Source organism: Azospirillum sp. BE72 (assembly GCF_031455875.1).
Classification (GTDB): domain Bacteria; phylum Pseudomonadota; class Alphaproteobacteria; order Azospirillales; family Azospirillaceae; genus Azospirillum.
In genome coordinates this window covers 1-54,295 of the sequence record NZ_JAVDTO010000025.1, presented here as the reverse complement: position 1 = coordinate 54,295, position 54,295 = coordinate 1, and the positions used below count along the sequence as shown (strand labels likewise).

Sequence of the window (54,295 nt, the reverse complement as noted above, 5' to 3'; positions counted from 1 at the left end):
TGCCGAAGAAGGCCAACCACACCGCCAAGCCTAAGCCTGACCCAATGACATTCCTACTTTGCGCCAACCACTGACACTTCTAACCGGGCGCAACAAACTCCGCCCGCAAGATCGAACTGTCAGTGCGCTGCTGATTGAGGACGCTGCCGCATCGGAAAGATGTGCAGAATTTTCCAAGCCGGCCGTGAACCGACAAGACCGCCGTCGCGGCGATGACCGATGCTGTCGCTTCACCCACCGGAAACAATGGGAAAGCGACAGTCATGTCCGCACCGGCCGCACCCGGCAACTCCCCCCTGCCCTGGCTTCTGCTTCTTCTGTCGGTGACGACGGGGCTGGTCGATGCCATCAGCGTTCTCGGCCTGGGCAAGGTCTTCACCGCCAACATGACCGGCAACGTCGTCTTCCTCGGCTTCGCCGCCGCCGGCACGCCAGGTTTCCTGGTCATGCCCGCGGTGACGGCGCTGGCGTCCTTCCTTGCCGGCGCCCTGATCGCCGGCCGGGTTGGTCGGACGCTGGCCGGACGGCCGATGCGGCACTGGCTGCTGGCCGCGGCCCTGTTCGAGACGTCGCTGTTCTGGATCGCCGCGATCGTCGCCGCCGGTTTCGATGTCGGCACGCAGGCTCCCGCTTCCGGTTTGTATACGATCATCGCCCTGACCGGGTTCGCGATGGGCTTCCGCAACGCCACGGTCCGGCAGTTGAAGGTACCCGACCTGACGACGACGGTCCTGACCCTGACCCTGACCGGGCTGGCGGCCGATTCCAGCCTTGCCGGCGGCGCCAACACCAATGTGGCACGCCGGATGGCCAGCGTCGGCGCGATCTTCCTCGGTGCCGTGATCGGCGCCGTTATGGTGACGCAGAGCGGGCTGGTGCTTCCCCTGGTCGTCGTCGGCGTGCTGGTGCTGGCGGGGACCGCGGTCTGCGCGCTCCATCCGGTCGCGGCCGCGCCGGCCGCAGCCTGACGCCGGAGATCGGACCGATGAAGGCAGGCCGGCTGGAGGCATTCACCGACGGGGTGGTGGCGATCGTCATCACCATCATGGTGCTGGAGTTGAAGGTGCCGGCGGACGGCAGCCTCGCCGCCCTGGCGGAGCGCATCCCCATCCTGCTGGCCTATGTGCTGTCCTTCGTCAATGTCGGGCTCTACTGGAACAACCATCACCATCTGTTGCAGGCGACCGCGCGCATCGACGGGCGGGTGCTGTGGGCGAACCTGTTCCTGCTGTTCTGGCTGTCGCTGGTGCCCTTCGTCATCCGTTGGCTCGATGAAAGCGCCTTCTCGCCGGTGGCGACCGCAGCCTATGGCGTCGTCCTCGGCATGGCGGCGGTCGGCTACAACCTGACCGAACGGGCGATCATCGCCTGCGGCGGCCGGAATTCGGCGGTGGCGCGGGCCGTCGGTTCCGACCTGAAGGGCAAGATCAGCATGGCGTTCTACGCCATGGCCATTCCCCTTGCCTTCGTCCTGCAGTCTCTGTCCATCCTGCTCTACGTGTCGGTGATCCTACTGTGGCTGGTGCCGGACCGGCGGATCGAGCGCGCCCTGGAGGAGTGAAGGGATGATCATCGCATTTCGAAAAGCTCCTGGTGGAAGCGCTGCTCCACCGGCAGTCCCTGGGCCGCGAAATCCTGCCGCAGCGCCTGCCCGAAGCCTGCCGGGCCGCAAAACCAGATGCCGGCGTTGCGCCAGTCCGGCACCGCCGCGCGAATGCGCTCGCCGGTCAGGCGACCGTCGCGGCCATCGACCAGGACGTGCAGGCACACGCCCGCAGCAGCCGCGTCGGCCGTGAGCTTGGCGATGGCCTCTTCGTCATAGTCGCGCGTGGTGTGGAAAAAGTGGATGGTTTGCCGCGGTTGCCCGGGGTTCCTCGCCAGGTACTTCATGCGGGCGATGAAGGGCGTCACACCGATGCCGCCGCCCACCCAGATCTGGTGAGGGCAGTCGTCATCGAAGGTGAAGCAGCCGTATGGTCCCTCGACCGTCACCGCTTGGCCGATCCGCAGCCTTTCCCGCAGGCGCCGCGTGTGGTCGCCCAACTCCTTGATCACGAAGGTGATGCGGTGCTCGGCCTCGTTCCAGGCCGAGGCGATGGTGTAGGGGTGCGCGCCCTCCGCCGCATCGGACATGGCGAAGGCGAATTGGCCCGCCTTGTGTCCCGGCCATCCCTGCGGCACGTCGATCTCGGCCTCGATCACGCGCAAACCCGGATAGTGGTGGAGCGCGCCGATGGTCCCCGAAACCCGCCGGTCGGCACCGATGCGGCCCAGCAGAGACATGACCGCGGCCCATGTGCCGCCGGCAAGCAGCACCCCCAGGACCCAGCCGATGGGCGCGGTCCAGTAAGCGAAGTCGGTGAGCACGACGGTGTGGAACACCAGCACCAGATAGGTGATCGCCATCAACCGGTGCATCTTGAAGAACAGTCGGTATGGGAGGCTCTTGATCAGCGCAAGCGCGATCAGCACCAGCGCGGCATAGAACGCCCATTCGCCGATTGCTTCCGCCGTGCCGCGAAGCTCCATCAGCGACTGAGCGACAGGGTTCTCCAACGGGGCACGCGGGCCACGCCGCGGCCGGTCCAGCCAGCCCCAGCCCACCGCCCATTTCGTTCCCTGCGCCCAAAGCCAGTGGGCGATTGCGAAGACGAGAGCGCCGATGCCCAGCCATTTGTGCAGGCGGTACATCTTGTCGAGGCCGCCGAACCACCTCTCGGGCCAGCGGGGGCGCAGCGCCAGGATCATGGCGACGCTCATGCACCCGATGGCAATCACGCCGCTATACTGGACCATACTGGAGCGGAATGGGAAATAGCCGGTCCACTGGAATACGGAGGTGTCCGCGGCAAGCCACAGCACGGTCAACAGCGCCAGCAGGCCCCAGAAGGCAAGCTTGATCTTCTGCATGGCGATCTTCCTCCTGCTGCGCCGCCAGGCAAGCGGCAGTGCATAAATGATTTTTCTAATGATGGCGGCCGGCAAGCCGAATCAGCGAAATGCAGCCATTCGCGCCCGGAACAAATTCGGATCCCGTACAGTGCGATGGCGAAACCGGTCACCCGCCCTTTCCTAAATACATCCGAAGTCGGAAATATTTCACTTCACAACCGGCCGCTTGCCGCCTATGATCGCTCTTCCCTGCGCGATTCCGTTCCGGCTGCCGATATGGCCGGCGCCGCGTCCTCCGTCCGGTTCGGGCGATTTCATCCGTCGTGTTTTGCAAGGCTCTTCCATGTCTCCCGTTCTTCGGCCGCGCAAGGCCGCGATCGCATTCATTCTGGTCACCGCAGCGCTCGACATCGTCGCGATGGGCATCGTCATTCCGGTGCTGCCGGCGCTGATCGAGGAGTTCGTTGGGGCCAATGCGCAGGCCGGCACCATCAACGGTGCACTGGTGGCGTTGTGGGCGCTGATGCAGTTCTTCTGCTCTCCCGTGATCGGTTCGCTGTCGGACCGTTTCGGGCGGCGGCCGGTGATCCTGCTGTCGGCCCTGGGACTGGCGGTGGATTATGTGCTGATCGCGGTGGCGCCGAACCTGTGGTGGCTGGTGGTCGGCCGGGCGATCGCCGGCATCACCTCCTCCAGCTTCACCACCGTGTTCGCCTATATGGCCGACGTGACGCCGCCGGAGCAGCGGGCGCGGGCCTATGGCCTGATCGGTGCCGCGTTCAGCGCCGGCTTCATCGCCGGCCCCCTCCTCGGCGGATTGCTGGGAGAGCTGTCGCCGCGCGCCCCCTTCTGGGCGGCCGGTGCGCTCAGCGGGTTGGCTTTCCTCTATGGCCTGGTTGTTCTGCCGGAATCGCTTGCGGCGGAAAACCGGATGGCGTTTTCCTGGCGCCGGGCCAATCCGTTCGGCGCACTGCGCCTGCTGCGGTCCCACTCCGAGCTGTCGGGGTTGGCCCTGGTCAATTTCATGCTGCATTTCTCCCACAATGTCTTCCCCGCGGTCTTCGTGCTCTATGCCGCGCATCGGTACGGCTGGAGCGCCTGGGACGTCGGGCTTCTGCTGGCGGTGGTCGGCGCGCTGGACATGGTCATGCAGGGGCTGATCGTGTCGCGCATGGTGAAGTGGCTGGGCGACCGTGGCACGATGGTGGTTGGCCTGTTCGGCGGGGCCGGCGGGCTGGCCTGCATGGGGCTGGCGTCGGACGGCGGCTGGTTCGCGCTGGCCATCCTGCCGAACGCGCTGTGGGGGCTGGCGATGCCGACCATCCAGTCGCTGATGACGCAGCGGGTCTCCCCCTCCGAACAGGGCCAGCTGCAGGGCGCCAACATGAGCGTGGCGAGCGTTGCCGGCATCCTGTCGCCGGTCTTCTTCGGTGCGGTCTATTCCGCTTCCGTCGGGGCCGAGCCGCTGTTCCCCCATCCGGGCGCGGCCTTCGTCATCGCGGCGCTGGTGCTGCTGGTGGGGGCGGTGATCGGCTGGGTGGTGGCGCGGCGCAACGGCCGGGCGGAAGAGGCGGGCAGCGCTGCGGCCTGACCGGCGCACCTTCCCCACCCCCTTGCCCACGGGCAACCCTTGCACCGGCTGTGGGGCGTCCCACATAGCTGCCGGCAATCCCGCAGAATGTCCCATTGCTCCGCTGCGTTATCAGCGGTGGGAATTTGCGGGCCGACAGGGTAAGACTGTCGGCTTCCATCCTTATCGACAGCTGAGACCCGGAGAACGCGATGCTCGCGGCCCCCAACCTGTTCACCCACCGCCCGGACCGGAGCGTGCGCCCCAAGGCTGCGCCCTTCCTGCCGATGTCGCGTGCGGAAATGGACCGGCTGGGCTGGGACCAGTGCGACGTCATCGTCGTCACCGGCGACGCCTATGTCGACCATCCCAGCTTCGGCATGGCGATCATCGGCCGACTGCTGGAATCGCAGGGCCTGCGCGTCGGCATCATCGCCCAGCCGGACTGGAGCAGTGCGGAGCCGTTCAAGATCCTGGGCAAGCCGCGGCTTTTCTGGGGCGTGACCGGCGGCAACATGGATTCGATGGTCAACCACTACACGGCCGACCGTCGCCTGCGCCACAACGACAGCTACACCCCGAACGACGAGGGCGGCAAGCGGCCGGACCGCGCCGTCATCGTCTATTCCCAGCGCTGCCGCGAAGCCTTCAAGGACGTTCCCATCGTGCTGGGCGGCATCGAGGCGTCGTTGCGCCGCATCGCCCAGTACGACCATTGGAGCGAGAAGATCCGCCGCTCCGTCCTGGTCGATTCGAAGGCGGACATGCTGGTCTACGGCAACGCCGAACGTGCGATCATCGAAATCGCCCAGCGTGCGCTGAAGGGGGAATCGCCCAAGGCGATGACCGACATCCGCGGCACCGCCATCATGCGGTCTGCCCTGCCGGAAGGCTGGACGGTCGTCGACAGCAGCTCCATCGACGATCCCTCGGCGCCGGTGTCGCCGCGCGCCGCCGGCGCCGACCGCATGGCGGTGCGCCTGCCCAGCTTCGAGCAGGTGACGGCCGACAAGGTGCTCTACGCCCATGCCAGCCGCGTGCTGCACCAGGAGAGCAATCCCGGCAATGCCCGCGCGCTGGTCCAGCGCCACGGCGACCGCGACGTCTGGCTGAACCCGCCGCCGATCCCGCTGGAAACCAACGAGATGGACGGCGTCTACGACCTGCCCTACGCCCGGGCGCCCCACCCGTCCTATGGCGACGCGCGCATTCCGGCCTGGGAGATGATCCGCTTCTCCGTCAACATCATGCGGGGATGCTTCGGCGGCTGTTCCTTCTGCTCGATCACCGAGCATGAGGGGCGCATCATCCAAAGCCGGTCGGAAGGCTCCATCCTTCGCGAGATCGAGCATATCCGCGACAAGACCAAGGGCTTCACCGGCGTCATTTCCGACATGGGCGGGCCGACCGCCAACATGTACCGGCTGGCCTGCAAGGACAAGGAGACGGAATCCGTCTGCCGCCGTCCGTCCTGCGTCTTTCCGGACATCTGCAAGAACCTGAACACCGACCATTCCTCGCTGGTGCAGCTCTACCGCAAGGCCCGCGCGGTGCCGGGGGTGAAGAAGATCCACATCGCGTCCGGCCTGCGCTACGACCTCGCCGTCCGCAATCCGGAATATGTGAAGGAGCTGGTGACCCACCATGTCGGCGGCTACCTGAAGATCGCGCCGGAACACACCGAGCCGGGTCCGCTGGCGAAGATGATGAAGCCCGGCATGGGCGCCTATGACGAGTTCAAGCGGATGTTCGACAAGGCGGCGAAGGAGGCGGGGAAGAAGCTCTACCTGATCCCCTACTTCATCGCCGCCCACCCCGGCACCACGGACGAGGACATGATGAACCTCGCGCTGTGGCTGAAGCGGAACGGCTTCAAGGCGGATCAGGTGCAGACCTTCCTGCCCTCGCCGATGTCGCTGGCGACGGCGATGTACCACAGCGAGCGCAATCCGTTGCGCCCGGTGCGACGCGTCGGGTCGGAGATGGTGTCGTCGGCAAAGGGCTTGAAGCAGCGCCGCCTGCACAAGGCCTTCCTGCGCTACCACGATCCGGAGAACTGGCCGATCCTGCGCGAGGCGCTGAAGCGCATGGGCCGCGAGGATCTGATCGGACCGGGCGAGGAGCATCTGATCCCCGCTTGGCAGCCGGTCGGCGCCACCGCCAAGCCGCGGGAGAAGGGACCCAAGGGTAAGGCCTTCCTGACCCAGCAGGCCGGCCCGGGGCGCCGTGTGGTGCCGCCGGTGAGCAAGGCGCCGGGGGCGAAACCGGCCGGGAGCAAACCAGTTGCCCCGAATCCGACCGGTATGAAGCCGCGCCAGACGAACCTGAAGGGACGTTGATCCGCAGGTGGCGCATCCACCAAAGGGGTAGTGGCGCCTGCGAAGCAACTTTGTTATACCGTTTCGTCTTTTCATTTCCTGTCGAACGGGAGGCTGCATGCGTACCAAGTGCCTGCTGAACACTCCCGCGCCGGCCAGCCGCATCCTTTCGGACCGCCACTCCTAGGTCCGACACAAGGCGGCATCAGCGCGGGCTGTCGCAAGCCCCGCACCGCTCCAATTCCGCTCTTTCCCGAACGGCGTCGCCGACCCCAGTCCCAGCTTGGCAAAGTGCCAGCTCGGGGTCTGCGGCCTGCCCGCCGTGGAGCCGGCGTTTTACCGCCGGCCCTGCCCCGGTTGGATTCCCATGGCTCTGTCGAAACGCACCCCGCGCCCGAACGCCATCCGCAGCGTCCTGGCCTTTACCTTCCGTCACTGGCGCCGCCAGACCCCGCTGGCCCTCGGCATCGCCGGGGCTATCGCCCTGTCGACGCTCGCCGACGTCTTCATGCCGCTGTTCGCCGGCCGGCTGGTCGACGCGCTGACCCTGCTGCCGGGCGACCGCGACGCGGCCCTGCACGAGGCGCTGACCGCCTTCGGCGCCATGGTGGCGCTGGGCGTCGGCATGGTGGTGATGCGCCACATCGCCTGGAGTGGCGTCATCCCCTTCACTCTGCGCATCATGGCCGATGTCGGGCAGGACAGTTTTCACCGCATCCAGCGCTTCTCCACCGACTGGCACGCCAACAGCTTCGCCGGATCGGTTGTCCGCAAGATCACCCGCGGCATGTGGGCGCTCGACACGCTGGACGACACGCTGCTGCTGGCGCTGTGGCCGTCGCTGGTCGTGCTGATCGGCACGATGGTGACGCTGGGGCTGCATTGGCCGGCGATGGGGCTGGTGATCGCGCTCGGCACCGTCGTCTACATCGCGATGACAGTGCTGTTCTCCACCCTCTACATCGCGCCGGCTGCCCGGCTGTCCAACGCTTGGGACACCAAGCTGGGCGGAACGCTGGCCGACGCCGTCGGCTGCAACGCCGTGGTCAAGGCCTTCGGCGCCGAGCCGCGCGAGGATGACCGGCTGGCCGGTGTCGTCGACAAATGGAGCCGCCGCACCCATCGCACCTGGACCCGCCACACCCGCCACAGCACCGTGCAATTGGTGGTTCTGCTCTTGATCCGCAGCAGCGTGGTGGCGACCGCGCTGTGGCTGTGGTGGCGCGGGCAGGCGACGCCGGGCGACGTGGCCTATGTGCTGACCACCTATTTCGTCGTCCATGGCTATCTGCGCGACATCGGCATGCACATCAACCACCTCCAGCGCTCCGTCAACGAGATGGAGGAGCTGGTGGCGATCCATGCCGAACCGCTGGGTGTGGAGGACCGGCCCGGTGCCGCCCCGATCAGCATTCAGGCTGGCGAGGTGCGCTTCGACCACGTCACTTTCCGCTATGGCGGCCACACCACGCCGCTCTACCGCGACCTGTCCGTGACCATCAAGGCGGGGGAGCGGGTCGGGCTGGTCGGGCCGTCGGGGTCGGGCAAGACCACCTTCGTCAAGCTGATCCAGCGGCTGTACGATGTGACCGACGGACGTGTGTTGATCGATGGACAGGATGTGGCGGGGGCGACGCAGCATTCGCTGCGCTCGCAGATCGCCATCGTCCCGCAGGAGCCGATCCTTTTCCACCGCACCCTGGCGGAGAACATCGCCTATGGCCGCCCCGGCGCGTCGATGGCGGAGATCGAGCGGGCGGCCAAGCTCGCCAACGCCCATGACTTCATCGCCCGCCTGCCCAAGGGTTATGCCACGCTGGTGGGCGAGCGCGGCGTCAAGCTGTCGGGCGGCGAGCGTCAGCGGGTGGCGCTGGCCCGCGCCTTCCTGGCCGATGCGCCGATCCTGATCCTGGACGAGGCGACCTCCAGCCTCGATTCGGAATCGGAGGCGCTGATCCAGGAGGCGATCGAACGTCTGATGCAGGGCCGCACCGCCATCATCATCGCCCACCGCCTGTCCACGGTGCGCACGCTGGACCGCATCCTGGTCTTCAACCAGGGCCGGGTTGTGGAGGAAGGCAGCCATGCCGCCCTGCTCCACCGCGCGGGCGGGCTCTACCGCCGCCTGTTCGAACAGCAGTCGGCGCCGGAGCCGGTGCGGCGCATCGGGGGCTGAGACAGCCCCCGCCCCCTCAAACGAACAGTTCCATCGTCTGCGGCACGTTGCGCGGCGTCTCTCCCGCCAGGACGGCGCGGGCGACGTCGACGGCGGCGAGGAGACCGCTTTCGGTGAAGGGCTTGGGCAGGCAGCCGATGCCGGTGAGCGGGCCGTCCTTCTTCAGTTCGTCGCGGAACGACGTGATGAACAGGCACGGTACGCCGAGCGCGTTCAGGCCGCGCGCGGCGTCTATGCCGTTGGTGCCTAAGCCCAGATGCACGTCGACCAGCGCCAGGTCCGGCTTGTCGGCCTCGGCCATCTCCACCGCCTCGTTCGCCGTCACGGCAGGGCCGATGACGCTGTGGCCGACCGATTCAAGGTAGAGCTGCTGTTCCAGCGCGATCAGCACCTCGTCCTCCACCAGCAGGATCTTCATCCGTCGATCTCCTCGGCGGAGGAGGCTTCCAGCAGCGGCACCGCATCGGGCACCGGGAGCTCGATCCGGAAGGTGGTGCCCTGCGGGGTGGTGTCGATGTCCACGCTGGCCCGGATCTGGCCGGCGAGGCTGGAAATCAGGCGCATGCCCAGGCTGCGGCTCTTGCGGATGTCGAAGTTGGACGGCAGCCCCGGACCGCGGTCCGACACGGTCAGGGACAGGTCGCCGCCCTCGCGCCGGAAGGTCACCGTCACCCGTGCCGGTCCGCCTCCGCGGTGTTTCACCGCGTTGGTGATCAGCTCGTTCGCGATCAGTCCCAGCGGTGCGGCGTGGTCGATCGGCAGATCGATGACCTCGGACCGCACGACGATGTTGCACATGCTCTCGCCGCCCGATGCACGGGCGAGGTCGTCGCACAACTCGTTCAGGTAGGTGCCGAACTCGATGGTCTGGAACTGGTCGGCCTGATAAAGGCGGTTGTGGACGCGCGCGATCGCCTCGATGCGGCTGCGGGCATCCTGGAAATGCACCCGCACCCCCTCGTCCGGCAGGCTCAGGGTCTGCAGGGTAAGAAGGCTGGATACCAGCTGCAGGCTGTTCTTGACGCGGTGGTTGACCTCGCGCAGCAGGGTCGATTTCTGGCCGACCAGCTTGCGCAGCGCCGCCTCCATCGACTTGATCTCCGTCACGTCGATGTGCATCAGCACCGTGCCCCCGAAGGGGCCGGCCGGCATGGGGGCGGCAAGGCAGCGGAACCAGTGCTGGTTGGCGGTGACATATTCCGCCGACACCGGCGGCCCTCCGTCGCTCAGCAGCCTGCGCAAGCCCTCCATCACGTCGTCCGCCCGCGGGTCGGCGGTCTGGCCCTTGCCGCAATGGTGGAGGTAATCGTCGCCGACGATGCAGCCCTGGCCGAGGAAGGTCGTCTCCGGTCCAGCTTCCGCCCAGGCGCGGTTGACCGAGACGATGTGGCCGGACCGGTCGAGCACCGCGATGAAGGCGGGCAGCGCATCCAGCGTCGCCTTGGTCTGTTCGGCCAACTGCCGCATGGCGAGCGCGCTGGCGCGCAGTTCCTCGCGGGTGCGGCGGCGTTCGGTGATGTCGCGCAGGATGCCGGTGATGAAGCTGCGCCCTTCCGATTCCCAGCGCGCCATCGACAGTTCCAAGTCGATGTGACTGCCGTCGCGGCGACGTCCGGAAAGCTCCACTGGCTGGGTGACGGCGTCGAGGCTGCCGGAACTGCCCGGTCCGCTGTGCTCGGCCATGGCGAGCCAGTCCGGTGCGTCGTCGCCCAGCAGCACCGTCACGCTCTGCCCGATCAGCTCCTCCGAGCGGTAGTCGAACTGGCGGGTTGCGGCGCCGTTCATCCACTGCACCATGCCGCGGGTGTCGGTGGTGACGATGGCGTCGGGAGCGGTGTCGACGATGGCGCGGTAGCGGGCGTCGCGCTGCTCGCGCAGGACGCGCTCGCGGTTTACCGAAGCGGTGACGTCGGTCACCTGGATCAGGCAGCGCGCCTCTGCTCCGGCCACCCCTCCGGTCGTCTGGGCGTGGACCGGCAGCGGACGGATCACCACATTGTGGACCATCCGCCGCCCGTCCGGCAGGCGCAGCGGGAACAACATCGGATTCAGCGTGTGCGACAGCACGCCGGGCGCCCCGGTCGCCAGCGTGTCGCGCACCGCAATGTGCAGGCGCGATTCGCGCAGGTTCGGCAGCGCATCGAACAGGTCATGCCCAAGAATCTCCCGGGCGGTAAGGGTGGAGGCCTGCTCCATCCAGCCGTTCCAGTACAGGACCCGGCAATGGCGGTCGAGAAGCAGGATACCTGCATCCAGCGCCCCCAGGACATCCAGGGCCCACATCGGTTGTTCAGGCAATCTGGGGACCATGCGGCGTTCCGGCGGATGTGGGATCTTCTGAGGCGATGCCTTCGATGAAGGCGTGGATCAACAGCTGCAGCGACTCCAGCGAGGAGACCCCCATCAGCAAGGCGATGTAGCCGCGGATGCTGCGGCTGCGGATCGTGAAATCGATGTAGAGGAACAGCACCAGCTCGTCGGCGTCCCCCGCCTTGTCCTTCAGGATGTTGGCGCCGTCGCCGCGCAGCACCGCCGGCAGCGAGATGGTCAGCCGGTCCTTCAGCGCGTTGGCGACCACGACAAGGCAGCCGTTCAGGATGATGTTGCCGATCTCAGCCAGGGCGTCCTGTTCCAGATCGACGATTTCCGCCAGGGTCAGGTCGCCGCCCAGCACCGCGCGGGCCAATTCCAGGCTGTTGGCCTCCGGGAAGATCAGCATGGCGCGCCCGTCGAAGGAGCCGTGGAACTGCTGCTCCACCGCCACCAGGCCGCTGCGCTCGCGCGCGCTCAGGAAATCGGACGCTTCCTGCCGGCTGACGATGTCCACGGTCGGCACGGACAGCAGAACCTGGTCGTTGACCATGCGGCTGAGATGGGTGGCGGCACGGCCGACCCCCATATTCACCAACTCGGTCAGCGCATCGCGCTCCAGGTCGGTCAGTTCCACCATCTCTCGGCGCCTGTTCATTCTTGGTCTCGGCTTCACAACCGGCGCCGCCCGGCGGTCGCACCCCGAATGTGGCCTATCGACCGGAAAAAGGGCACCCCCGTCAATGTCATATGTTAAGCCGGCGACGCCATAGCCGATATAGCCGCCCCTCTTCCCACAATGGTCAGCCTAACGATCCCCCAACTCATGCGCCAAGTTCGGAACGTTCGGCAACATTGCGGCACCCTAACGCAATATTGCTTTAGAGACGCAATGAAGTGGCTTGGCCACTGTTCGGGGTGACGACAGGATCCTCGGATGGCGCCTCCCCCAGGGGACTTGTCCTCCGGTGGATGGCGACTCCACATCATGCTTGGCGTCCGCGCGGTGGACGCCGCGCGAGGAGATGGCGCAAGGAGATGGCGATGACTCCTGAGGAACGCACACTTCTGTCCGACCTGTTCCGCCGCCTGCGCGAGGTGGAAACACAGCCGCGCGACGGCGAAGCGGAGGACTTCATTCGCCGATCGGTCCAGGACCAGCCGCTGTCCGCCTATTACATGGCGCAGACCGTCCTGGTTCAGCAGCAGGTGCTGACCGCAGCGCAGACCCGGATCGAGGAACTTGAACGGCAACTGCGCGACCGCCCGGCCCAGCCGGCGCCGTCCGGCGGCAGCTTCCTGTCGAACGCGCTCGGCATCGGCCGCAGCCCGTGGAGCCGGGGTGCGGAGCCGCCCTCCGCCCCTGCTCCGCAGCAGCCTCAGCCGCCTGCCGGCCGCAGCCCGTGGGGTGGCGAACCCGGCGCGGCCTACCCGCAGCAACCCTATGCGCCGCCTCCTTTCCCGCAAGCCGGCATGGCGCCCGGAATGGCCCCTGGACTCGCGCCGCGCGGCGGCGGCTTCTTCGCCGGGGCGGCACAGACGGCGGCGGGCGTGGCCGGCGGCATGCTGGCGGCGAGCGCCATCTCCTCCCTCCTGCACCATTCCCCCGGCCCCTTCGGCGAGGCGGCGGCGCAGACCCCGGTCAACGAAACGATCAACGAGACGGTGATCAGCAACAACTACGGCGACGGTCAGGGGCCGCAGGCCGACGCGGTGCAGGATGCCTCCTACAATCCCGATCCCCCGCCGGCAGACGACGCGTCGTTCGACGATGCGCCCGTCGATGACGGCGGCAGCGGCGACGGCGGCGATTCCTGGATCTGACCGTAGCCAGCCGGCTCACCCCTCGTCGCTGTAGCGGCCGGCGATGTCCTTGAACTCGTCCTCCAACACGGTGAAGGCGGCGACGACGGCGGGGTCGAAATGGCTGCCGCTGCCTTCGCGGATGATCGCCGCCGCTTTCTCGTGCGGGAAGGGCGGCTTGTAGCAGCGCCGGCTGATCAGGGCGTCGTAGACGTCGGCGACCGCCATCAGGCGGGCCGACAGCGGAATCGCCTCCCCCGCCAGCCCCTGGGGATAGCCGGCACCGTCCCAGCGTTCGTGATGGCCGTGCGCGATTTCCCGCGCGATGCGCAGGAAGGAGCTTTCGCCGGCAGCCATATCCGCCTGCCCTTCGGCGGCGAAGATGGCGTCGTGGCCCAGCGCGGCGTGGGTCTTCATGATGTGGAATTCGTCGTCGGTCAGCTTCCCCGGCTTCAGCAGGATGGAATCCGGGATGCCCACCTTGCCGACATCGTGCAACGGCGCCGACTTGTACAGCAGTTCGATGGTTTCCTCGTCCAGCTGCCCGGCATGGCGCGGGTCGCGGCTGAGATGGAGGGCGAGCGCCAGCACATAGTTCTGGGTGCGGCGGATATGGTTGCCGGTCTCGTTGTCGCGGGTTTCGGCCAGCGAGGCCATGGCGCGGATGGTGGCGTCCTGGGCGCGCAGCAGGTCGCGCGTGCGTTCCGCCACCCGGTCTTCCAACTGTCGGTTCTGGTCGGCGAGCGCACGCTTGGCCTCGCGCAGGGCGATGTGGGTGCGGACCCGCGCCAACACCACCGGCGGGGAGATCGGCTTGGTGATGTAGTCGACGGCGCCCACCGCAAACCCGCGGGTCTCGTCATGGACCTGTCCCATCGCGGTGATGAAGATCACCGGCAGGTCGCGGGTGCGGGCGTCTTCCTTCAGCCGCCTGCACACCTCCACCCCGTCCATGCCCGGCATCATTACATCGAGCAGGATCAGGTCCGGCAGCGGGTCGCCGGCCAGCCGGGCGAGCGCCTGCGGCCCATCCTTCGCCACGATCAGCCCATAGCTGTCGCGCAGCAGGTCGGCCATGACCTTGAGGTTGATCGGCTCGTCGTCGACGATCAGGATCCGCGGCTTGTCGCCGTTCTGAAGCGGCACGCTCATGTCGCGGTCTCCCTCAGGTCGCGAAGCCGGTCGCGCAACTCGGCAAGCGCGGTGGCGGCATCCTCGAAATCGAAGGCGCCGGCGTGGCGGTTCACCCGGTCGGCCGCCCCGGCGACCGGGCTGCCGACCAGCAGCCGGGCCAGCCCGTCGGCCATGTCGCCGGCCTCCGGGTCGCCGGCGATCAGCAGGCCTCCCAACTGGTCCGCCAGAGACAGCGCCGCACGCAAGGTGTCGCGCGGCAGGGTGGCGGACGGCTGCACGTTTGGCGTATCCGCCGTCGCCGCGGCTTCCGCCGCCGGCCGGCCGAGGGTGCCGATCCCCTCGACCACCAGCGCGAGCGCGCCGGCCAGCCGGTCGAGCGCCCCATCCTCCAGCACGGGCGGCGAGGTCATCGCCCCCCGCTCCACCGCGCCGGCCAGGGCCGACAGGTCCATGGCGCCGATGGTGGCGGCGGTGCCCTTCAGGGTGTGGGACAGGCGGAGCAGATCCTTCCACCGCTCCTCCCGCGCGGCGGCGGCCAAACGGGCGGCCTCCCCGGCGTGGGTGGCGGCGAAATCGATCAGGATGCGGCGCAACAGGGCAAGGTTGCCGTTGACGTTGCGCCGGGCGACGGCAAGGTCGAGCGCCGGCAGGCTTTCCGGCAGCGCCGGGGCGGCAGAGACGGCGGCCACCACCGGCGCCGAAGCCGTTCCGGCCGGAGCCCCGCCACCCAACCCGCCACCCAGACCGGTGCCCAGCCCGCGCACCGGCTTCAGCCAGCGGGCGAGCGCCGCATAGAGCGCCTCCGGGTCGATCGGCTTGGAGACATGGTCGTTCATGCCGGCGTCCAGGCAGCGCTCGCGGTCGCCGGCCATGGCGTGCGCGGTCATGGCCACGATGGGCAGGGCCGACAGTTCCAGCTCGCGCCGGATCAGCCGGGTGGTCTCGTAGCCGTCAAGCCCCGGCATCTGCACGTCCATCAGCACGAGGTCGAACCTGACCTCGCGCAGGGCTTGCAGGGCCTCCTCGCCGCTGCCGACCACCATCGCCTCGATGCCGACCAGCTCCAGGAGGCCGCAGGCGACCTGCTGGTTGACCAGATTGTCCTCCACCAGCAGGACGGTGCGCCCGACCAGCGCCGACAGCTCCGTCGATTGGGCAGGGTCGTGGATGCGGCGGACGGCGTCCGCCATGCGGGGACCGGCGCCGCCGAGCGCCATCATCACCGAATCGAACATGGCCGACGGCGTCACCGGCTTCTCCAGCACGGCGGTGACCGGCCCGCCGCCGGGCAGCGACTCCTCAAGGGCGCCCTGCACGCCGTCGGCGCCATAGGCGGTGGTCATCACCACCGGCGGCTGGACGCCCGGCAAGGCGCGCAGGCGGCGCAGCGTCTCCACCCCGTCCAGGTCGGGCATGCGCCAGTCGAGCACCACCAACTCCACCGGCGGCTGGCTGCCTGCCTGCCCATCCTCCAGCCGGCGGAGCGCCGACAGGCCGTCTGTCACCGCTTCCACGGTCAGGCCGAAGCGCTCCAGCATGTCGGTCAGGATGGAGCGTACGGCGTCGCTGTCGTCGACCACCAGCACGCGCCGGTCCATCAGGTGACGCGGCAGCCGTTCGGCGGCCGTCTCTCCTGCCGCGACGCGGCAACGGACGGAGAAGCGGAAGATGCTGCCCTCCCCCGGCCGGCTTTCCACCGAAACGCGGCCGCCCATCAGCTCCACCAGCTGCCGGCAGATCGCCAGCCCCAGCCCGGTTCCGCCGAAGCGCCGCGTGGTGGAACTGTCGGCCTGGGTGAAGGGGCGGAAGAGCGCCGCCGTCTGGTCCGGCGACATGCCGATCCCGCTGTCGCAGACTTCCACCTTCAGCCGGTAATCGTCGCCGGTGCCGATGCGGCCGCCCACGGTCACCACCACCTCGCCCCGCTCCGTGAACTTCACGGCGTTGGAGACGAGGTTCAGGATCACCTGCCCCAGCCGCAGCGGATCGCCCACCAGCGTGCCCGGCACGTCGCCGTTCAGGTCGACGATCAGCTCCAGCCCCTTCTCCCGCAGCTTGGGCAGGACGACGGTCGCCACCTCCTGCAGGACGTCGCCGACGTGGAAGGGGATCGCCTCGATGGTCAGCTTGCCGGCCTCGACCTTGGAGAAATCGAGAATGTCGTTGATGATGCCGAGCAGGCTGCGCGAGGACGCGTGGATCTTGTCCAAGTAGTCGCGCTGCCGCGGCGTCAGGTCGGTCTTCGTCATCAGGTGGCTGAGACCGATCACCGCATTCATCGGCGTGCGGATCTCGTGGCTCATGTTGGCCAGGAAATCGCTTTTCTGCCGGTTGGCGCGGTCGGCCTCCTCCTTGGCGCGCGCCAGCTCGTCCTCGGTGCGCTTGCGGTCGGTCACGTCCTTGTGGATGCCGGTGATGCGGGTGGGCCGGCCCGCCGCGTCGCGGTCCGTCACCTTGCCGGCCGACAGGATCCAGACCCAGGCGCCGGACTTGTGGCGCATGCGGAACTCGACCTCATAGACCGCGACGCGCCCGGCGACATGCTCCTCCAGGATGGCGAGAACCCGGTCCCGGTCGTCCTCGTGCAGCAGCCCCAGCCAGGTGGCGCCGCAGGGCGGCAGCTCGCCGGGGGCGTAGCCCAGCATGCCGAGCCAGCGGTCGGAGAAATAGGCGTGATCGGTCACCGGGTTCCAGTCCCACAGCCCGGTGTTGGAGGCGTCCAGCGCCACGGTCAGCCGCTCCTCGCTCTCCTGCAGGGCGGTCAGCATGCGCTGGCGTTCGGTGATGTCCTGGAAGACGGTGACGGAGCCGACGATGCGCCCTTCCTCGCGCAACGGCACCGCCGTGATGGCGATGGGGAAGACGGTGCCGTTGCGCCGGACGAAATGGTCGGTTTCGGAGCGATAGGCGTCGCCGCGGCGGACGCTGTTCAGGACGGCGCAGTTCTTCCGGTCAACCGGCTGCCCTTGCGCATCCTTGTAGTGGACGGCGTCGTGCAGGGTCAGCCCGCGCAAATCCTCCAGCGACCAGCCGAGCAGCCGTTCCGCTTCCGGATTCAGGAAGGTGCAGAAGCCGTTGCGGTCCAGCGAGAAGACGCCCTCGCCCATGCTGTCGGTGATGCTCTGCAGGAAGCGGCGGCTTTCCTCCAGCTCCGCTTCCATCCGCTTGCGTTCGGTGATGTCGGTGCGGATCGCGATGTACTGGTGCGGCTGTCCGTCGGCGGTCAGCAGCGGCACGATGGTGGCGGCCACCCAATAATCTTCGCCGTCCTTGGTCCGGTTGCAGATCTCGCCGTGCCAGACCTGCCCGTCCATGATGGTGTGCCACATCTCTGCGAAGAAGCCGGACGGATGGCGGCCCGAATTCACGATGCGGTGCGAACGGCCCAGCAGTTCCTCGCGGGGGAAGCCGCTGATCTGGCAGAACTTGTCGTTGGCATAGGTGATGATGCCGCGGTGGTCGGTGATGCTGACGATGGCATGCTGGTCCAGCGCGAATTTCTGCTGTTCCAGTGCCCGCTGGGCGGCGGAGCGCTCCTCCACCAGCCCTGCCATCAGCTGACTGAGCCGCTCCAGGCTGTCGGTCGGGCTGCTGTCGGCGGAATCCGGCAGTTCCGGGCGACCGTCGGCGCGCAGCAGGCTGTTGGCGACGCCGCGCAGGCGGCGGATCGCATGGGCCTGGGTCGCTGCCTCCCGCCGCAACCGTTCGTTGGCGTCCGCCAGTTCCTCCGAACTCAGTTGAAGGCTGCGCGCCCGCAGGGTCAAATCGCGGTCGGCCTGCTCATAGCTCTGGCCGATGCGGCCGAACAGCGCCGGCAGTTCCGCCAGCATTCGCGCCGCCTCCGGCGACAGGCCGGCTTGGCCGGCGAACGCCTTCAGCTCCGCCAGGACGGACTCCGCCGCCTCCGCGCTTTGCAGGCCCAGCACGCGCTTGAACTGGCTTTGCAGCAGGCGGTGCATGCGCTCAGCGTTCCGTCAGCAAGGCGACCGTCATCGTCTGGTTGTGCAGCCGGCAGTCGACCAGATCGCGCATCGGCCCGATCTCGCCATAGGAGTAGAAGCCGGTCAGCAGGGTGCCGGCCCCCAGCCGGTCGGCCACCGCCTGCACCTCCTCCTCCACCCGGTCGCCCAGCACCAGCTTGCGTCCGACGCAGCTGACCAGCAGGGCGAGCCGGTCGCCCTCGGTGGCCTTCCCGGCGTCCGACCCCGTGCTGGCGGCGGCGATGGCGCCCGCCTGTTCCGCCCCGTCGACCAGCCCGTCCGTGCTGGCATGCATCAGCCGGAGATAGAAGCCCTCCTCCACCGAGCCTGCCAGGATCAGGCCGCCCGCCGCCTCGTCGATGCCCAGGATGGTGCGGATCAGCCCGACCGAATCATAGTTTCCGTTCAGAAGTTCGAACGGGAACAGCAGACCCGACGCCGGCAGGTCGCGGGCATAGTCGCCGAGATAGCGCTTGTAGACGTTCAGTGCCGGTTCCCCGTCCAGCTGCAGCAGCAGGTTGCCGACGGCGCGGGTCACCTTGCGCGCCGGTCCGAACGGCTCCCACCCGCCGACGGAGCCGAGCCCGAGATGCGGCCCGTCTCCATATAGGCCGCCCACATATAGCCCGATTGCCACCGCGCGGGCGTCCGACACGCCTGACGGCGACAGCACCAGCGTGCGGACGAAGGCGCCGCCATCGCCCGCCAGTCCGCCCGACACCGGCACCCCGGCCGGCAGGCGCGACATTAGCCCATCGATCAACGCGCTGCCGTTCACCGCCACGCCGCGGGCGAACAGAAGCACCCCGGCCAGCCCCGGCCGGGCGGCAAGCGCCTCTCCCAACGCCTCCCCCGCCGGCTGGCTGTCGTCGATGGCCGCGATACCGGCCTCCGCCGCGATGACGGCGCCGCGGTCGAAGCGGATGGCGGTGATGGTGCAGGATCCGTCGAGCACGCCGTCGCCGACGATCTCGCCCGCGGTGCTGCATCCGGCCAGCACGGCACCGGGGAAGGCCTCGGCGAGCCTCGGCGCGAAATCCGGCGCGTCGAAATGGGCGACCGAGCCGAAGACCAGCACCAGATCGGCCTGTTGCGGGACGGGCTGCGGAGGTACCTCCGCAGCCGAGGGCGCGAACACCGTCTGCCAGACCCGCATGCGTCTCCCCATCATCGATGTCTCACGCGGAAGACTAACACGGCGGTTGCGGGGGAGAAGAGCCTCTATAACGTTCGTCGCATGCGGATGGTCATAATGACGCATGCCGAGACGCCGGTCCGCCGGCGTATCGCCGATAGCGACTATGCCCATGAATGGCAGAAAATGAGAGTTCCCCCGTAAGGATCTGTCAACCACACTGCAGTATGGTTGGCCTGCCCAGCAGTGCGGGGCAGGAACGAACAAGACGGGCGCCAAGCCCGGCCAGTCACATCATTCCGGGGGAGCAGGGACGAAACATGACGATCGATGTCCGCGACGACACCATGATGCCGGACCGCAAGGACGGCGAGCCACGCGCCCGCCGCCTGGGCGTGCGCGGCAAGCTTCTGCTCGCCTTCGCCGGCATGGCCGGCATGACGGTCGCCGCCAGCATCGTCGGGCTGACCTCCTTCTCCGCGGTGGAGGCGCCGCTGACGCGGATCGTCGGCACCGGGCTGCCGGAAATGGAGCTGGCCAAGCGGCTGTCCGGCGAAAGCAGCGGCATCGCCGCCGCCGCTCCGGTGCTGGATGCCGCCGAGACGCAGGCCGAGCGCGAGCGTGCCTATCGCGACGTCATGGGCAGCGCCAAGACGCTGGGCTCCCTGGTGGACGAGTTGGGCAATCGCCGGCCCGGCGATGCCCGCATCCCGGAACTGCGGGCCAAGACCGAGGCGCTGGTCGTCACGCTGGACAAGGAGAACGCCGCCGTCAACCGGCGCCTGTCGGTCCGCACCACACGCGAGGAGATGGGCGTCGGGCTGGCCACCTCCTACGACACCTTCCTGGCGGCCCTGGCTCCCATGACCGAACGGGCCGGCGCGACCCTGCGCGGCAAGGGCGAGACCCTGGACGCCAGCACCGAACGCGACATGAACGCGCTCGGGGATGCCGTGCGCTCGCTGATCACCATGTACGAGGTGCGCGGCGACCTGAGCGTCGCGTCCGAGGCGCTGACCCGCGCGGGCGGCGCCGAGACCGCCTTTGCCGTCACCCAGCACCAGCAATCCTATCTGGAAGCCGCCGCCCGCATGGTCAGCGCCACCGCGCAGGTCGGCAGCCGCCTGAGCAAGGAGACCACCGACGGGCTCGACGCCTTCTTCCTGCTGGGCGACGGCGCCGACGGGGTGTTCGACCTGCGCCGCAAGTCGCTGGAATTGCCTGCGGACAGCGGCGAGCGCGTCGGCATCCGTCAGAAGATCGCCGATGTGCTGGCCGAGGCGGCGCGCAAGCAGGCGGCGCTGCTGGAGCAGATGGAATCGCCGCTGATGCGGCTGAAGGCAGAGATCAAGCTGTCCAGCGTCAACATCCGCTCGCAGACCCGTGATTCGATGCAGGACCTGCTCGGCGACGGGCTGGCCCGCTTCCGGACCTATCTGGAGCTGTCGACCTATGCCGCCGCCACCGTCGGCGCCCTGAACGAGGGGATGCAGGCCCCGACGGAGGACAGGCTGGCGATGCTGGAAGCCCGCTATGCCGCCGCCGCCAAGGCGATGGCGGAACGGTTGAAGGCCTTGCAGGCGGTCGGCGACGACGGGCTTCCCAAGCTGGTCAAGAGCGCCGAGGCCCTGATCGGCTTCGGCAAGGGCGAGTCCAGCCTGTTCGCGCTACGCCGGTCGGAGTTGCATGCGGTCGACGAGAACGAGCTGATCCTGGCCGAGAACCGGCAGATCGCCCAGGAATTCGCCGGGATGATCGACGGCCAGATCGCGGCGATGAAGCAGGAGGCGGACTCCGCCGCCGCCGGCGCCACCGACGCACTGTCCGCCGGCCGCATGATGCTGATCCTGTTCGCCGCCGCCAGTCTCATCGGCGCCGCGGCGCTGGCCTGGTTCGTGGTCGGCCGCAACATCGTCGCCCGGCTCAGCGCCCTGTCCGATGCCATGCGGGCGATCGCCGCCGGCAACCTGAACGCTCCAATCCCCGCCGCCGGCTCCGATGAGATCGGCGACATGACCCGCGCGCTGATGGTCTTCCGCGACACCGCCAACGAGGCCAGTGCGGCCAATGCCCGTGCCGAGACCGAACGCAGCCGGGCCGCCGGTGAGCGCCGCCGGGCGATGGTCGAGATGGCGGAGAATTTCGAAAGCAGCGTGCGCGGCGTGCTTGACCGCGTCGCCCGTGCGGCTGGCGAGATGCAGGACATGGCCCAGCGCATGAGCCGCAACGCGGAGGCCACCACCGGAGAGGCCGCGACCGCCGCCAGCACCTCGCAGCAGGCCGAAGGCAGCGTCAAGGCGGTCGCCGCCGCGACGGAAGAGCTGTCGGCCTCCATCCAGGAGATCGGCAGCCAGGTCCACGCCTCCAGCCAGATCGCCCGCAAGGCGGCCGGAGAAGCCGAACGCACCGACCGCACGGTGGAGGGGCTGTCGCAATCCGCCAACAAGATCGGCGAGGTGGTGCAGCTGATCAACGACATCGCCAGCCAGACCAACCTGCTGGCCTTGAACGCCACCATCGAAGCGGCGCGCGCGGGCGAGGCCGGCAAGGGCTTCGCGGTGGTGGCCTCGGAGGTGAAGAGCCTCGCCAACCAGACCGGCAAGGCGACGGAGGAGATCTCCAGCCAGATCCAGGCGATGCAGTCGGTGACGCAGGATGCGGTGGACGCCATCCGCTCCATCGCCGGCACCATCCGCGAGATCAACGAGATCGCCGCCACCGTCGCGGCGGCGGTGGAACAGCAGAGCGCGGCCACCCGCGAGATCGCCCGCAATGTGGGCGAAGCCGCCGACGGCACCCAGCATGTCCGCCGCAACATCGATTCCGTGGCCCGGGCCGCCGCGGAATCGGGCGAATCCGCCACCCGCGTGCTGACGGCATCCTCCACCGTGGCGGACGAGGTGCGCTCGCTGGGCTCTCAGGTCGACAGTCTGGTCAACCGGATGCGGGCGGGCTGAAGAAAGTCCCCGATAGCACAGGGGATGGAAAACCGGCAGGCTCTACCCCGTCGTCCGACCTGCGGAGCGGCGGGGTAGAGCCAGGATTTCAACCATCCCGAGGCCGGTCACCGCCGACCGCTTCCCTGGAAAGTGATCGGCTGCCACAGGATGGCCGCCCCGGCACCGGCGCCGCAGGCACTGCCCCAGACCAAACGTTCTTCCTGTTCGCCGGCGGCGGCGGCTCCCGCCTGGGTGCTGGTGGCGCCGGCCGTCCCTTGCGCCCGAACCTCGTTCGGCTGGGCCATCTGCTGCTGTTGCGACTGAGTGGTCATACCAATCCTCCTGGTGAGGCCGCGACAGCTATCAAACTATTCGTCTGCCTTCAATTCGGAATTTGGCAAGACCTCATGACTTTTTGCGGCCCAGCCATTCGAATTCGCCTGCGTCATTTTGCAGCGGCGAAGACTTGAACGGCACTGCACAAGAGCAGGGAAAGATTGCTGATCAAATTGATTTTGCATCTGCTCATAAACGAAACGAGCCCCTCTTCCGCAGGGAAGAGGGGCTCGTTTCGTCCGGTCCGGCCACAGGTGCCGTCGGTGAAAAAGCGCCGGCGGATCAGCCGCTGTTGCGCAATCCGGCGGCGATGCCGTTGATGGTCAGATGGATGCCGCGGGCGATCTGCTCGCCGCTGTCGCTGGTGCGGTGGCGCTTCAGCAGTTCGACCTGCACATGGTTGAGCGGGTCCAGATAGGGGAAGCGGTTGCGGATCGACCGCGCCAGCAGCGGGTTCTTCTCCAGCAGGGCCGACTGCTCGGTGATCGCCAGCAGGACCTCGATGCAGTCCTGCCATTCCGCCCGAATGCGGGAGAAGATGGCGTCGCGAAGCTCCGGATCCGACACCAGCCCGGCATAGCGGGACGCGATGGCGATGTTCGACTTGGACAGCACCATGTCCATGTTGGACAGCAGCGTGCGGAAGAAGCCCCAGTCGCGGTGCATGGCGCGCAGCCTTTCCATCCCGTCGGGATGCTGGGCCAGATAGGCCTTCACCGCCGAGCCGAAGCCGTACCAGCCCGGCAGCATCAGGCGGCATTGCGCCCAGCTGAACACCCAGGGAATGGCCCGCAGATCCTCGATGCTGGTCGACTTCTTGCGCGAGGCCGGACGGCTGCCGATGTTGAGGTTGGCGATCTCGCCGATGACCGTCGATTCCCAGAAATACTTCTCGAAGCCCTCGGTCTCGTAGACCAGCCCGCGATAGGCCTTGAAGGCATGCTCCGACAGCTCTTCCATGGTCTGGAGGAACACATCGGTGCAGGGCTCCGCGGATTCCGGGTGCAGCAGGGTCGCTTCCAGCGTCGCCGCCGCCAGCGTTTCCAGGTTGCGGCGGCCGACCTCGGGGTTGGAATATTTGCCGGCGATGACCTCGCCCTGTTCGGTGATGCGGATGGCGCCCTGAACGGCGCCGGCCGGCTGGGCCAGGATCGCCTGATAGCTGGGACCGCCGCCGCGGCCGACCGAACCGCCGCGGCCGTGGAACAGCCGCAGCCGCACGCCATGCTTGGCGAACACCTCGACCAGCGCGATCTCCGCCTTGTACAGCTCCCAGCCGGAGGTGAGGAACCCGCCGTCCTTGTTGCTGTCCGAATAGCCGAGCATCACCTCCTGCAGGTTGCCGCGGCTTTCCAGGAAGCGCCGATATGTGGGGATCGACAGCAGCCGGTCCATGGTGGCGGCGCAGTTGCGCAGGTCGCCGATGGTCTCGAACAGCGGGGCGATGTTCAGGTCCAGCGCCTTGTCCTTCGGCCGCAGCAGCCCGGCTTCCTTCAGCAGGACGGCGACCTCCAGGATGTCCGACACGCCGTCGGTCTTGGAGATGACGCAGTTCACCACCGCGTCCGACCCGAAGCGGGCGCGGGCATCGGCGGCGGTGCGCAGAATGTCGAGTTCCGACGCCGTTTCTTCCGAGTAATCGGCATAACGCGAGGCCAGCGGCCGGTTGGTCTCCAACTCGCGGACCAGCAGCTCGATCCGCTCGTCCTCCGACAGCGCCGTGTAATCGACCCCGGCATCGGCGAAGGACAGCAGTTCCGCCACCGACCGCTCGTGCACGTCGGAGTTCTGGCGCAGGTCGATGCTGGCCAGATGGAAGCCGAACAGGTCGACGGCGCGGCGCAGGTGGCGCAGCCGGCCCTTGGCGAGGGCGGCCGAACCGTTGACGGTCAGCGACCGGTCGATGATGTCGAGATCGGCGCGGAACTCGGCCGGCGTCAGGTAGGGCGGCGCCTCGCCCACGGCGTGGCGCGGCGCCTCCAGCCCGTCCAGGGTCCGCAAAGTCGCGGCGACCCGCGCATAGATGCCGGAGATGGCGCGGCGGTAGGGCTCCATCTTGCGGTGCGGCGACGGGTCGGGGGAACGTTCGGCCAGCTGGCGCAGCGGTTCCGACACGTCGATGACGCGGGTGCTGAGCGACAGCTCCGACCCCAGCGTGTGCAGTTCGTCCAGATAGAATTGCAGGGCGCGCGTGCTCTGCATCCGCATCGCCTGACGCAGGACGGGGGCGGTGACGAAGGGGTTGCCGTCGCGGTCGCCGCCGATCCAGCTGCCCATTCGCAGGAAGGACGGCAGCTCCGTCGTCGCCCAGGACGGGTCCATCCGCCGCAGATGGTCTTCCAGCTGGGCGTAGAAGCGCGGCATCTCGCGCAGGAAGGTGTAGTCGTAGAAGGTCAGGCCGTTCGACACCTCGTCCGTCACCGCCAGCTTGGTGGCGCGCAGGATCGCGGTCTGCCACAGCGTCAGCACGGCGCGCTGCAGGGATTCGAGGTTGGTTTCCTCCTCCTCCGGCGTCATCGGGCCGTGGTCGCGCTCCGCCAGCAGCTTGGCGACGGCCATCTGCACGGTCAGGATGCTCTTGCGCTGCACCTCGGTCGGGTGGGCGGTCAGCACCGGGCTGACCAGCGCGCCGTCGAAGAACTCCTTCAGCTGCTGGGCGGTGATGCCGGCCTTGGTCGCCTCGTCCAGCGCATGGGCCATGGTGCCGTCGCGCGGCGACGACCCGGCGAGCGCATGGGCGCGGGTGCGGCGGATGTGGTGCTGATCCTCGGCGATGTTGGCGAGGTGCGAGAAGAAGCTGTAGGCCCGCACCACCCGCGCCGTCTGCGGCGGCGACAGGCTGTTCAGGATCGCCTCCAGCTCCTTGCGGGCGCCCTGGTCCTCTTCACGGTGGAACCGGATGGAGGTCTGGCGGATGCGCTCGACGATGTCGAACACCGCCTCCCCTTCCTGGCTGCGGACGGTGTCGCCCAGGATGCGCCCCAGCAGGCGGATGTCTTCGCGGAGCGGCTGGTCCTTCGTCTCGGAACTTTCCTGCAGCAGGATGGCGGACATGGGCGACGGTTTCCTGGTCGAGGATTGACGGATACGGGTCGATGCGCGAGCGCCGGATACATGAATTTGGATGATCAAAATCCGGGCAGGAGCATGCCCCTGCGCGCGAAGTGGTCAGACCATCGGCGACAGCATGCCGATTCCTCAGGAAGTTTCAACAGTCCGTGTGCTGGTGCGAAATGATTTCCATAAGTCGCAGCGCTGTGAAATGCGACGTCGCATATGAAAGGCCCGCAGCGTGGCGCTTGCTTCCCAACTAGTATGGTAGTATGCTTGACTGATTGTTTCCTCCTGCCCATGCTCCGTATGACGAAGCGGGCGGGGAGAAGGGCGGACTGACAGGGTGGCGAAGCGATGCTGAACAAGATCGACGTGGACTCCGGGGAGCCGATCGCGCGGCGCGTGTACCGGGTGCTGCGCCAAGCCATCGTGACGATGCAGTTCCGCCCCGGTCAAGCTCTGTCCGAGCAGGAAATCGCCGATCAGCTCGGCGTCAGCCGCCAGCCGGTGCGCGAGGCCTTCATAAAGCTGAGCGAGTCCGGCCTGCTGACCATCCGGCCGCAGCGCGGCACCTTCGTCGTCAAGATCTCGGTCAAGCAGGTGCTCGATGCCCGCTTTGTCCGCGAGGCGGTGGAGACCGCGGTCGTCCGCAAGGCTTGCGAGACCATCACGCCGGCCGGCCTCGCCGACTTGCGCGACAACCTGAAGGCCCAGTGGGACATCGCCGACGAACCGGTGCCGGTGCGCTTCCTGGAACTGGACGAGGCCTTCCACCGCACCATCGCCATCGGGGCGGAGTGCGATTACGCCTGGCGCATCGTGGAGGAGACGAAGGCCCAGATGGACCGCGTCCGCTACCTCAGCGTGCCCTACGCCACGCCGATCCGCCGTCTGATCTCCCAGCATCAGGCGGTGCTGGAGGCGATCGTCGCCCGCGACCCCGCCAAGGCCGAAGCGGCGATGGGCATGCACCTGCGCGAGATCCTGACGTCGCTGCCGGAACTGGAAGGCAAGTTCCCCGACCTGTTCACGCAGGAGGATGGTGCGGCGCCTCCCGCTCCCAAGACCGCCTCCCGGTCTGCCGGCCGCTCGAAGGTTGCCGGACTGCGCTGACCGGCACAGCATCGGCCTGTTTCCTTATCAGGGCGCCATACCATTTTACTGCGGAACAATCCGGGTTGCCCTCGCCCGTGGTGTTTGACATACTACCATACAAGAATGCGAGCCAACGCCTCGCGCAATCGCTCCGCCGGGAAGGAAACCAACCCACATGCAATCCCCTGCGACCTCTTCCCTGCCCCGCCTCGGCGCTGCCGGCCTGTCCAATCTGCCGGCGGCGGTGGCACGGCCGGCCTACGACCGCAAGGCGCTGGAACTCGGGGTCGTCCATCTCGGCGTCGGCGCTTTCCAGCGTGCCCATCAGGCCGCCTACACCGACGCCTTGCTGGAAAAGCGGTTCGGGCCCTGGGGCATTGCCGGCGTCAGCCTGCGCAGCCCCGACACCCGCGACGCGCTGGAACCTCAGGATGGGCTCTACACCGTCGCGGTGCGCGATGCGGAGGGGGAGCGGCTGCGGGTGATCGGCTGCCTGCTGGAACTGCTGGTGGCGCATGAGGATCCCCAGGCGGTGCTGGAACGGATGTGCCGCCCGTCGGTGCGCATCGTCACCCTGACGGTGACGGAGAAGGGCTATTGCCACGACCCGGCGACCGGCGCACTGAACGAGGACCATCCCGACATCCGCCACGACCTGGACAATCCGGCCAAGCCGCGCACCGCCATCGGCTTCATCGCGGAGGCGCTGGCCCGCCGCCGTGCCGCCGGGGTGGCGCCCTTCACCGTGCTGAGCTGCGACAACCTGCCGAGCAACGGCGACACGGTGGCCCGCATCCTGCGCCGCTTCGCCGAACTGCGCGATGCGGACTTCGGCGCCTGGGTCGGAGAAACCGTCGCCTGCCCGAACAGCATGGTCGACCGCATCGTCCCCGCCACCACCGAGGCCGACCGCGCCCGCGTGTCCCAATCGCTCGGCATGCAGGATGCCTGGCCCGTGGTGACGGAGCCCTTCACCCAGTGGGTGGTGGAGGACCGCTTCCCCGCCGGGCGACCGGCCTGGGAGGAGGTCGGGGTCGAGCTGGTCGCCGACGTCCACCCCTACGAGACGATGAAGCTGCGGCTGCTGAACGGCAGCCACTCCACCATCGCCTATCTCGGCTATCTGGCGGGTTACGAGACGGTGTCGGACACCATGGCCGATCCCGCCTTCGCCACTCTGGTCCGCAACCTGATGGACCGGGAGACGGGGCCGACCCTGCACATGCCGCCCGGCGCTGATTTGGAGCATTACAAGGACGCGCTGATCGCCCGTTTCCGCAATCCGGCGTTGCGCCACCGCACCTGGCAGATCGCCATGGACGGCACGCAGAAGCTGCCGCAGCGCCTGCTGAACCCGATCCGCGAGCGCCTCGCCGCCGGGGAACCGATCGACCGGATGGTTTTGGCCGTCGCCGCCTGGATGCGCTACGTCGCGGGCATCGACGAGAAGGGCCAGCCCATCGACGTGCGCGATCCGCTGGCCGCCAAGCTGGCCGAGATCGCGGCATCCGCCGCCGGCGACCCGGACCGGCTGGCCGAGGCGCTGTTGGGCCTGACCGCGGTGTTCGGCGACGACCTGCCGCGCGACCCGCGCTTTACCGGACCGGTCACCGCCGCGCTCAAGCGCCTGTTCGCCGAGGGTGCCCGCGCCGTCGTCGCCGCCACCGCCTGACCCAGCTTTCAAAGCATCATCTTCTCTAGGGAGTGTTCCCGTGGTTGCCCTGACCGTCGAAAAGCCGCATGTGCTGGCCCTTCGTCCCGAAAACGCCCCGGACGCCGCGCCGGTCAAGGCCGGCGAGGTGCTGGTCCGCGTCCAGCGCGCCGGAATCTGCGGGTCGGATCTCCACATTTACCACGGCTCCAACCCCTTCGCGGTCTATCCGCGCGTGATCGGTCACGAGTTCGCCGGCACGGTCGAGGCGGTCGGCGACGGGGTGACCAACGTCGCAGCCGGCGACCATGTGGTGGTCGATCCGGTGGTGTCCTGCGGCCGCTGCTATGCTTGCCGCGCCGGGCGCAGCAATGTCTGCGCCAATCTGGAGGTGTTCGGCGTCCATCGCGACGGCGGCTTCCGCAACCACGTCGTGGTGCCGGCTGCCAACGCGGTCAAGGTGCGCTCCGACCTGCCCTTCTCCGTCGCGGCATTGGCGGAGCCGCTGTCGATCGCTGCGAACGTGCTGTCGCGCACCGGCATCGGCGCCGACGACACGGTCCTCGTCTATGGCGCGGGCACGGTCGGGCTGACGGTGGTGCAGGTCGCCAAGCTGCACGGTGCCCGCTGCATCGTCGCCGACCTTGACGACAAGCGGCTGGAGCGCGCGAAGGAGTTCGGCGCCGACGTCGTCCTCAACTCCGCGCGCGTGTCGGTTCCCGATGCGGTGCGCGACGAGAATGACGGGCTCGGCCCCACGGTGGTGATCGACGGCGCCGGCGTCCCGGCCCTGCTGGAAGAGGCCTGCCGCCTTGCCAGCCCGGCCGCGCGCATCGGGCTTCTGGGCTTCTCCCCCGGCCCCTGCAACATCAGCCAGCAGGAGATCGTGAAGAAGGAGCTGACGCTGGTCGGGTCCCGCCTGAACCGCCGCCTGCTGCCGCAGGTGATCGAGTGGCTGGAGAGCGGCAAGCTGCAGCCGGCGGCGATGATCACCCAGGTCTTCCCGATCGCCGACGCGGCAAGCGCCTTCGCCCTGATCGAAACCGACCCGTCCAGCACGATCAAGGTGCAGCTCGACTTCGAAGGCTGATTGCCGGCCTCAGTTTATCCATTGCGCAAATAAAGGCGGACCCGATCCGCCTAAAACGGAGGAACCACGAGATGAACAGCAAGACCCCGATTTCCCGGCGCACACTGGCCAAGAGCATCGGTCTCGGTGCCGGTCTCGCCGCCGGAGCGACGCTGCTGGGCGGCATCGCCGCGCCGGCCATCGTCCGTGCCCAGGCCAAGACGACGCTGAAGCTGGGCCATCTCGCCAACGAGGAGAATGTCTGGCACAAGGCCTCGCTGGTCTTCGCCGAGGAAGTCGCCAAGCGCACCAATGGTGCCGTCGAGGTCAAGGTGTTCCCCAACGAGCAGCTCGGCAAGGAAACCGACCTGATCAAGGGCATCCAGCTCGGCACCATCGACTTCACCATCACCGGCGAGTCCCTGCAGAACTGGGCGCCGGCCGCGGCGCTGCTGGCGGTCCCCTACGGCATCCGCGACCTCGACCATCTGGACAAGGTCGTCACCGGCGCGCCGGGCCAGAAGATCGCCGAGGCCATCGAGCAGAAGACCCAGCTGGTTCCGCTGACCTACTTCGCCCGCGGCCCGCGCAACCTGACCAGCAAGCGCCCGATCAAGACGCCGGCCGACCTGAACGGCCTGAAGATGCGCGTTCCCAACGTGCCGCTGTTCGTGTCCTTCTGGCAGGGGCTGGGCGCAAAGCCGACGCCGATGGCCTTCTCGGAGGTCTTCACCGGCCTGCAGAACGACACCATCGAGGCGCAGGAGAATCCGCTGGCCCTCATCAAGTCGGCCAGCTTCTACGAGGTCCAGAAATACGTGAACCAGACGGAACACGTCATCAGCTGGATCTATCTGGTCGGCGGTTCGAAGAGGATGGGCCGCCTGCCGGCCGAACAGCGCACCGCCATCATGGAAGCCGCCAAGGCGGCGCAGGCGGCAGAGCGCAAGCTGTTCATCGAGGACGAGGCCAAGCTGGCCGCCGACCTGAAGGCCAAGGGCATGGAGTTCGTCACGGTCGACAAGGCCGCTTTCGCCGAGAAGGGCCGCGCCGCCGTGGTCGCCGCCCTGTCGCCGGAGATCAAGCCGATCTACGACGAAATCCTCGCGGTGAAGTGAGGGGAGTGACCCTTGCCCTCTCCCGTCCCGGGAGAGGGAGGGGACCCACGAAGTGGGGAGGGTGAGGGGCAGTCCAGTCATGGATCTTTTTGATCTTTGGATCACCCCTCACCCCTCCCACCGCTTCGCGGCGGGTCCCTCCCCTCTCCCGGGGCGGGAGAGGGTGTAATCCTCCCCCCAACCGCATGAGTGCCTTCCGATGCGCACAGCCTTTGCCGCCGCGGTGTCGGCCGTATCCGCCCTTTGCCGTTGGGGTACCCTGGCGGCGATCGGCGTCCTCATCATCGTCGTGACCATCCAGGTGCTGGGCCGCGTTCCCGGCTTCCCATCCCCGGCCTGGACGGAGGAGGTGGCCCGCTTCGCGCTGGTCCATCTCGTCGCCTTCTCCTGCGGTCTGGCGCTGCTGCGCGGCGAGCTGGTGAACGTGGACATGTTCATCCTGCTGCTGCCCAAGCCAGCGCAATGGGCGGTCGCCCGTCTGGTCGACGTGGCGATCCTGGTGTTCGCCGTCGCCATCATCCCCGGCGCCTGGGACTATGTCGTCGGCAGCCTGGGCGAACGCGCGCGCTCCATCAACGTCCCGATGATCTGGGTCTATGTCGTGACGCTGATCATCCCGGTCTCGCTCGCCTTCTTCTCCATCGCCCGCCTTGCCGGGTTCGGACGCGACACCGCGCCGCCCAGCCATGGGGAAACCGTCTGATGGTCACCGCACTGTTCCTCACCTTCGCCATCCTGCTGATCCTGGGCGCGCCGGTCGGCATCGCGCTGGGCGGCGCCTCGGCCGTTTATCTGGTCGGCAGCGACATCGACCTCGCCGTCGTTCCGCAGTTCATGTATGCGGGCATGGACAGCTTCGTGCTGCTCTGCATCCCCGGCTTCGTGCTGGCCGGCAACCTGATGAACGGCGGCGGCATCACCGACCAGATCGTTCTGTTCAGCAACCGGCTGGTCGGCCATATCCGCGGCGGCCTCGGCCTTGCCAACGTCACGGGTTCGATGGTCTTCGCCGGCATCTCCGGCACCGCGGTGGCGGAGACCGCCTCCATCGGCGCGGTGATGATCCCGGCGATGCGCAAGTCCGGCTACGATGCGCCCTTCGCCGCCGCCGTCACCGCCGCCGCCTCCACCGTCGGGCCGATCATCCCGCCCAGCGTGCCGATGATCATCGTCGGCACCCTGACTGGCCTGTCGGTCGGCAAGATGTTCATGGCCGGCGCCATTCCGGGCCTGCTGCTGGGCCTCGGCATGATGCTGACGGTCTGGATCCTGGCGCGGGTGCGCAACTATCCGAAGGAGCCGTGGCAGGGCTTCGGCGCCCTGCTGCGGGCCAGCCGCGGCGCCTTCTGGGCGCTGCTGATGACGGCGATCATCCTGTTCGGGATCGTCGGCGGCTATTTCACCCCGACGGAGGCCTCGATCGTCGCGGCACTCTACGCCTTCGTCATCGGGTTGTTCGTCTACAAGGGCTTCACCCTGCGCCAGCTGCCGGCGATCCTGCTGGAAAGCGCCATCGGGTCGGGCGGGCTGATCCTGCTGGTGGGCCTCGCCAACGTCTTCGGCTGGATCCTGACCAGCGAGCAGATTCCGCAGGCCATCGCCGCCTCCATGCTGGCGCTGACCACCGACAAGTACCTGATCATCCTGATGATCAACATCCTGCTGCTGATCGTCGGCACCTTCATGGAGACGATCGCGGCGCTGATCATCCTGTTCCCGCCGCTGCTGGCGGTGGCGACCCAGGTCGGCATCGACCCGATCCATTTCGCCACCTTCGCCGTGCTGAACCTGATGATCGGCCTGACCACCCCGCCGGTCGGCGTCTGCCTGTTCGTCGCGGCGAACATCGCGAAGATCTCGCTGGGTGCGATCACCAAGGCGATCTGGCCCTTCCTGCTCTGCAACATCCTGATCCTGTTCCTGGTCTCCTACATCCCGGCACTGTCGCTCTGGCTGCCGAGCCTGCTTTTCCGCTGATTATCCAAATTCCAAAGCCCCTCTCTTTCCAAGGAGTTCGAAGCCATGGAACAATCCTGGCGCTGGTTCGGCCCCGAAGACGCCATCAAGCTGAACCACATCCGCCAAGCCGGCGCCACCGGCGTGGTCACCGCCCTGCACCACATCCCCTATGGCGTGGTCTGGTCGGTCGAGGAGATCCAGAAGCGCAAGGCGATGATCGAGTCCGACGAGGAACTCGGCCTCAGCTGGACCGTCACCGAAAGCCTGCCGGTGCACGAGGCGATCAAGATCGGCGAAGGCGACCTGACGGAGCTGTTCGACAACTACCGCCAGTCGATGCGCAATCTCGCCGCCTGCGGCGTGACCACCATCTGCTACAACTTCATGCCGGTGCTGGACTGGACGCGGACGGAGTTGGCCGCGGCGCTGCCGGGCGGCGGCACCTCGTTGCGCTTCAACGCTTATGAGCATGCGGCCTTCGACGTCTACATGCTGGAGCGTCCGGGTGCGGAGGAGGATCACTCCCCGGAGGTGATGGCCAAGGCGAAGGAGTGGTTCGACCGCTCTTCCGAAAGCGACCGGGCGAAGCTGCTGACGAACATCATGGCCGGCCTGCCGGGCGCCTATGACCGTTACGACATCCCCGGCCTGCGCAGGATGATCGCGCGCTTCAACGGCATGAGCGCCGACGGCCTGCGCGAGACGCTGGCCCGCTTCCTGCGCGAGGTGATCCCGACGGCGGAGGAGGTCGGCATCCGCATGGCGATCCACCCCGACGACCCGCCCCGCCCGCTGTTCGGCCTGCCGCGCATCGTCAGCACCGAGGACGACCTCGCCCACCTGATCGACGCGGTGAAGTCGCCGAACAACGGCCTGACCTTCTGCACCGGTTCGCTGGGGGCGGGGCAGACCAACGATGTGCCGGCGATGGCCAAGCGCTTCGTCGAGGACATCCACTTCGTCCACCTGCGCAACGTCGCCAAGGAGCCGGACGGGTCCTTCGAGGAAGCCGACCATCTCGGCGGCGACGTCGACATGGTGTCGGTCGTCACCACCCTGCTGGAGGAGCAGAAGCGCCGCCAGGACGCCGGCAACGACAACTGGCGCCTGCCCTTCCGCCCCGACCATGGTCACGAACTGCTGGACGACATCGGCAAGCCGACCCACCCCGGCTACCCGATGATCGGCCGCCTGCGCGGTCTCGCCGAGATCCGCGGCGTGATGACCGCGGTCTCGGCGATGAAGCAGCTGCCGGTGTGAGGGAGGGATTGTTCCAGAGATCCCCTCTCCCCCCCGGGGGAGAGGGTTAGGGTGAGGGGGTCGCGCAGGGAAGGATTCTTGGGATAGCCACGCCATGCATCCCCCTCACCCCGACCCTCTCCCCGGGGGGGAGAGGGAGATTCTGCCTTCTCCCCGCATCCCCAGACGCGCGAGCTTCTTGTAGAAGGCGGCGCGGGAGATGCCGAGCGCCCGTGCCGCCTCCGTCGCCTTTCCACCATGGGCGGCAAGCGCGCGGCCGAGCAGTCCGCGCTCGAACTCGTCGAACGCCGCGTCGTAGCCCGGTAAGGGTTGCGCCTCCGCCCGGACCAGCGCCGGAACTGCTGTCGGCAGTGCCGTCTCCGCCGGTTCGTCCGCCGCCAGATCCGGCAGCGCCTCCGCAAGGTCGGCGGCGGTCAGGCGGCGGTTGTCGGTCAGCAGGCAGGCCCGCTCCAGGACGTTGCGCAGCTCGCGCACATTGCCGGGCCAGCGGTGGCGGCCCAGCGCCTCCACCGCTTCCGGTGTCAGGCCGCGCAGGGGGAGGCCGGTGCGGGCGGCGATCTCCTGCAGGATGGATTCGGCGATGGCCTCCAGCCCGCCGCCCATCTCCGCCAGTGCCGGGAGGCGGATCGGCAGCACGTTCAACCGGTAATAGAGGTCGGAGCGGAAGCGGCCGTCGCGGATCCGCTGCTCCAGATCGACGTTCGTCGCCGCGATCACCCGGACATCCACCTTCACCGGCCGGTCGGAGCCGAGCGGTTCGATTTCCTGCTCCTGCAATGCCCGCAGCAGCTTGGCCTGGAGGCCGAGCGGCATGTCGCCGATCTCGTCCAGGAACAGGGTGCCGCCGTTGGCGGTCTTGAAGCGCCCTTCCCGCCCGCGGCGGTCGAGCCCGGTATAGGCGCCGGGCACCGCGCCGAAGAATTCCGCCTCCAGCAGTGTTTCCGGAATCGCCGCCACATTGACGCCGACGAAAGACCGGCCGCTGCGGGCCGACAGGCCGTGGATGGCCTGGGCGATCAGCTCCTTGCCGGTGCCGGTCTCGCCCAGCAGCAGGATCGGCGCATCGGTACGGGCGGCCAGTCGCGCCTTGCGCTTGACCTCCAGGCAAACCGGACTGTCGCCGACATAGCTCTGCAGCGTGTAGCGCGGCTGCCGCCCCTCGTCGAGCCGGCGCTTGGTCGCCGCCAGTTCCGCCTCCAGCCGCGACAGTTCGGCCAACAGGGGCTTCAGCCGGTGCAGGCTGTCATACAGGACGAAGCCGACGGCGCCGATCACCGCGCCGTCGTCGTCGGTCAGGGGGAAGCGGGTCACCACCAGCCGCTGGGTGCCGAACAGCATCAGGTCGAGCAGGATCGGCTGGCCGGTCGCCAGGACCTGACGCATCTGCGAATGGGGGATGATCTCCTCCACCTCGCGGCCGATGGCCTCGGCCGGGTCGGCGATGCCGAGCATGCGGGCGTATTTGGCGTTGATCCACACCACCCGCGCGTCGCGGTCGACCGCCACCGTACCTTCGGACTGGGTCTCCAACGCCTCGAACAGCGACGGGATGGCGCGGCGGTGCAGCAGGGCCGCCCCGCCTTCGAAGGCGTCGCCGTCGAAGGGACGGGCGTCCAGCCCATCGCCTGAAAACCTGTCGCTGTCCGTTCCGTGCGTCACCCCGGCCGCTCCCCTGTGCCCGTCCGTGCCATCCCCCGTGTTATCGGGACCGCGCGCTGAATCCGCAATGACGGAACGGGGCGCCGGGCTACTCCGACCATGGTGCCGCACCCCCTTGCGGAGTTGCGGCAGGCCGGTCCATGCTGCGCCCGCGCCATGGTCCGGACCCGTCCCGGCCGGGCAGCAGCTGTCCACCGGAGCCGTCTTGCCCCTGCCGTCCTTCCCGCCATGCTGAGCCTGCCTGCCGTCCTTCTCCTGGCCGCGGTGCTGGCGACCCTGTGGACGGCGTGGCGCAGCTGGGCCCTGCCGCCCTTCCCCGGCCGGTTCAATTTCGTGGCTATGCAGCTTTCAGCCTCCTGGTGGGCGACCGCCGCCGCCATCGAGACCATCGTCCCGGCACCGGCGGACAAGCTGTTCTGGGCGGAGATGGCCTGGCTCGGCATCGTCGGCGCGCCGAGCTTCTGGGCGCTGTTCCTGTGGTCCTACACGCGGGAGGAGCTGCCGGCGCGATGGCGGCTGGTGCCGGCCGTGGTGGGGACGGCGACCTGGACGGCGGCGCTGAGCAACGACAGCCACCGGCTGATGTACACCGCGGTCCACCCTGTCAGCGACGTACCGGGGGCGGCGCTGGTCTACGGCCATGGGCTGCTGTTCTTCGTCGTCACCATCTATCTCTACGCCTTCATGGTGATGAGCATCGTCGTCACCGCCAACGGCGTCCACCGAGCCACGCCGGCCTACCGCACCCACTATCTGGGATTTCTGGTGGCGATGGCGGTGCCGTGGGTGGCGAATGTCGGCTACGTCACCGGCAACCTGACCCTGTTCGACCTGGATCCCACGCCCTTCAGCTTCCTTCTGATGGGCGCGGTCTTTTATTGGCTGATCACCCGGCGGCGCCTGTTCGACCTGCTGCCGGTCGCCCGCGACGCCCTGCTGGACGCGGTGCCGGACCCGGTGCTGGTCCTGGACGCCGACGGCACGGTGGTGGAGGCTAACCCCGCCGCCCGGGCGCTGGTGTGCGACCGCCAGCCGCTGGGCCGCCGGCTGGCCGAGCTTCCCGGCCTGTCGGTCCTGTCGTTCGGCACCTCCGCCGTGCTGCCGGTTCCGCTGACGCTGGAGTGCGACGGCGGCCTGCGCAGCTTCGAGGCGACGCGGGTGCCGCTGACCTCCGGCGGCCGTAGCGGCGGCGGACGGTCGGGACTGCGCGAGGTCGGCTGCCTGCTGATGCTGCGCGACGTCACCCACCGCCGCCACGCCGAGATGCGGCTGGAGGACACCGTACGCCGCCTCGACCTCGCCCGGCTGGAGGCGGAAGAACGGCTTGTCGCGGAACAGGAGGCCAAGCGGGCGCTGAAGGGCTTCCTGTCGATGACCGCGCACGAGTTCAAGACGCCGCTCGCCATCATCGACGGCGCCGCCCAGATCCTGTTGCTGGATGCGGAGGTGAAGGCTCCCGGCATGCTGCCGCGGCTGGAGAAGATTCGCCGTGCGGTGCGCCGGCAGGTCAACATCCTGGAAACCTGCCTCGCCGACGACCGGCTGAGCGACCCGGCCTTCGCTCTGCGCCGCGATCCGCTGGACCTGCCGGCCCTGCTGCGCGCTGCGGCGGCGGCACAGGGCGACGCCGCTCCCGGCCGGCGGATCGAGCTTGACCTGAAGGACTGCCCGGCGGGCATGACCGGCGACGGCCCCATGCTGGAACTGTGCGTCCACAACCTGCTGAACAATGCGCTGAAATACTCCGCCGCCGGCTCACCGGTGCGGCTGCGCGCGTGGATCGGGGAAGGGCCGGGCGGGCAGTCGGAACTGGCGCTGTCCGTGGCCGACCAGGGGATCGGCATTCCGGCGGAGGAGGTGGAGCGGGTGTTCGACCGCTTCTTCCGCGCCACCAACACCGGGACGGCGGCGGGAAGCGGCGTCGGGCTGAACATGGTCCGCCGCATCGCCGCGCTGCATGGCGGAACGGTGACGGTGGAAAGCCGGCTGGGCGAAGGCAGCGTCTTCACGCTGCGCATCCCGCTCCGCGGGAAGGCGCTCTGCGAGGAGGGGATGGCGGACATGCCGGCGGAGTAATCCGCTGGGGAGATCGTTTCTTGCATTGATTGACCGGTGAAGGGAATAATCCCGCTCCCTCCATCTGGACCCTGGCAATATGAGCGATCACGACCCCACCGTCGTCCGGCCGGTGCCGAAACCCCGCGTCCCCCTGGGCATCGAAGAGGTGCTGGTCGCCGTCACCATGGCGGTGGTGGCGCTGATCACCTTCGCCAATGTCGTGGTGCGCTACCTGACCGACGTGTCCTTCGCCTTCACCGAGGAATATTCGATCGCCCTGATGGTGATCCTGACCTTCCTTGGCGCCTCAGCCGCGGTGGTGAAGGACCGCCACATCCGCATCACCTTCGTCACCGACAAGATGTCGCCCGCCAACCGCCGCCGGGCGGAGCAATTCGCCATGGCCTGCGTGGCCCTGATGTACGGGCTGCTGGTGTTCTACGGCGCCTGGACGACATGGGACGACTACCGGTTCGAGGTGACATCGCCGGCGCTGGGGCTGCCGCAGTGGATCTACACGATCTGGCTGCCGGTGCTGTCGCTGGTGGTGCTGGCCCGCACGGTGGGCCGGATGATCCGCATCCACAAGGGCACCGAGCCGCTGGAAACCGGCCATATCCCGGAGGGGGAACCGTGATCACAACCCTGCTTTTCGGTTCCTTCCTGGTCATGATGGTGTTGGGCGTGCCGATCGCCGCCGCCCTGGGGCTGGCCGGCACCGCCGCCATTGCCTTCGCCCATCTCGGCGTCATTTCGGTCCCGACCAGCGTCTATACCGGCATCGCCAAATACCCGCTGCTGACCATCCCGATGTTCGTGCTGGCCGGCACCATCTTCGACCGGTCGGGCGTGGCGCAGAAGCTGGTGCGCTTCGCCACCGCCATCGTCGGCCAGGGCAAGGGTGCGCTGGCGGTCATCGCCGTGGTGGTGGCGATGATGATGGGCGGCATCTCCGGTTCGGGTCCTGCCATCGCCGCCGCGGTCTGCGGCGTGATGGCGCCCAGCATGATCCGCGCCGGCTATCCCCGCCCCTACATCGCCAGCGTCATCGCCGCCGCCGCCGCCACCGACATCCTGATACCGCCGTCGGTGGCGCTGATCATCTACAGCGTGCTGGTGCCCGCCGCCCCGACCACCTCGATGTTCGCCGCCGGCATCATCCCCGGCACGCTGGCCGGGCTGGCGCTGATCGTCCCGGTCTATTGGCTGGCGCGGAAGCACAATCTGGGCTCCAAGCTGTCGCACGAGCCGCGCCCGCCCTTCTGGCGCAGCCTGTGGGACGCGGCGCTCGGCCTGTTCGCCAAGGTGATCATCCTGGGGGGCCTGCGCTTCGGCATCTTCACCCCGACCGAGGCAGCGGTAATCGCGGTGGCCTACGGCCTGCTGCTGGGCATGGTGGTCTACCGCACCATCCGCTTCCGCGACCTCTATTCCATGCTGGTCGATGCGGCGGAGATCTCCGCCATCATCCTGACGGTGATCGCGCTTGCGAGCGTGTTCGGCTGGGCGCTCAGCACCTTGTCGGTGATCGATCCCATCGCCGACGCCATCATCCATTCCGGCCTGGGCGAATATGGCGTGCTGGCGCTGCTGGTGGTGATGCTGACCGTCATCGGCACCTTTCTGGACGGCATCTCGATCTTCATCATCCTGCTGCCGCTGCTGATCCCCATCGCCCAGGCCTACAACTGGGACCTGACGTGGTTCGGCGTGATCCTGACCCTGATGATCGCCGTCGGCCAGTTCACCCCGCCGATGGCGGTCAATTTGATGGTCGCCTGCCGGATGACCGGCTGTTCCATGGAAAGCACGGTGCGCTGGGTGCTGTGGCCGCTCGTCACCCTGCTGCTGGTGGTGGTCGCGGTGATCGTCTGGCCCGATCTGGCGCTGTGGATGCCACGGCAGATGGGGTTCTAAAGAGCGCGGGCGATGTCGCGGCTGGTCAGATGCAGGCTGGCCGCGGCGTCGTAGCCGCGCCGGGCGATCTTCCCCGCCGCCGCAGCCTCGAATGCCGGGCGATGGGCGGCGGCATGGGCGAGGCAATCAGCCGGCGTCGGCTCCCGCAGGCCGAGCAGGGCGCGGAAGGCCAGGCGGTGGACGGCGCACCAGCCGCCATGCCCCGCCGGCCGGAAGAGCAGCGCGTCGATGTCGGCCCGCCAGGACAGGCCCTCCGCGGTCATTCGCGCAGACCCAGCCGCTTGGCGAGCCGGAACAGGTTGCTGCGGTCGAGCCCGAGCGACCCGGCCGCCTTCGCCCAGTTTCCGCCGTGGCGGTTCAGCCGGTCGTGGATCATGCGCCGCTGAAGCTCCTCCATCGCATCCCGCAATGGGAGACCCTCCACCGGCATTTCGGCCGGCGAATCCGGCAGGCGGGGCAGAGGCATGGCCGCCATCGGCGCCGCGATCCCCTCCCCCACCTCTTCCAACCCGAGATCGGCCGGGGTCAGGGTCAGCACGCCGCCATCCGGCGGGCGGGCGGCGCGGGCGCGGATGGCGCCGCGGCCGATGGCATGTTCCAGTTCCCGCACGTTTCCGGGCCAGGGGTAGGACAACATGCGCCGCTCCGCCGCCGCCGACAGGCGCAGGTTGCGCAGGCCCAGCCGTGCCCGGTTGCGCTCCAGGAACAGGCCGGCCAGCCGCAGGATGTCGGTGCCGCGGTCGCGCAACGGCGGCACCTGCAGCGGATAGACGCTGAGCCGGTGGTAGACGTCGGCGCGAAAGCGTCCCTCCCGCACCTCAGCCGCCAGATCGCGGTTGGTGGCGGCAATCACCCGCACGTTCACGGTGATGTGGCGGTCGGAGCCGACGCGCTGAATTTCGCCGTTCTGCAGCACCCGCAGCATCTTCGCCTGTGCCGCAAGCGGCAACTCGCCGACCTCGTCGAGGAACAGGGTGCCGCCGTCGGCCAGTTCGAACTTGCCGCGCCGGTCGCTCACCGCACCGGAGAAGGCGCCGCGCACATGGCCGAACAGTTCGCTTTCCACCAGCGCGTCCGGCAGCGCCGCACAGTTGACATGAACCAGCGGGCCGGCCGCACGGCTGGAGCGGGCGTGCAGACGGCGGGCCACCAGTTCCTTGCCCACCCCGGTCTCCCCCAGCACCAGGACGACGAGATCGCTCGCCGCCACCGTGTCGATTTCCGTCAGCAGGGCCGCCATCGCCGGGCTGGTGCCGACCGTGCCGGATTCGAGGTCCGCCGGCGGATCGTCGATCTCCCTGATCCCCGGGCTGCCGCCATCCGTGAGAGCGGCGCGGCGTTCCGCCGCCGTGGCGAGGTCGGCGGCCAGCCGCGCCCAGGCTGCGATCGCCCCCTCCCAGCCGTCGAAGCGTCCTTCGTTCAGCGCATCCAGGGTCAGCATGCCCCACCGACGTCCATCCACGCTCAGCGGCGCTCCGACGCAGTCATGAACATGCAGCCGCTGCTTCAGGTCGGGGATCAGCCCGTCATAGGGGTCGGGAAGCTCGCAGTCGGGGGGAAAGCGCAACGGCCCGCCTTCCGCATCGGCGATTGCCCGCAATCGGGGATGATCGTCCAGCGCGAAGCGCCGTCCAAGCGTGTCCGGGCTGAGCCCGCGCGTGGCGAGCGGGACCAGCAATGCATCGCTTGAGCGGCCGTCATGGCGCAACAGCGCACAGGCATCGCAGGGCAAGTGCCGCGCCATCAGATCCAGCAGCAGCGGCCACAGCCGCGCAGGGTCGTCCAGCATGCGCAGCAGCGCGCCGGCTTCATCCAGCGTGAGAAATGTTGTCGGAATGACCGCGCCGTTGTCCATCCGACATCATAGCCACTGCGGTCGCATTGACAACACTTCTCCCGCACTGCACGGAATCCTGCCCTGCGTCGCTTTGGCACAGGGATTGCCAACCAGTTGCGACATCGTGACGCGCAAAAGGATTGCTCACTCTCATGCTGACGCCTGCCCAGATCGCCGTCATCAAGGCCACCGCCCCGGTGGTCGCCGCCAACGCCAACCGGATCACCGGCACCTTCTATCCCCTGATGTTCGAGCGCTTTCCCGAAGTGCGCGCCGTCTTCAACCAGAGCCACCAGCGCAGCAGCGCTCAGCCGGAGGCGCTGGCCAACGCCATCATCGCCTATGCCTCCAACATCGACCGGCTGGAGGTTCTGGGTCCGGCGGTCGAAGGCATCGTGCAGAAGCACGTTTCGCTGAACATCACCCCCGACCAGTACAAGATCGTCGGCACCTGCCTGATGGAAGCCATCGGCAAGGTCCTGGGCGATGCGGTGACGGCGGAGGTCGCCGATGCCTGGGGCGCGGCCTACTGGCAACTCGCCGACCTGCTGATCGCGGCGGAGGAGAAGGAATACGCCCGCAAGGCGGCGCTGACCGGCGGATGGCGCGGTGCGCGCCGCTTCCGGATCGCGGAGAAGGCGCCGGAGAGCGCCGTCATCACCTCCTTCCGTCTGGCGCCGGTGGATGGCGGGCGGGTGATGGATTTCCAGCCCGGCCAGTATCTCGGCCTGCGGCTGGCCGTCGACGGTGAGACCGTCCACCGCAACTACAGCCTGTCGGCCTCGCCCAACGGCCGCGATTACCGCATTTCGGTGAAGCGGGAGCCGCAGGGAGTGGTCTCCGGCTTCCTGCATGACCGCGCGCAGGTCGGCGACGAGATCGACGCCTACCCGCCGGCCGGCGAATTCGTGCTGCGCGAGGGGACCGGTCCGCTGCTGCTGATCACCGGCGGCGTCGGCCAGACCCCCGCGTTGCCGCTGGCCGAACAGGCACTGGCGGCCGGCCGCAAGGTGATCTACGTGCATGCGGCGCTCAATGGCTCGGTCCACGCCTTCCGCGAGCAGGTCGACCGTCTGGCCGAACTGCACGACACCCTGAAGCCGGTCTATTGCTATGCCGATCCGCAGCCGGGCGACCGGCCGCACATGGTTGGCCTGCTCGACCAGGACCGCCTGGGCGGCCTGCTGCCGAAGGAGGCGGGCGTTGCCGCCTATGTCGTCGGCCCGAAGCCCTTCATGGCCGCGGTGGTGAAGGCCCTGACCGCGCTGGGCCTTCCGGAGTCGGCGATCGTCCACGAGTTCTTCGGCCCGCGGGAAGCGCTCGCCTGAAGCTCTCGCCTTACCTGCGGCACCTGATCATTGCCGCCACTCTGGGCCTCCACTCTGGCGGGCCGGTCCTTCCACCTTGGGCCGGCCCGTCCTTGTCTTCGCCCCGCAGATGTCACGCCCGCGCCCGGCCGTTGTGAGTAAATCTGTTATATCACTACGATAACGCGACTATCAGACAGCCATGCACCATCCCAAGCGGCATGCATGAGCCATTGGCGCGCCCATTCGCTGAAATCGCTCTATGACCACGACGAACCGCCATCGCGCCGCAGCAACTTTCGTCCCGCCTAACGGAAAGATCGTGGATTCTCCTTATTTATTTCTTAGCGAATTTGGCGCTTTCCTATTCACGTAATTGTCGAATTATTTACAAGTGTTCCCTTCCTGTGACCTCGCCACCAGCTGTCCGGGGAAGGGGGCGGACGCAACGACCAATGCGGCGAGAGCCGGAACGGCCGACCGCAGAAGAGACCAGACTGTGCCGGCGCGCGAGCGCCGGGGGGAGGACGGGATGTCGAACGATAGTCACCGGAACAAGCCCGCGAAGGGCAGTGCCTGGTATTCCGGCCTGCGTGGAAAGCTGATGATCGCCATCGGCGTCGTGCTGTCCGGCACGCTGGTGGCCGCAGCCGTGGCGCTGATCGGCTACGCCAACGTGCGCACCACCATCGACGCCATCGTTGGCGAGGCGGTGCCGGCGATGACCGAAGGCATGGGCGTGGCGCAGCAGGCCGAAAAGCTGGTCGCGCTGGCGCCGGAACTGACCTCCGCCGACAAGGCCGCCGCGCGCGAGGCGGTGTCCGCCCGCATCGCTGCGGCGAAGGAGGAGTTCAACACGCGCCTCGACCGGCTGCGGGCCACCGGTTCCGCCGGTACCCAGCTGACCGCCATCGAAGACTCCTCGAAGGGGCTGCTCGGCAACCTCGTGCAGCTCGATCAGGCGGCGGCGGATCGGGTCGCGCTTGCCGCAACGCGGGAGGCGATGCTGCCCAAGGTGATGGCGGCGGAAGCGGAAATCCAGAAATTCACCGCGCCCTGGACCTCCGTCCTGAACAATGAGGAGGAGCAGGCGCGCTCGACCCTGGCCGAGCCCGACGCCGAGCCCGCCATCCTGCGCGAGGCCGCTACCACCCTGAACCGGGTCATGGCCCAGAAGAAGCCGTTGGCCACGGTCACCGCCGAAGCTGCCAACGTCCGCAACATGCTGATGGAAGCGGCGAGCACCCGTGACGACCAGCGGCTTGCGATCATAGAGACGCGCGTCGGCGTGTCGCTGGCCGGACTCGCGAATGCCGCGCAGGCCTTGCCTGAACGTTTGGCCGAAGTCGCCACCAAGCAGGCGGAGCTCCTGACCGGATATTCCGTCGGCGAGGAGTCGATGGTCACCCTGCGCCAGAAGGAACTGGCGATCGAGGGCTATTTCGCCCAACTGCTTGAGAGCAACCACGCGCTGGCCGGCACCCTGTCCAAGGGCATCGCCACGCTGGTCGACGCCCAGAAGCAGGGCATCGCCGAGGCCAGCGGCGCCACCACCCGCATGCTGGACAACAGCCGCCTGACCCAGATCGCGGTGGCGGCCGCCAGCATCCTGGTGTCGATCCTGGTCGTCTGGCTGTACGTTGGCCGGGTCATCATCGGCCGGATGCTGGCACTGAAGGCCGGGATGGGCCGCATCGCCGCCGGCGACCTGGATGCGGAGATCGCGCTGCACGGCCATGACGAGATCGCGGAGATGGGTGAGGCGCTGCTCGTCTTCCGCGACACCGCGCGCGAGGTGGAAACGACCCGCGCCGCCGCGGAGGCCGAACGCCAGCGGGCCGCCGGCGAACGCCGCGACGCCATGCTGTCGCTGGCCGATCAGTTCGAGAACGGCGTGAAGGTGGTGGTGGAGACGGTGTCCGCCGCCGCGACCCAGATGCACCAGACCGCCGCCGGCATGGTGGCGACCGCCGACGACACGTCCCGCCAGGCCGGCAGCGCCGCCGAGGCGGCGGAGACCGCATCGGTCAACGTCGACGGTGCGGCGTCCGCCGCCCATGAGCTGTCGCAGTCGATCAGCGAGATCGCCCGGCAGGTGACCGAATCGGCGACCATCGCCGCCAAGGCCGCCAACGAGGCGGAGCGCACCGACGGCACGATGCGCGAACTGAACGAGGCGGCCAGCCGGATCGGCGCCGTCCTGGACCTGATCTCCGACATCGCCGGCCAGACCAACCTGCTGGCGCTGAACGCGACGATCGAGGCCGCCCGCGCCGGTGAGGCCGGCAAGGGCTTCGCCGTCGTGGCGCAGGAGGTCAAGCAGCTGGCCAGCCAGACGGCAAAGGCCACCGACCAGATCGCCGGCCAGATCGGCGCCATGCAGCAGGCGACCGGCGAGGCGGTGAACGCCATCCGCAGCATCGGCATGACCATCGGCCGGCTGAACGACATCGCCGCCAGCATCGCCGCGGCGGTGGAGCAGCAGGGTGCGGCCACCTCGGAAATCGCCCGCAATGTCCAGCAGGCGGCGGGCGGTACCGCCCAGGCCTCGCAGAACATCGGCGAGGTCCGCACCGCCGCCGGCCAGACCGGCCAGTCGGCGCAGGAGGTTCTGTCGGTGGCCCAGGAGGTCACGACCCAGACCAGCCACCTGCAACAGCAGATCGACCGCTTCCTGCGTCAGGTGCGGTCGGCGTAACAGCAGCCAGAGCCCCTCTCCCCTTGTGGGAGAGGGGTTGGGGTGAGGGGGTGTATCAGCCCTGGACGACCATCTGGCGCTGGGTGCCGAGGCCTTCGATGCCCAGTTCCACCACGTCGCCGGTCTTCAGGAAGACCTGCGGCTTCTGGCCCATGCCGACGCCCGGCGGGGTGCCGGTGGAGATGATGTCGCCCGGCTGCAAGCTCATGAAGCGTGACAGGTAGGACACCAGATAGCGCACGCCATAGACCATGGTGGCGCTGCTGCCGTCCTGATAGCGGTGACCGTTGACCTCCAGCCACATCTTCAGATTCTGCGGGTCTTCGACTTCGTCACGCGTCACCAGCCAGGGACCGGTCGGGCCGAAGCTGTCGCAGCTCTTGCCCTTGGTCCACTGCCCCTGCTTTTCGATCTGGAAGGCGCGTTCGGAAACGTCGTTGACGATGCAATAGCCGGCGACATGGTCCATCGCCTCGTCTTCCGAGACGTATTTGGCGGTCTTGCCGATCACGAAGGCCAGTTCGACCTCCCAGTCGGTCTTCTCCGACCCGCGCGGCAGCTCGATCGGATCGTTCGGGCCGACGATGGCGCTGGTCGCCTTCATGAAGATGATCGGCTCCGGCGGCACCGCCATCCCCGTCTCCGCCGCGTGGTCGGAGAAATTCAGGCCGATGCAGACCATCTTGCCGACGCGCCCGACGCAGGGGCCGAGGCGCGGGTTGCCTTCCACCAGCGGCAGCGTCGCCGGGTCGATCGCCCGCAGGCGGTCCAGCCCGTCCGGCAGCAGCGCCGCACCGGCGATGTCGTCCAGATGGGCGGACAGGTCGCGGATGCGTCCTTCGGCGTCGAGCATTCCCGGCTTTTCCTGGCCCGGCGGGCCGTAGCGCAGCAGTTTCATGAAAACTCTTCCCTGGTAGGAGTTTGGCGCCCGCCGATCCTGACCTGTCGGCGCGGAAAGTAAAGAGGGTGAACGAACGAAATGTAGCGTTACTTCACAGATCGGTCGACAACGCCGCCAGTCTGTAGTAAAACTACATCAGGTTCGCAGGCAGCCGGAACGGCCGCCGCACCTCCCCAGGTGGACTCCCGCATGCTGGACACGATCGCATCCTCACTCGACAGGCTCCGCCGGGCGGAAGCCGCGGTGGCGCGTACCGTGCTGGCCGCTCCCCATGCCGCCGTGCGCGCCAGTCTGGCCCAGCTCGCGGGCAAGGCCGGCGTCAGCGAACCGTCCGTCCTGCGCTTTTGCCGCACCGCCGGCTTCGGCGGCTTCCATGAATTCAAGATCGCGCTCGCCCAGCATCTGGCGGCTTCCGCCGCACGGGAAGAGGCCGGCGACCGGCCGACCCCACTGGTGCGCGACCTCTCCCCCGGCGACAGCGTCGCCAGTGCGACGGAAAAGGTGCTGAACCGCTCCATCGACGCGCTGGTCCGCCTGCGCGGCCGCCTGGACACCGCGGCGCTGGAGCGTGCGGCCGGCGTGCTGGCCTGCGCGCAGCGGGTGCAGATCGTCGGCGTCGGCGCGTCCGGAACCGTGGCGCTCGACGCCCACCACAAGCTGTTCCGCCTTCTGCCGCAGGTGACCGCCAGCACCGACGCCCATCTCCAGGCGATGGCCGCGGCGACGCTCGGCCCCGGCGATGCGCTGCTGGCGATCTCCAAGACCGGCACCAGCGACGAGATCTTCGACGTCGCCGCCATCGCGCGCGACGGCGGCGCGACGGTGATCGCCATCACCGCATCGGCCACGCCGCTTGCCGAACGCGCCGACATCCGCCTGACCGTCGATGTGGACGAAGACACTGCGGTCCACACCCCGATGGCCTCCCGTCTTGCCCAGCTGGCCCTGATCGACGCCCTGACCGTCGCCGTCGGCCTGCAGGCTCCCCCCGGTCTGGACCGCCGCCTTGCCCGCATCAAGGCCGTGCTGGCCGGGCACCACCGCGTGCCGGACCGTCCAGCCTCCGCCGCTCCGTCGCTTTCCCTGTCCCCCCAGAAGAGTCCTGAGGAATCCTGATGTCCACCACCCCGACCGCTTCCGAGATCCTGGACCAGCTCGCCGCCTACGGTGTCGTGCCGGTCATCCGCAACAGCTCCGCCGATCTGGCGCGCACTGCCGTCAGCTGGCTGCGCGAGGCCGGCTACGGCACCTTCGAGATCACCATGACCACCCCCGGCGCCGTCGGCCTGATCGAGGAGCTGTCGGCGGAGGGCGGCGCCCTGATCGGCGCCGGCACCGTCCTGACCCCGGCCGCCGTTGCCGACGTCGTGAAGGCCGGCGCCAAGTATGTCGTGTCGCCCTGCGTGGTGCCGAAGGTGGCCGCCGCGTGCCGCGACCACGGCGTGGCCTGCCTGATGGGCGCCCTGACCCCGACCGAGGTGCATGCCGCCATCTCCGCCGGTGCCGACGCCATCAAGATCTTCCCGGCCTCCACCGTCGGCCCGGCCCACATCAAGGCGCTGAAGTCGGTCTTCCCCGGCGTCCGCTTCGTCCCCACCGGCGGCATCGACGCCACCACCGTGGCCTCCTATGTCGCGGCCGGCGTGGCCTGCGTCGGTGCCGGCGGCAAGCTGGTCGACGAGGGTCTGGTCAAGAAGGGCGACCGCGAGGCCATCATGGCCGCCGGCCGCCAGCTGATGGACGCCTACCGGGCCGCCAAGGGCGCCTGATACCCCCTGGGAAAATCCTGCCGCCCGGCCGGGGCAAAGCTGCCGGGTGGCAGGATGGGCACATTTTAAATCCCTTGATCGTCAACGCTTTGGAGCTGGCCTGCATCCTGCAAAGCCCTGGTCGACATCCCTTCTGGGGATGCGGAACGAGGGAGAGCACGCCATGGTCAGCCTGTCCAGCTTCACCGATGTCGGCAGCATGGCCCAGAGCCTGCAGCAGTCGATCGATGCCGCGGTCAAGCGCGTGCAGCAGCAGGCAGCCGGCAATGGCGGCGCGACCGGCGGCGGCGCGACCGGCAAGGTCCAGGAGTACGAGCAGACCGTCAACAAGTCGGCGCTGAACGCCGCGCCCTTCGCGACCAGCATCGGCACGCTGGTGAAGGACACCAGCAGGCTGAACGTCTTCAGCTCGCTGGCTTCCAACGATCCCGCCGACTTCTATAAATTCACCGTCACCAGTTCCGGCGCCCCGACGCTGGGGACGGTGGGGGATGCCGGGGTGCGGCTGCAGCTGATGGACCGTGGCGGCAAGGTCGTCGCCGACAGCAACAAGGATGCCGGCGCCACCTTTGACGCCTTCCAGAAGCTGAAATCCGGCCAACTCACGCTGGACAAGGGCGACTACACGCTGCGCATCGCCCGAGAAAAGGATGTTCCGGTCAAGGAAGCCAAGAATTACGGCGTCCAGCTGCGCATGGGCAACTACAGCAAGGACTACGACACCATCGCCAAGCAGCCGGCCAAGGGCGACAACCCCTTCGGCAACAACACCAAGCTGCAGGGGCTGGCTGCCATTCTGGGTGCCGGCAGCGCCTCCATTAATCCCGCCTCGATGATGCTGGGGGGATCCGGCGGCAGCTATGGCGGCCGCGGGTCGCTGCTGAACGCGCTGTTGTGAAAGCGACGCCCAGCCCCGAAGCCGGCCTCAAACCAGCCGGTCGCGCCCCGATTCCTTGACCAGCAGGACCGCCTGGGTGCGGCTGCCGACGCCGAGCGCCTTCAGCACTCCGGTGACGTGGGTCTTCACGGTGGACAGGTTCAGGCCCAGCCTTTCGCCGATCTCCTGGTTCGAAAGTCCCTGGGCCAGCAGGTCCAGAACCTCCAGCTGCCGGCGGGTCAGACCGTCGAACACGCTGGGCGCGCCGCCCCGTGCAGGCCCCGCCCCGGCCGCCGCGGGCGCTCCCGGCATGCCCAGAACCGGCGGCACATAGGATCCGCCCGCCATCACCAGCCGCAGGATGTTGACCACCAGCACGTCGTCGGTCGATTTCGGGATGAAGGCGCGCACGCCGCGCGACAGCACCGCGCGCATCTCGTCGGGCGATTCGATCATCGAGAAGACGGCGACGGGGACCGGCGCCACACGCTTCACCAGCGCCTCGACGTCGTCCAGACCGCCCAGGCCGGGCATGCGCAAATCCATCACGATCAGGTCGAATGCGATGCCGCCTTCGAGCATCGACGCGTCGAGGATGGCGTTCAACTGGCTGAAGCTGGTCGCGGCCACCACGGTGGCCTGCTCGTCCAGTTCACCCACCAGATGGGTCAAGCCGCTGCGGACGATGGAATGATCGTCGGCGATCAGAACCTGCATGTAACGTCTCGGACCGAAGATGCCTCGCGTGCAGCATCGTCATACGCTGACGCAACGGCCGGCGCTACCTCCTTCGCACGTCCGGGCACGGCAATGCCGGGAGGAACCGTAAAGAAAAACGCGGAGGAGGTCATCCGCCCCCTCCCCCGCGTGCAGGTTCGCCCAGATCAGGAGATGTTGATCAGGAGATCTTGATGAGGATCTGGGCGCGGCGGTTCGACGGCTCGCGAACGTTCGGACCGGTGGGGACCATCAGCTGGTTCTCGCCCACGCCTTCGATCGAGATCATGTTGGCCGGCGTGCCGCGCGCGACCAGCGCCTGGCGCACCGCCTCGGCCCGGCGGATCGAAAGCCGCTGGTTGTAGGTCGGCGAGCCCGAGGTGTCGGTGTGGCCGATCACCTGGATGCGGACGGCACGGGCACGGCTGGCCGCGTCGGCGGCATCGCCGATGATGCTTGCGGAATTGGGCGTGATCGTCGCCTTGTCCCAATCGAAGAACACCTGATACTCGCTCTGCGGCTGGGCGGCCATCGGCGGGGCGGCAGGTGCCGGGGCAACGACCGGCGTGGCGCGCGACGGCCCGCCGAAGGTATAGCGCAGGCCGGCCAGGATGGTGTGGTTGCGGTATTCGCTCTTCGAGGTCACCGGACCCAGCTCGAACTCCGGATCGACGGTGGCGAAGTAGCGGTAGTCCAGCGTCAGCGCCACAGTGTCGTTGATGGCATAGGACGCGCCGACGATGCCCTGATAGGCGAAGACCCAGTCGCGGTCGCTGGCGCCGTTCAGCGTCTTCTTCACCCCGGCGATACCGGCACCGGCGCCGATATAGGGCGTGATCGGCAGGCCGATGTTGAAGTCATAGAGCAGGTTGCCCATGAAGGCATACGAGCTCGTCTTGCCGCCCAGGCCGTTCAGGCCGGGAGTGGCGCTGCTGGTGTCGTCGACGCTGTTGCGCCAACGCCAGGCGGCCTCCAGTTCGGCGCGCAGGCCCATCGCGGTGGCGTAGCCGACGGAAATGTCGCCGATGCCGCCGAGCTTGAACTCCTCCTTCAGACCCAGGCCCGGGGCCGGATAGCTGCTGAGGTCGGCATCCTCGGTCCAGTTCACGCCGGCCCCCGCGCCGACGTAGAAGCCTTCCGGCGCGGCAAAGGCGGCAGTCGGAATGGCCAGGGAAGGAACGGCGACGGCCAGTGCCGTGCCCAGCAAAATCCCACGCATCGTCATGTTCTTGTTCCCATCGTTGACGGCGTTGGCGGATCGGGACATCCCGGCCTGCGGCGAAACACGTGACAGAACGGGCTCCGGCCCCGACAATGGAATCAGTACGCGCGCCTTCCAATCCCGCCCACGCACGGCCGCTTTTTCTGTTGCAGATTTGCCGCAGCGCTCCTGCTGGCATTTCCTTCTGTGATAACAATGACTTGGATACCCACCCCGATGCCATCTACCCCGGACGATGCGATCGACTACCCCATCTGCACCACCCCGGATCCCGGCGGCTGGCAAGAGGTGGCGCCGGGCGTGTTGTGGATCCGGCTGTCCCTGCCTTTCCAACTCGACCATATCAATGCCTGGGCACTGGACGGCGGAGCGGACGGCTGGACGCTGATCGATTGCGGGCTGGGTGACCGGCACACGCTGGCCCTGTGGGAGGGGTTGTTGCGCGACGCGCTCGGCGACCGGCCGGTGGAGCGGGTGGTCGCCACCCATTTCCATCCCGACCACATCGGCGCTGCCAACTGGCTGGTGGAGCGGACCGGCGCGGCCTTCGCCACCTCATTGACGGAATGGCTGTTCGCCCGCATGCTTTCGGCCGGCAACAATGCCGCCACCGATGCCGCGGTGGAGCGTTTCTACCGTCGCTGCGGCTTGGCGCCGGAGACGCTGGACGCCGTGCTCGCCCGCAAGGGTGCCTACAGCCGCGGCGTCCCCGGCGTGCCGGCGACGCTGACCCGCCTGCGTGCTGGCGACAGGCTGCCGGTGGGCGACCGTTTCTGGACCGTGATCGGCGGCAGTGGCCATACGGCCGAACCGGTCAGCCTCTACCGGCCGGCTGATGGCGATGACAACGGCAACGCCTTGTCCCTGGTGATCTCCGGCGATCAGATTCTGCCACGGATCAGCCCGAACATCAGCGTCTGGCCGACCGAACCGGACGCCGATCCTCTCACCGACTATCTCGCCAGCCTGAAGGATTGGGCCGCCCTGCCGGCCGACACGCTGGTCCTGCCGTCACACGGCCGCCCCTTCCGCGGCCTGCACCGGCGCGCCGACGATCTGGCCCTCCATCATGCCGAACGGCTGGCGGAGATCGAATCGCTCTGCGCATCGCCCCGCACGGCGGCGGAGGTGACGCAGGCGCTGTTCCCGCGGCCGCTCGACCCGCACCAGACCGTCTTCGCCGTGGGCGAAGCCGTGGCGCACCTCAACCATCTGATCCGCAAGGGGCGACTGGAGCGTGTGTCCGGCGGCAGGAAGGTTGGGCCGGACATCGACCTTTACCGGCGGCGTGCCACCGGCTAGCCCCGATGACCCGAGGTGCTTGTCGGACAGGTCGCTACTCGGTGACGATCTCGAACTGCTGGGGGTCGAGCAGGGTCGACACCGACAGGGTCTTCAGTGTCTTCGGGTCGTCGGTTCGCTTCATCTGAGCATGCTGGGTGCCCATGCCGTCCTTGCGGATGGCGACCACTTCCCAATAGCCGCCGCTGGGGGACAGCTTGCGATAAATCTGACCCTCGATCACCTCGCGCTTTCTGCGCATTGTCGTTCTCCAAAACCCAGCCCATACCGGCTGCCGTCACGGCCGCCGTGAAGGGCGCCATTGAACCACAAAACACCCCCGTCGTGGCGAGTGTCCGTTCGGTGACCGTTCTTGGATGCCGCATAAGCGTTGCTGCAGTGCAGCACGTCCGGGGCACCCCCGATGACCCTTTGCCGCAGTGCGGTTTCAAGCTGGAACAAAAGTCCCGGTTGTGGGTTCATAGCGGTCATGAACACCGATCTCGACGTGCTTGTCTTCGCGACCCGCCTGGTTGATGAACTGGGCGAAACCGCGATTCGAATGAGCCGCGTTCGTCTTGTCGAACTCACGGCCGCCAACCACACCCGTGCCGCCGCCTTCTGGCGGGAGGTGATGCGGACCTCCGAACGACTGCTGAACGAGCGGTCGGGTCGCCGGGGCGCATCCGGCCTCTCCTCGCCGGCAATTGCCGCAGCGCAACCCTCCGTGGCCCAGTCGGCGGCCCAATCCGTCGCCTATGTTCCCCGACCTATTCCCTGACCCGGCGCCAAGTCGGGTCGAATAAAAAAGGGCCGGCACAGAAGTGCCGACCCCCTTTCAACGGAACGCTGATGCGTTTCGCTTACTTCACTTCGGCATACTGGCCGTTCTTCCACTTGTACCAGACATAGGCCGGGCTGGTGACGTCGCCCTTCGGGTCGAACCCGATCTTTCCGATGACGGTGTTGTAGTTGCCCTTGCGCATGACTTCGGCAACCTTGGCAGCGTCCGTCGAGTTCGCCTGCTTCACCGCGTCGGCCCAGATCTGGAGCGCGGCGTAGGTGTACAGGGTGTAGCCTTCCGGCTCGTAGCCAGCCTTGCGGAACTTCTCCACGACGGCCTTGGCGTCCGGCTTCTCGCGCGGATCCGGACCGAAGGTCATCATGGTGTTCTCGCCGGCGTCACCGGTGATGGCCCAGTACTCGTTGGTCACCAGCGCGTCACCCGACACGATGATGGCCTTCATGCCCTGGTCCTTCATCTGGCGGGCGATCAGGCCGGCCTCGGTGTGGTAGCCACCGATGTAGACGGCGTCGACGTTCGCCTGCTTCAGCTTCGACACCAGGGCGGAATAGTCCTTCTCACCGGCCGTGTAGGCTTCGTAGATGGTTTCCTTCTGGCCGCCGGCATTCAGCGCCTTCTGCGTCTCGTCGGCCAGACCCTTGCCGTAGGCCGACTTGTCGTGAAGGATGGCGACGTTCTTGCCCTTGTAATTGTCCAGCAGATACTTGCCGGCAATCAGGCCCTGCTGGTCGTCACGGCCGCAGACGCGGAAGACGTTCTTCAGGCCCTGCTCGGTCAGCTTCGGGTTGGTCGAAGCCGGGGAGATCTGCAGCATCCCTTCTTCGGCATAGACCTGGCTGGCCGGGATCGACGAGCCCGAGCAGAAGTGGCCGGCCACGAACTTCACACCGGCCTTGGCCAGCTGGTTGGCGACGGCGACGGCCTGCTTGGGATCGCAGGCGTCGTCGCCGACTTCCAGCTTCAGCTTCTGGCCCAGGACACCGCCGGCGGCGTTGATGTCCGCGACGGCCTGCTCCATGCCCTTCTTCATCTGCTCGCCGAAGGTGGCGTACTGGCCGGTGATCGGACCGGCGGTGGCCACCGCGATATCGGCCTGGGCGGCCGTGGCGGAGAGCGCGGTCGCCGCGATCGCGGCGAGAAGGGACAGCTTGAATTTCATGGGTGTGCTTCCCTGTTCTGTGAATGGTCCCTGTTGCAACATACCCCCGGCCCTTGCGGGCCTTGCCGCCGGGTCCCCTCCGGCGGTTTCCAGATTACCATACCCCAAGTGGTGCAGTGTGCGACAGTTTCACCGGCACCAATCAGCCGTACGGTCTATTCCTAATGAACTATTTTTCCTCGGCCATACCCGTCCGCTCTCGCCAGCCGAACGGACCGGCAGTCTCATAGAGCCACGGATACTGGTTGACCATGCGCCGGGCGATGGCGATGCGGTGCGCCGTCAGCGT

42 protein-coding genes are annotated in these 54,295 nt (G+C 68.0%); 24 read left to right on the top strand and 18 right to left on the bottom strand.

Features of this window, described 5'->3' with window-relative positions; translation table 11 throughout:
- Positions 1-263 precede the first annotated feature (263 nt).
- Positions 264-968, top strand: coding sequence for a YoaK family protein (locus tag J2Y49_RS30570; RefSeq protein ID WP_310119421.1), 705 nt, complete (start codon positions 264-266; stop codon positions 966-968).
- 17 nt (positions 969-985) lie between these two features.
- Positions 986-1,561 (top strand): TMEM175 family protein, encoded by a 576-nt coding sequence (locus J2Y49_RS30565; RefSeq protein WP_310119420.1) that lies wholly within the window; start codon positions 986-988, stop codon positions 1,559-1,561.
- Positions 1,562-1,569: 8 nt separating this feature from the next.
- Here the strand turns inward: J2Y49_RS30565 and J2Y49_RS30560 are convergent, their stop codons facing one another.
- Positions 1,570-2,985 carry a ferric reductase-like transmembrane domain-containing protein gene (locus J2Y49_RS30560; RefSeq protein WP_310119419.1) on the bottom strand — a complete coding sequence of 472 codons (1,416 nt, stop codon included), beginning with the start codon at positions 2,983-2,985 and terminating at the stop codon, positions 1,570-1,572.
- 250 nt (positions 2,986-3,235) lie between these two features.
- On the opposite strand from J2Y49_RS30560, the gene J2Y49_RS30555 reads away from it, so the two are divergent.
- The 3 genes from J2Y49_RS30555 to J2Y49_RS30545 all read left to right on the top strand — a co-directional run bounded on the left by J2Y49_RS30555 (position 3,236) and on the right by J2Y49_RS30545 (position 8,956).
- Positions 3,236-4,483 carry a TCR/Tet family MFS transporter gene (locus J2Y49_RS30555; RefSeq protein WP_310119418.1) on the top strand — a complete coding sequence of 416 codons (1,248 nt, stop codon included), beginning with the start codon at positions 3,236-3,238 and terminating at the stop codon, positions 4,481-4,483.
- A 191-nt stretch (positions 4,484-4,674) separates the two neighbouring features.
- Positions 4,675-6,801, top strand: coding sequence for a YgiQ family radical SAM protein (locus J2Y49_RS30550; protein WP_310119417.1), 2,127 nt, complete (start codon positions 4,675-4,677; stop codon positions 6,799-6,801).
- A 346-nt stretch (positions 6,802-7,147) separates the two neighbouring features.
- On the top strand, positions 7,148-8,956 hold the full coding sequence (locus J2Y49_RS30545) for an ABC transporter ATP-binding protein (RefSeq protein WP_310119415.1): 1,809 nt from the start codon (positions 7,148-7,150) through the stop codon (positions 8,954-8,956).
- 16 nt (positions 8,957-8,972) lie between these two features.
- On the opposite strand, the gene J2Y49_RS30540 is transcribed toward J2Y49_RS30545, so the two are convergent.
- From J2Y49_RS30540 to J2Y49_RS30530, 3 genes are read right to left on the bottom strand one after another with little or no spacing between them, the layout of a single operon-like run.
- Positions 8,973-9,374 (bottom strand): response regulator, encoded by a 402-nt coding sequence (locus J2Y49_RS30540; protein ID WP_310119413.1) that lies wholly within the window; start codon positions 9,372-9,374, stop codon positions 8,973-8,975.
- Positions 9,371-11,239 (bottom strand): PAS domain S-box protein, encoded by a 1,869-nt coding sequence (locus J2Y49_RS30535; RefSeq protein ID WP_310119411.1) that lies wholly within the window; start codon positions 11,237-11,239, stop codon positions 9,371-9,373. Before J2Y49_RS30535 ends, J2Y49_RS30540 begins: the two co-directional genes overlap by 4 nt.
- A gap of 7 nt (positions 11,240-11,246) precedes the next feature.
- Positions 11,247-11,924 (bottom strand): chemotaxis protein CheX, encoded by a 678-nt coding sequence (locus J2Y49_RS30530; RefSeq protein ID WP_310119409.1) that lies wholly within the window; start codon positions 11,922-11,924, stop codon positions 11,247-11,249.
- A gap of 386 nt (positions 11,925-12,310) precedes the next feature.
- Between J2Y49_RS30530 and J2Y49_RS30525 the strand changes: the two genes are divergently transcribed.
- Positions 12,311-13,090 (top strand): DUF2076 domain-containing protein, encoded by a 780-nt coding sequence (locus J2Y49_RS30525; protein WP_310119408.1) that lies wholly within the window; start codon positions 12,311-12,313, stop codon positions 13,088-13,090.
- A gap of 15 nt (positions 13,091-13,105) precedes the next feature.
- On the opposite strand, the gene J2Y49_RS30520 is transcribed toward J2Y49_RS30525, so the two are convergent.
- The 3 genes from J2Y49_RS30520 to J2Y49_RS30510 are packed head-to-tail and all read right to left on the bottom strand — an operon-like array spanning position 13,106 to position 19,339.
- Positions 13,106-14,221: a two-component system response regulator gene (locus tag J2Y49_RS30520; RefSeq protein WP_310119406.1), complete on the bottom strand. Its 1,116-nt coding sequence runs from the start codon at positions 14,219-14,221 to the stop codon at positions 13,106-13,108.
- Positions 14,218-18,162, bottom strand: a complete 3,945-nt coding sequence (locus J2Y49_RS30515) for a PAS domain S-box protein (RefSeq protein WP_310119404.1) — start codon at positions 18,160-18,162, stop codon at positions 14,218-14,220. Before J2Y49_RS30515 ends, J2Y49_RS30520 begins: the two co-directional genes overlap by 4 nt.
- 4 nt (positions 18,163-18,166) lie before the next feature.
- Complete coding sequence (locus J2Y49_RS30510; protein WP_310119402.1) at positions 18,167-19,339, bottom strand: FIST N-terminal domain-containing protein; 1,173 nt, start codon at positions 19,337-19,339, stop codon at positions 18,167-18,169.
- Positions 19,340-19,638: 299 nt separating this feature from the next.
- On the opposite strand from J2Y49_RS30510, the gene J2Y49_RS30505 reads away from it, so the two are divergent.
- Positions 19,639-22,275 (top strand): methyl-accepting chemotaxis protein, encoded by a 2,637-nt coding sequence (locus tag J2Y49_RS30505; protein ID WP_310119400.1) that lies wholly within the window; start codon positions 19,639-19,641, stop codon positions 22,273-22,275.
- Positions 22,276-22,382: 107 nt separating this feature from the next.
- On the opposite strand, the gene J2Y49_RS30500 is transcribed toward J2Y49_RS30505, so the two are convergent.
- Positions 22,383-22,589: a hypothetical protein gene (locus J2Y49_RS30500; protein WP_310119399.1), complete on the bottom strand. Its 207-nt coding sequence runs from the start codon at positions 22,587-22,589 to the stop codon at positions 22,383-22,385.
- Between the two features lie 286 nt (positions 22,590-22,875).
- On the bottom strand, positions 22,876-25,647 hold the full coding sequence (gene ppc / locus J2Y49_RS30495) for a phosphoenolpyruvate carboxylase (RefSeq protein ID WP_310119398.1): 2,772 nt from the start codon (positions 25,645-25,647) through the stop codon (positions 22,876-22,878).
- 354 nt (positions 25,648-26,001) lie between these two features.
- Between ppc and J2Y49_RS30490 the strand changes: the two genes are divergently transcribed.
- The 7 genes from J2Y49_RS30490 (at position 26,002) to uxuA (ending at position 33,799) form a co-directional block, all read left to right on the top strand.
- Entirely contained in the window at positions 26,002-26,760 is a 759-nt protein-coding gene (locus J2Y49_RS30490; protein ID WP_310119395.1) for a GntR family transcriptional regulator, read from the top strand.
- A 157-nt stretch (positions 26,761-26,917) separates the two neighbouring features.
- Positions 26,918-28,414, top strand: coding sequence for a mannitol dehydrogenase family protein (locus J2Y49_RS30485; protein WP_310119393.1), 1,497 nt, complete (start codon positions 26,918-26,920; stop codon positions 28,412-28,414).
- A gap of 40 nt (positions 28,415-28,454) precedes the next feature.
- A complete protein-coding gene (locus tag J2Y49_RS30480) occupies positions 28,455-29,483 on the top strand; it encodes a Zn-dependent oxidoreductase (RefSeq protein WP_310119392.1) in 1,029 nt (342 codons plus the stop codon).
- 71 nt (positions 29,484-29,554) lie between these two features.
- Entirely contained in the window at positions 29,555-30,580 is a 1,026-nt protein-coding gene (locus J2Y49_RS30475; protein ID WP_310119391.1) for a TRAP transporter substrate-binding protein, read from the top strand.
- A 199-nt stretch (positions 30,581-30,779) separates the two neighbouring features.
- A complete protein-coding gene (locus J2Y49_RS30470) occupies positions 30,780-31,283 on the top strand; it encodes a TRAP transporter small permease subunit (protein WP_310119389.1) in 504 nt (167 codons plus the stop codon).
- Entirely contained in the window at positions 31,283-32,557 is a 1,275-nt protein-coding gene (locus J2Y49_RS30465) for a TRAP transporter large permease (RefSeq protein ID WP_310119388.1), read from the top strand. The genes J2Y49_RS30470 and J2Y49_RS30465 overlap by 1 nt, the downstream gene beginning before the upstream one ends.
- A 45-nt stretch (positions 32,558-32,602) precedes the next feature.
- On the top strand, positions 32,603-33,799 hold the full coding sequence (gene uxuA / locus J2Y49_RS30460) for a mannonate dehydratase (protein ID WP_310119387.1): 1,197 nt from the start codon (positions 32,603-32,605) through the stop codon (positions 33,797-33,799).
- 105 nt (positions 33,800-33,904) lie between these two features.
- On the opposite strand, the gene J2Y49_RS30455 is transcribed toward uxuA, so the two are convergent.
- Positions 33,905-35,458 (bottom strand): sigma 54-interacting transcriptional regulator, encoded by a 1,554-nt coding sequence (locus J2Y49_RS30455; protein WP_310119385.1) that lies wholly within the window; start codon positions 35,456-35,458, stop codon positions 33,905-33,907.
- Between the two features lie 228 nt (positions 35,459-35,686).
- Between J2Y49_RS30455 and J2Y49_RS30450 the strand changes: the two genes are divergently transcribed.
- The 3 genes from J2Y49_RS30450 to J2Y49_RS30440 all read left to right on the top strand — a co-directional run bounded on the left by J2Y49_RS30450 (position 35,687) and on the right by J2Y49_RS30440 (position 39,433).
- A complete protein-coding gene (locus J2Y49_RS30450) occupies positions 35,687-37,534 on the top strand; it encodes a histidine kinase N-terminal 7TM domain-containing protein (RefSeq protein WP_310119383.1) in 1,848 nt (615 codons plus the stop codon).
- Between the two features lie 79 nt (positions 37,535-37,613).
- Positions 37,614-38,153, top strand: a complete 540-nt coding sequence (locus J2Y49_RS30445) for a TRAP transporter small permease (RefSeq protein ID WP_310119382.1) — start codon at positions 37,614-37,616, stop codon at positions 38,151-38,153.
- Positions 38,150-39,433 carry a TRAP transporter large permease gene (locus tag J2Y49_RS30440; RefSeq protein WP_310119380.1) on the top strand — a complete coding sequence of 428 codons (1,284 nt, stop codon included), beginning with the start codon at positions 38,150-38,152 and terminating at the stop codon, positions 39,431-39,433. The genes J2Y49_RS30445 and J2Y49_RS30440 overlap by 4 nt, the downstream gene beginning before the upstream one ends.
- On the opposite strand, the gene J2Y49_RS30435 is transcribed toward J2Y49_RS30440, so the two are convergent.
- Together J2Y49_RS30435 and norR are read right to left on the bottom strand one after the other, a co-directional pair.
- Positions 39,430-39,696 (bottom strand): hypothetical protein, encoded by a 267-nt coding sequence (locus J2Y49_RS30435; protein ID WP_310119378.1) that lies wholly within the window; start codon positions 39,694-39,696, stop codon positions 39,430-39,432. The genes J2Y49_RS30440 and J2Y49_RS30435 overlap by 4 nt on opposite strands.
- Entirely contained in the window at positions 39,693-41,288 is a 1,596-nt protein-coding gene (gene norR, locus J2Y49_RS30430) for a nitric oxide reductase transcriptional regulator NorR (protein ID WP_310119376.1), read from the bottom strand. The genes J2Y49_RS30435 and norR overlap by 4 nt, the downstream gene beginning before the upstream one ends.
- 134 nt (positions 41,289-41,422) lie before the next feature.
- On the opposite strand from norR, the gene hmpA reads away from it, so the two are divergent.
- Positions 41,423-42,598, top strand: coding sequence for an NO-inducible flavohemoprotein (gene hmpA / locus J2Y49_RS30425; protein WP_310119374.1), 1,176 nt, complete (start codon positions 41,423-41,425; stop codon positions 42,596-42,598).
- A 511-nt stretch (positions 42,599-43,109) separates the two neighbouring features.
- A complete protein-coding gene (locus J2Y49_RS30420; RefSeq protein WP_310119372.1) occupies positions 43,110-45,275 on the top strand; it encodes a methyl-accepting chemotaxis protein in 2,166 nt (721 codons plus the stop codon).
- A 55-nt stretch (positions 45,276-45,330) separates the two neighbouring features.
- Here J2Y49_RS30420 and J2Y49_RS30415 read toward each other — a convergent pair whose 3' ends face one another.
- Positions 45,331-46,173 (bottom strand): fumarylacetoacetate hydrolase family protein, encoded by an 843-nt coding sequence (locus J2Y49_RS30415; RefSeq protein ID WP_310119369.1) that lies wholly within the window; start codon positions 46,171-46,173, stop codon positions 45,331-45,333.
- A 192-nt stretch (positions 46,174-46,365) separates the two neighbouring features.
- Between J2Y49_RS30415 and J2Y49_RS30410 the strand changes: the two genes are divergently transcribed.
- The 3 genes from J2Y49_RS30410 to J2Y49_RS30400 all read left to right on the top strand — a co-directional run bounded on the left by J2Y49_RS30410 (position 46,366) and on the right by J2Y49_RS30400 (position 48,843).
- Positions 46,366-47,292: a MurR/RpiR family transcriptional regulator gene (locus J2Y49_RS30410; protein WP_310119368.1), complete on the top strand. Its 927-nt coding sequence runs from the start codon at positions 46,366-46,368 to the stop codon at positions 47,290-47,292.
- Positions 47,292-47,945 carry a bifunctional 4-hydroxy-2-oxoglutarate aldolase/2-dehydro-3-deoxy-phosphogluconate aldolase gene (locus tag J2Y49_RS30405; RefSeq protein WP_310119366.1) on the top strand — a complete coding sequence of 218 codons (654 nt, stop codon included), beginning with the start codon at positions 47,292-47,294 and terminating at the stop codon, positions 47,943-47,945. Before J2Y49_RS30410 ends, J2Y49_RS30405 begins: the two co-directional genes overlap by 1 nt.
- Before the next feature lie 163 nt (positions 47,946-48,108).
- On the top strand, positions 48,109-48,843 hold the full coding sequence (locus J2Y49_RS30400; protein WP_310119364.1) for a hypothetical protein: 735 nt from the start codon (positions 48,109-48,111) through the stop codon (positions 48,841-48,843).
- A 27-nt stretch (positions 48,844-48,870) separates the two neighbouring features.
- On the opposite strand, the gene J2Y49_RS30395 is transcribed toward J2Y49_RS30400, so the two are convergent.
- Positions 48,871-49,539: a response regulator transcription factor gene (locus J2Y49_RS30395; protein WP_310119362.1), complete on the bottom strand. Its 669-nt coding sequence runs from the start codon at positions 49,537-49,539 to the stop codon at positions 48,871-48,873.
- A gap of 181 nt (positions 49,540-49,720) precedes the next feature.
- Positions 49,721-50,764: an OmpA family protein gene (locus tag J2Y49_RS30390; protein ID WP_310119361.1), complete on the bottom strand. Its 1,044-nt coding sequence runs from the start codon at positions 50,762-50,764 to the stop codon at positions 49,721-49,723.
- A 213-nt stretch (positions 50,765-50,977) separates the two neighbouring features.
- Here J2Y49_RS30390 and J2Y49_RS30385 point away from each other — a divergent pair, with 213 nt between their 5' ends.
- Complete coding sequence (locus J2Y49_RS30385; RefSeq protein WP_310119359.1) at positions 50,978-52,063, top strand: MBL fold metallo-hydrolase; 1,086 nt, start codon at positions 50,978-50,980, stop codon at positions 52,061-52,063.
- Positions 52,064-52,097: 34 nt separating this feature from the next.
- Here the strand turns inward: J2Y49_RS30385 and J2Y49_RS30380 are convergent, their stop codons facing one another.
- Positions 52,098-52,304 (bottom strand): hypothetical protein, encoded by a 207-nt coding sequence (locus J2Y49_RS30380; protein ID WP_014249984.1) that lies wholly within the window; start codon positions 52,302-52,304, stop codon positions 52,098-52,100.
- A gap of 228 nt (positions 52,305-52,532) precedes the next feature.
- On the opposite strand from J2Y49_RS30380, the gene J2Y49_RS30375 reads away from it, so the two are divergent.
- A complete protein-coding gene (locus J2Y49_RS30375; RefSeq protein WP_310119355.1) occupies positions 52,533-52,823 on the top strand; it encodes a hypothetical protein in 291 nt (96 codons plus the stop codon).
- Between the two features lie 82 nt (positions 52,824-52,905).
- Here the strand turns inward: J2Y49_RS30375 and J2Y49_RS30370 are convergent, their stop codons facing one another.
- Together J2Y49_RS30370 and J2Y49_RS32510 are read right to left on the bottom strand one after the other, a co-directional pair.
- Positions 52,906-54,006: a branched-chain amino acid ABC transporter substrate-binding protein gene (locus tag J2Y49_RS30370; RefSeq protein ID WP_310119353.1), complete on the bottom strand. Its 1,101-nt coding sequence runs from the start codon at positions 54,004-54,006 to the stop codon at positions 52,906-52,908.
- A gap of 169 nt (positions 54,007-54,175) precedes the next feature.
- Positions 54,176-54,292, bottom strand: a complete 117-nt coding sequence (locus tag J2Y49_RS32510) for a DUF6867 family protein (RefSeq protein ID WP_409017938.1) — start codon at positions 54,290-54,292, stop codon at positions 54,176-54,178.
- Positions 54,293-54,295 lie beyond the last annotated feature (3 nt).

What these genes read in the sequence shown, in the direction of transcription:
- J2Y49_RS30570 (WP_310119421.1), top strand. Translation starts at nt 264, where the DNA reads ATGTCCGCACCGGCCGCACCCGGCAACTCCCCCCTGCCCTGGCTTCTG.
- J2Y49_RS30565 (WP_310119420.1), top strand. Translation starts at nt 986, where the DNA reads ATGAAGGCAGGCCGGCTGGAGGCATTCACCGACGGGGTGGTGGCGATC.
- J2Y49_RS30555 (WP_310119418.1), top strand. Translation starts at nt 3,236, where the DNA reads ATGTCTCCCGTTCTTCGGCCGCGCAAGGCCGCGATCGCATTCATTCTG.
- J2Y49_RS30550 (WP_310119417.1), top strand. Translation starts at nt 4,675, where the DNA reads ATGCTCGCGGCCCCCAACCTGTTCACCCACCGCCCGGACCGGAGCGTG.
- J2Y49_RS30545 (WP_310119415.1), top strand. Translation starts at nt 7,148, where the DNA reads ATGGCTCTGTCGAAACGCACCCCGCGCCCGAACGCCATCCGCAGCGTC.
- J2Y49_RS30540 (WP_310119413.1), bottom strand. Translation starts at nt 9,374, where the DNA reads ATGAAGATCCTGCTGGTGGAGGACGAGGTGCTGATCGCGCTGGAACAG.
- J2Y49_RS30535 (WP_310119411.1), bottom strand. Translation starts at nt 11,239, where the DNA reads ATGTGGGCCCTGGATGTCCTGGGGGCGCTGGATGCAGGTATCCTGCTT.
- J2Y49_RS30530 (WP_310119409.1), bottom strand. Translation starts at nt 11,924, where the DNA reads ATGAACAGGCGCCGAGAGATGGTGGAACTGACCGACCTGGAGCGCGAT.
- J2Y49_RS30525 (WP_310119408.1), top strand. Translation starts at nt 12,311, where the DNA reads ATGACTCCTGAGGAACGCACACTTCTGTCCGACCTGTTCCGCCGCCTG.
- J2Y49_RS30520 (WP_310119406.1), bottom strand. Translation starts at nt 14,221, where the DNA reads ATGAGCGTGCCGCTTCAGAACGGCGACAAGCCGCGGATCCTGATCGTC.
- J2Y49_RS30515 (WP_310119404.1), bottom strand. Translation starts at nt 18,162, where the DNA reads ATGCACCGCCTGCTGCAAAGCCAGTTCAAGCGCGTGCTGGGCCTGCAA.
- J2Y49_RS30510 (WP_310119402.1), bottom strand. Translation starts at nt 19,339, where the DNA reads ATGCGGGTCTGGCAGACGGTGTTCGCGCCCTCGGCTGCGGAGGTACCT.
- J2Y49_RS30505 (WP_310119400.1), top strand. Translation starts at nt 19,639, where the DNA reads ATGACGATCGATGTCCGCGACGACACCATGATGCCGGACCGCAAGGAC.
- J2Y49_RS30500 (WP_310119399.1), bottom strand. Translation starts at nt 22,589, where the DNA reads ATGACCACTCAGTCGCAACAGCAGCAGATGGCCCAGCCGAACGAGGTT.
- ppc (WP_310119398.1), bottom strand. Translation starts at nt 25,647, where the DNA reads ATGTCCGCCATCCTGCTGCAGGAAAGTTCCGAGACGAAGGACCAGCCG.
- J2Y49_RS30490 (WP_310119395.1), top strand. Translation starts at nt 26,002, where the DNA reads ATGCTGAACAAGATCGACGTGGACTCCGGGGAGCCGATCGCGCGGCGC.
- J2Y49_RS30485 (WP_310119393.1), top strand. Translation starts at nt 26,918, where the DNA reads ATGCAATCCCCTGCGACCTCTTCCCTGCCCCGCCTCGGCGCTGCCGGC.
- J2Y49_RS30475 (WP_310119391.1), top strand. Translation starts at nt 29,555, where the DNA reads ATGAACAGCAAGACCCCGATTTCCCGGCGCACACTGGCCAAGAGCATC.
- J2Y49_RS30470 (WP_310119389.1), top strand. Translation starts at nt 30,780, where the DNA reads ATGCGCACAGCCTTTGCCGCCGCGGTGTCGGCCGTATCCGCCCTTTGC.
- J2Y49_RS30465 (WP_310119388.1), top strand. Translation starts at nt 31,283, where the DNA reads ATGGTCACCGCACTGTTCCTCACCTTCGCCATCCTGCTGATCCTGGGC.
- uxuA (WP_310119387.1), top strand. Translation starts at nt 32,603, where the DNA reads ATGGAACAATCCTGGCGCTGGTTCGGCCCCGAAGACGCCATCAAGCTG.
- J2Y49_RS30450 (WP_310119383.1), top strand. Translation starts at nt 35,687, where the DNA reads ATGCTGAGCCTGCCTGCCGTCCTTCTCCTGGCCGCGGTGCTGGCGACC.
- J2Y49_RS30445 (WP_310119382.1), top strand. Translation starts at nt 37,614, where the DNA reads ATGAGCGATCACGACCCCACCGTCGTCCGGCCGGTGCCGAAACCCCGC.
- J2Y49_RS30435 (WP_310119378.1), bottom strand. Translation starts at nt 39,696, where the DNA reads ATGACCGCGGAGGGCCTGTCCTGGCGGGCCGACATCGACGCGCTGCTC.
- norR (WP_310119376.1), bottom strand. Translation starts at nt 41,288, where the DNA reads ATGGACAACGGCGCGGTCATTCCGACAACATTTCTCACGCTGGATGAA.
- hmpA (WP_310119374.1), top strand. Translation starts at nt 41,423, where the DNA reads ATGCTGACGCCTGCCCAGATCGCCGTCATCAAGGCCACCGCCCCGGTG.
- J2Y49_RS30420 (WP_310119372.1), top strand. Translation starts at nt 43,110, where the DNA reads ATGTCGAACGATAGTCACCGGAACAAGCCCGCGAAGGGCAGTGCCTGG.
- J2Y49_RS30415 (WP_310119369.1), bottom strand. Translation starts at nt 46,173, where the DNA reads ATGAAACTGCTGCGCTACGGCCCGCCGGGCCAGGAAAAGCCGGGAATG.
- J2Y49_RS30410 (WP_310119368.1), top strand. Translation starts at nt 46,366, where the DNA reads ATGCTGGACACGATCGCATCCTCACTCGACAGGCTCCGCCGGGCGGAA.
- J2Y49_RS30405 (WP_310119366.1), top strand. Translation starts at nt 47,292, where the DNA reads ATGTCCACCACCCCGACCGCTTCCGAGATCCTGGACCAGCTCGCCGCC.
- J2Y49_RS30400 (WP_310119364.1), top strand. Translation starts at nt 48,109, where the DNA reads ATGGTCAGCCTGTCCAGCTTCACCGATGTCGGCAGCATGGCCCAGAGC.
- J2Y49_RS30395 (WP_310119362.1), bottom strand. Translation starts at nt 49,539, where the DNA reads ATGCAGGTTCTGATCGCCGACGATCATTCCATCGTCCGCAGCGGCTTG.
- J2Y49_RS30390 (WP_310119361.1), bottom strand. Translation starts at nt 50,764, where the DNA reads ATGACGATGCGTGGGATTTTGCTGGGCACGGCACTGGCCGTCGCCGTT.
- J2Y49_RS30385 (WP_310119359.1), top strand. Translation starts at nt 50,978, where the DNA reads ATGCCATCTACCCCGGACGATGCGATCGACTACCCCATCTGCACCACC.
- J2Y49_RS30380 (WP_014249984.1), bottom strand. Translation starts at nt 52,304, where the DNA reads ATGCGCAGAAAGCGCGAGGTGATCGAGGGTCAGATTTATCGCAAGCTG.
- J2Y49_RS30375 (WP_310119355.1), top strand. Translation starts at nt 52,533, where the DNA reads ATGAACACCGATCTCGACGTGCTTGTCTTCGCGACCCGCCTGGTTGAT.
- J2Y49_RS30370 (WP_310119353.1), bottom strand. Translation starts at nt 54,006, where the DNA reads ATGAAATTCAAGCTGTCCCTTCTCGCCGCGATCGCGGCGACCGCGCTC.